The organism is Halobacillus sp. GSS1 (assembly GCF_017307035.1).
Classification (GTDB): domain Bacteria; phylum Bacillota; class Bacilli; order Bacillales; family Halobacillaceae; genus Halobacillus; species Halobacillus litoralis.
This window is the reverse complement of record NZ_JAFLHE010000001.1, coordinates 172,006-229,676: the sequence shown is the minus strand read 5'-3', so window position 1 is coordinate 229,676 and position 57,671 is coordinate 172,006. Positions and strand designations below refer to the sequence as shown.

61 protein-coding genes (2 of these 61 only partly in view) are annotated in these 57,671 nt (G+C 43.0%); 3 read left to right on the top strand and 58 right to left on the bottom strand.

From position 1 onward, the window contains the following. The 40 genes from fliY to smc form a co-directional block, all read right to left on the bottom strand. Positions 1–480 carry the 5' end (the start) of a flagellar motor switch phosphatase FliY gene (gene fliY / locus J0K78_RS01170; protein ID WP_206945045.1) on the bottom strand. 735 nt of this gene lie to the left of the window's left edge, so the window shows 480 of its 1,215 coding nt (coding positions 1–480); its start codon is at positions 478–480; its stop codon lies beyond the left edge, outside the window. Continuing rightward, entirely contained in the window at positions 473–1,474 is a 1,002-nt protein-coding gene (gene fliM, locus J0K78_RS01165; RefSeq protein ID WP_206945044.1) for a flagellar motor switch protein FliM, read from the bottom strand. The genes fliY and fliM overlap by 8 nt, the downstream gene beginning before the upstream one ends. A gap of 27 nt (positions 1,475–1,501) precedes the next feature. Continuing rightward, complete coding sequence (fliL, locus tag J0K78_RS01160; protein WP_206945043.1) at positions 1,502–1,918, bottom strand: flagellar basal body-associated protein FliL; 417 nt, start codon at positions 1,916–1,918, stop codon at positions 1,502–1,504. Further along, positions 1,918–2,130, bottom strand: coding sequence for a flagellar FlbD family protein (locus tag J0K78_RS01155; RefSeq protein ID WP_206945042.1), 213 nt, complete (start codon positions 2,128–2,130; stop codon positions 1,918–1,920). The genes fliL and J0K78_RS01155 overlap by 1 nt, the downstream gene beginning before the upstream one ends. Positions 2,131–2,173: 43 nt before the next feature. After that, positions 2,174–3,082: a flagellar basal body rod protein FlgG gene (gene flgG / locus J0K78_RS01150; protein WP_206945041.1), complete on the bottom strand. Its 909-nt coding sequence runs from the start codon at positions 3,080–3,082 to the stop codon at positions 2,174–2,176. 83 nt (positions 3,083–3,165) lie between these two features. After that, positions 3,166–3,531 carry a TIGR02530 family flagellar biosynthesis protein gene (locus tag J0K78_RS01145; RefSeq protein ID WP_206945040.1) on the bottom strand — a complete coding sequence of 122 codons (366 nt, stop codon included), beginning with the start codon at positions 3,529–3,531 and terminating at the stop codon, positions 3,166–3,168. Between the two features lies 1 nt (position 3,532). Further along, positions 3,533–4,000, bottom strand: a complete 468-nt coding sequence (gene flgD / locus J0K78_RS01140; protein ID WP_206945039.1) for a flagellar hook assembly protein FlgD — start codon at positions 3,998–4,000, stop codon at positions 3,533–3,535. Between the two features lie 8 nt (positions 4,001–4,008). Next, a complete protein-coding gene (locus tag J0K78_RS01135; RefSeq protein WP_206945038.1) occupies positions 4,009–5,439 on the bottom strand; it encodes a flagellar hook-length control protein FliK in 1,431 nt (476 codons plus the stop codon). Between the two features lie 26 nt (positions 5,440–5,465). Further along, positions 5,466–6,041 (bottom strand): magnesium transporter MgtE N-terminal domain-containing protein, encoded by a 576-nt coding sequence (locus tag J0K78_RS01130; protein WP_206945037.1) that lies wholly within the window; start codon positions 6,039–6,041, stop codon positions 5,466–5,468. A gap of 4 nt (positions 6,042–6,045) precedes the next feature. Next, positions 6,046–6,495: a flagellar export protein FliJ gene (gene fliJ, locus J0K78_RS01125; protein ID WP_206945036.1), complete on the bottom strand. Its 450-nt coding sequence runs from the start codon at positions 6,493–6,495 to the stop codon at positions 6,046–6,048. A gap of 13 nt (positions 6,496–6,508) precedes the next feature. Continuing rightward, positions 6,509–7,813: a flagellar protein export ATPase FliI gene (fliI, locus tag J0K78_RS01120; RefSeq protein WP_206945035.1), complete on the bottom strand. Its 1,305-nt coding sequence runs from the start codon at positions 7,811–7,813 to the stop codon at positions 6,509–6,511. Beyond that, a complete protein-coding gene (gene fliH, locus J0K78_RS01115) occupies positions 7,806–8,567 on the bottom strand; it encodes a flagellar assembly protein FliH (RefSeq protein WP_206945034.1) in 762 nt (253 codons plus the stop codon). The genes fliI and fliH overlap by 8 nt, the downstream gene beginning before the upstream one ends. Continuing rightward, complete coding sequence (fliG, locus tag J0K78_RS01110; RefSeq protein WP_206945033.1) at positions 8,551–9,564, bottom strand: flagellar motor switch protein FliG; 1,014 nt, start codon at positions 9,562–9,564, stop codon at positions 8,551–8,553. The genes fliH and fliG overlap by 17 nt, the downstream gene beginning before the upstream one ends. A gap of 12 nt (positions 9,565–9,576) precedes the next feature. Beyond that, a complete protein-coding gene (gene fliF, locus J0K78_RS01105) occupies positions 9,577–11,187 on the bottom strand; it encodes a flagellar basal-body MS-ring/collar protein FliF (RefSeq protein ID WP_206945032.1) in 1,611 nt (536 codons plus the stop codon). Between the two features lie 64 nt (positions 11,188–11,251). After that, positions 11,252–11,557: a flagellar hook-basal body complex protein FliE gene (fliE, locus tag J0K78_RS01100; protein ID WP_206945031.1), complete on the bottom strand. Its 306-nt coding sequence runs from the start codon at positions 11,555–11,557 to the stop codon at positions 11,252–11,254. Between the two features lie 17 nt (positions 11,558–11,574). After that, the gene (flgC, locus tag J0K78_RS01095) at positions 11,575–12,027 is read right to left on the bottom strand and encodes a flagellar basal body rod protein FlgC (RefSeq protein WP_206945030.1); all 453 of its coding nucleotides are present in this window, start codon (positions 12,025–12,027) and stop codon (positions 11,575–11,577) included. A 3-nt stretch (positions 12,028–12,030) separates the two neighbouring features. After that, on the bottom strand, positions 12,031–12,423 hold the full coding sequence (gene flgB / locus J0K78_RS01090) for a flagellar basal body rod protein FlgB (RefSeq protein WP_206945029.1): 393 nt from the start codon (positions 12,421–12,423) through the stop codon (positions 12,031–12,033). Positions 12,424–13,385: 962 nt separating this feature from the next. Beyond that, positions 13,386–14,165, bottom strand: coding sequence for a GTP-sensing pleiotropic transcriptional regulator CodY (gene codY / locus J0K78_RS01085; protein ID WP_160913181.1), 780 nt, complete (start codon positions 14,163–14,165; stop codon positions 13,386–13,388). A 25-nt stretch (positions 14,166–14,190) separates the two neighbouring features. Beyond that, the gene (hslU, locus tag J0K78_RS01080) at positions 14,191–15,588 is read right to left on the bottom strand and encodes an ATP-dependent protease ATPase subunit HslU (protein ID WP_206945028.1); all 1,398 of its coding nucleotides are present in this window, start codon (positions 15,586–15,588) and stop codon (positions 14,191–14,193) included. A 12-nt stretch (positions 15,589–15,600) separates the two neighbouring features. After that, positions 15,601–16,146: an ATP-dependent protease subunit HslV gene (hslV, locus tag J0K78_RS01075; RefSeq protein ID WP_160912422.1), complete on the bottom strand. Its 546-nt coding sequence runs from the start codon at positions 16,144–16,146 to the stop codon at positions 15,601–15,603. A 5-nt stretch (positions 16,147–16,151) separates the two neighbouring features. Next, positions 16,152–17,051, bottom strand: a complete 900-nt coding sequence (xerC, locus tag J0K78_RS01070) for a tyrosine recombinase XerC (protein WP_206945027.1) — start codon at positions 17,049–17,051, stop codon at positions 16,152–16,154. Between the two features lie 389 nt (positions 17,052–17,440). Continuing rightward, a complete protein-coding gene (topA, locus tag J0K78_RS01065; protein WP_206945026.1) occupies positions 17,441–19,516 on the bottom strand; it encodes a type I DNA topoisomerase in 2,076 nt (691 codons plus the stop codon). A 304-nt stretch (positions 19,517–19,820) separates the two neighbouring features. After that, positions 19,821–20,504 (bottom strand): DNA-processing protein DprA, encoded by a 684-nt coding sequence (dprA, locus tag J0K78_RS01060; RefSeq protein ID WP_242517674.1) that lies wholly within the window; start codon positions 20,502–20,504, stop codon positions 19,821–19,823. A 265-nt stretch (positions 20,505–20,769) separates the two neighbouring features. Continuing rightward, a complete protein-coding gene (sucD, locus tag J0K78_RS01055) occupies positions 20,770–21,672 on the bottom strand; it encodes a succinate--CoA ligase subunit alpha (protein WP_160913170.1) in 903 nt (300 codons plus the stop codon). Between the two features lie 17 nt (positions 21,673–21,689). Then, positions 21,690–22,850, bottom strand: a complete 1,161-nt coding sequence (gene sucC / locus J0K78_RS01050; RefSeq protein ID WP_206945024.1) for an ADP-forming succinate--CoA ligase subunit beta — start codon at positions 22,848–22,850, stop codon at positions 21,690–21,692. Positions 22,851–23,497: 647 nt separating this feature from the next. Then, a complete protein-coding gene (locus J0K78_RS01045) occupies positions 23,498–23,767 on the bottom strand; it encodes an EscU/YscU/HrcU family type III secretion system export apparatus switch protein (RefSeq protein WP_160913168.1) in 270 nt (89 codons plus the stop codon). Further along, the gene (locus J0K78_RS01040; protein ID WP_206945023.1) at positions 23,764–25,620 is read right to left on the bottom strand and encodes a hypothetical protein; all 1,857 of its coding nucleotides are present in this window, start codon (positions 25,618–25,620) and stop codon (positions 23,764–23,766) included. The genes J0K78_RS01045 and J0K78_RS01040 overlap by 4 nt, the downstream gene beginning before the upstream one ends. Before the next feature lie 23 nt (positions 25,621–25,643). Beyond that, a complete protein-coding gene (locus tag J0K78_RS01035) occupies positions 25,644–26,408 on the bottom strand; it encodes a ribonuclease HII (RefSeq protein WP_206945022.1) in 765 nt (254 codons plus the stop codon). A 217-nt stretch (positions 26,409–26,625) separates the two neighbouring features. After that, the gene (gene ylqF / locus J0K78_RS01030) at positions 26,626–27,471 is read right to left on the bottom strand and encodes a ribosome biogenesis GTPase YlqF (RefSeq protein ID WP_206945021.1); all 846 of its coding nucleotides are present in this window, start codon (positions 27,469–27,471) and stop codon (positions 26,626–26,628) included. Positions 27,472–27,481: 10 nt separating this feature from the next. After that, a complete protein-coding gene (gene lepB / locus J0K78_RS01025; RefSeq protein WP_206945879.1) occupies positions 27,482–28,033 on the bottom strand; it encodes a signal peptidase I in 552 nt (183 codons plus the stop codon). 331 nt (positions 28,034–28,364) lie between these two features. Continuing rightward, on the bottom strand, positions 28,365–28,709 hold the full coding sequence (gene rplS / locus J0K78_RS01020) for a 50S ribosomal protein L19 (RefSeq protein WP_089652436.1): 345 nt from the start codon (positions 28,707–28,709) through the stop codon (positions 28,365–28,367). A gap of 127 nt (positions 28,710–28,836) precedes the next feature. Then, positions 28,837–29,568, bottom strand: a complete 732-nt coding sequence (trmD, locus tag J0K78_RS01015; protein WP_206945020.1) for a tRNA (guanosine(37)-N1)-methyltransferase TrmD — start codon at positions 29,566–29,568, stop codon at positions 28,837–28,839. After that, complete coding sequence (gene rimM, locus J0K78_RS01010) at positions 29,568–30,083, bottom strand: ribosome maturation factor RimM (protein ID WP_206945019.1); 516 nt, start codon at positions 30,081–30,083, stop codon at positions 29,568–29,570. The genes trmD and rimM overlap by 1 nt, the downstream gene beginning before the upstream one ends. A gap of 8 nt (positions 30,084–30,091) precedes the next feature. Further along, positions 30,092–30,478 carry a YlqD family protein gene (locus J0K78_RS01005; protein WP_206945018.1) on the bottom strand — a complete coding sequence of 129 codons (387 nt, stop codon included), beginning with the start codon at positions 30,476–30,478 and terminating at the stop codon, positions 30,092–30,094. Positions 30,479–30,568: 90 nt separating this feature from the next. Continuing rightward, on the bottom strand, positions 30,569–30,796 hold the full coding sequence (locus tag J0K78_RS01000) for a KH domain-containing protein (protein WP_089652440.1): 228 nt from the start codon (positions 30,794–30,796) through the stop codon (positions 30,569–30,571). 22 nt (positions 30,797–30,818) lie between these two features. Next, positions 30,819–31,088, bottom strand: coding sequence for a 30S ribosomal protein S16 (gene rpsP / locus J0K78_RS00995; protein ID WP_089652441.1), 270 nt, complete (start codon positions 31,086–31,088; stop codon positions 30,819–30,821). A gap of 85 nt (positions 31,089–31,173) precedes the next feature. Continuing rightward, positions 31,174–32,514, bottom strand: a complete 1,341-nt coding sequence (ffh, locus tag J0K78_RS00990; RefSeq protein WP_160913154.1) for a signal recognition particle protein — start codon at positions 32,512–32,514, stop codon at positions 31,174–31,176. Between the two features lie 13 nt (positions 32,515–32,527). Continuing rightward, on the bottom strand, positions 32,528–32,857 hold the full coding sequence (locus J0K78_RS00985) for a putative DNA-binding protein (protein ID WP_115824939.1): 330 nt from the start codon (positions 32,855–32,857) through the stop codon (positions 32,528–32,530). 75 nt (positions 32,858–32,932) lie between these two features. Continuing rightward, positions 32,933–34,255, bottom strand: a complete 1,323-nt coding sequence (gene ftsY / locus J0K78_RS00980) for a signal recognition particle-docking protein FtsY (RefSeq protein ID WP_206945017.1) — start codon at positions 34,253–34,255, stop codon at positions 32,933–32,935. A gap of 13 nt (positions 34,256–34,268) precedes the next feature. After that, positions 34,269–37,829 carry a chromosome segregation protein SMC gene (gene smc / locus J0K78_RS00975; RefSeq protein WP_206945016.1) on the bottom strand — a complete coding sequence of 1,187 codons (3,561 nt, stop codon included), beginning with the start codon at positions 37,827–37,829 and terminating at the stop codon, positions 34,269–34,271. 773 nt (positions 37,830–38,602) lie between these two features. Here smc and J0K78_RS00970 point away from each other — a divergent pair. Continuing rightward, a complete protein-coding gene (locus J0K78_RS00970) occupies positions 38,603–38,824 on the top strand; it encodes a DUF1128 domain-containing protein (protein ID WP_160913149.1) in 222 nt (73 codons plus the stop codon). Between the two features lie 72 nt (positions 38,825–38,896). Here the strand turns inward: J0K78_RS00970 and rnc are convergent, their stop codons facing one another. From rnc to sdaAB, 9 genes are all read right to left on the bottom strand, one after another. After that, positions 38,897–39,589: a ribonuclease III gene (gene rnc, locus J0K78_RS00965; RefSeq protein WP_160913147.1), complete on the bottom strand. Its 693-nt coding sequence runs from the start codon at positions 39,587–39,589 to the stop codon at positions 38,897–38,899. 76 nt (positions 39,590–39,665) lie between these two features. Further along, positions 39,666–39,899 carry an acyl carrier protein gene (gene acpP, locus J0K78_RS00960; RefSeq protein WP_035505393.1) on the bottom strand — a complete coding sequence of 78 codons (234 nt, stop codon included), beginning with the start codon at positions 39,897–39,899 and terminating at the stop codon, positions 39,666–39,668. A gap of 131 nt (positions 39,900–40,030) precedes the next feature. Continuing rightward, entirely contained in the window at positions 40,031–40,771 is a 741-nt protein-coding gene (gene fabG / locus J0K78_RS00955; protein WP_206945015.1) for a 3-oxoacyl-[acyl-carrier-protein] reductase, read from the bottom strand. Further along, positions 40,771–41,712: an ACP S-malonyltransferase gene (fabD, locus tag J0K78_RS00950; RefSeq protein WP_206945014.1), complete on the bottom strand. Its 942-nt coding sequence runs from the start codon at positions 41,710–41,712 to the stop codon at positions 40,771–40,773. The genes fabG and fabD overlap by 1 nt, the downstream gene beginning before the upstream one ends. After that, positions 41,709–42,713 carry a phosphate acyltransferase PlsX gene (gene plsX / locus J0K78_RS00945; RefSeq protein ID WP_206945013.1) on the bottom strand — a complete coding sequence of 335 codons (1,005 nt, stop codon included), beginning with the start codon at positions 42,711–42,713 and terminating at the stop codon, positions 41,709–41,711. The genes fabD and plsX overlap by 4 nt, the downstream gene beginning before the upstream one ends. Beyond that, positions 42,710–43,291, bottom strand: coding sequence for a transcription factor FapR (gene fapR, locus J0K78_RS00940; protein ID WP_160913139.1), 582 nt, complete (start codon positions 43,289–43,291; stop codon positions 42,710–42,712). The genes plsX and fapR overlap by 4 nt, the downstream gene beginning before the upstream one ends. A gap of 206 nt (positions 43,292–43,497) precedes the next feature. Beyond that, positions 43,498–45,534 carry an ATP-dependent DNA helicase RecG gene (recG, locus tag J0K78_RS00935; protein ID WP_370550808.1) on the bottom strand — a complete coding sequence of 679 codons (2,037 nt, stop codon included), beginning with the start codon at positions 45,532–45,534 and terminating at the stop codon, positions 43,498–43,500. Positions 45,535–45,539: 5 nt separating this feature from the next. Next, the gene (sdaAA, locus tag J0K78_RS00930; RefSeq protein ID WP_160913135.1) at positions 45,540–46,424 is read right to left on the bottom strand and encodes an L-serine ammonia-lyase, iron-sulfur-dependent, subunit alpha; all 885 of its coding nucleotides are present in this window, start codon (positions 46,422–46,424) and stop codon (positions 45,540–45,542) included. Between the two features lie 17 nt (positions 46,425–46,441). After that, a complete protein-coding gene (sdaAB, locus tag J0K78_RS00925) occupies positions 46,442–47,104 on the bottom strand; it encodes an L-serine ammonia-lyase, iron-sulfur-dependent subunit beta (protein WP_206945012.1) in 663 nt (220 codons plus the stop codon). Between the two features lie 222 nt (positions 47,105–47,326). Between sdaAB and J0K78_RS00920 the strand changes: the two genes are divergently transcribed. Further along, positions 47,327–48,595 (top strand): NCS2 family permease, encoded by a 1,269-nt coding sequence (locus J0K78_RS00920; protein ID WP_160913132.1) that lies wholly within the window; start codon positions 47,327–47,329, stop codon positions 48,593–48,595. A gap of 78 nt (positions 48,596–48,673) precedes the next feature. Here J0K78_RS00920 and J0K78_RS00915 read toward each other — a convergent pair whose 3' ends face one another. The 4 genes from J0K78_RS00915 to J0K78_RS00900 form a co-directional block, all read right to left on the bottom strand. Continuing rightward, positions 48,674–49,060 (bottom strand): YuzC family spore coat inner layer protein, encoded by a 387-nt coding sequence (locus tag J0K78_RS00915; protein WP_206945011.1) that lies wholly within the window; start codon positions 49,058–49,060, stop codon positions 48,674–48,676. Positions 49,061–49,895: 835 nt separating this feature from the next. Further along, positions 49,896–50,345, bottom strand: coding sequence for an Hsp20/alpha crystallin family protein (locus J0K78_RS00910; RefSeq protein ID WP_206945010.1), 450 nt, complete (start codon positions 50,343–50,345; stop codon positions 49,896–49,898). A gap of 137 nt (positions 50,346–50,482) precedes the next feature. Continuing rightward, positions 50,483–52,150 (bottom strand): DAK2 domain-containing protein, encoded by a 1,668-nt coding sequence (locus tag J0K78_RS00905; protein ID WP_206945009.1) that lies wholly within the window; start codon positions 52,148–52,150, stop codon positions 50,483–50,485. 31 nt (positions 52,151–52,181) lie between these two features. Beyond that, complete coding sequence (locus tag J0K78_RS00900; protein ID WP_160913106.1) at positions 52,182–52,544, bottom strand: Asp23/Gls24 family envelope stress response protein; 363 nt, start codon at positions 52,542–52,544, stop codon at positions 52,182–52,184. 242 nt (positions 52,545–52,786) lie between these two features. Between J0K78_RS00900 and rpmB the strand changes: the two genes are divergently transcribed. Further along, a complete protein-coding gene (rpmB, locus tag J0K78_RS00895; RefSeq protein ID WP_035505437.1) occupies positions 52,787–52,975 on the top strand; it encodes a 50S ribosomal protein L28 in 189 nt (62 codons plus the stop codon). Positions 52,976–53,123: 148 nt separating this feature from the next. Here rpmB and spoVM read toward each other — a convergent pair whose 3' ends face one another. The 5 genes from spoVM to pknB form a co-directional block, all read right to left on the bottom strand. Further along, positions 53,124–53,204, bottom strand: coding sequence for a stage V sporulation protein SpoVM (spoVM, locus tag J0K78_RS00890; RefSeq protein WP_035505439.1), 81 nt, complete (start codon positions 53,202–53,204; stop codon positions 53,124–53,126). Positions 53,205–53,252: 48 nt separating this feature from the next. Beyond that, entirely contained in the window at positions 53,253–53,912 is a 660-nt protein-coding gene (locus J0K78_RS00885; protein WP_370550804.1) for a thiamine diphosphokinase, read from the bottom strand. A 396-nt stretch (positions 53,913–54,308) separates the two neighbouring features. After that, positions 54,309–54,962 (bottom strand): ribulose-phosphate 3-epimerase, encoded by a 654-nt coding sequence (rpe, locus tag J0K78_RS00880; protein WP_206945008.1) that lies wholly within the window; start codon positions 54,960–54,962, stop codon positions 54,309–54,311. Positions 54,963–54,964: 2 nt separating this feature from the next. Beyond that, on the bottom strand, positions 54,965–55,846 hold the full coding sequence (rsgA, locus tag J0K78_RS00875; protein ID WP_206945007.1) for a ribosome small subunit-dependent GTPase A: 882 nt from the start codon (positions 55,844–55,846) through the stop codon (positions 54,965–54,967). A gap of 11 nt (positions 55,847–55,857) precedes the next feature. Continuing rightward, positions 55,858–57,671: the 3' portion of a Stk1 family PASTA domain-containing Ser/Thr kinase gene (gene pknB / locus J0K78_RS00870; protein ID WP_206945006.1), read on the bottom strand. Its footprint extends 241 nt past the window's final position; the window shows 1,814 of its 2,055 coding nt (coding positions 242–2,055); its start codon lies off the right edge, out of view; it ends in the stop codon at positions 55,858–55,860.

Genomic DNA, 57,671 nt, shown 5'->3' with positions numbered 1-57,671 from the left:
TTTATTAAAGATCGTCGACATACTCGTAGCCGCAGATCCCATCATTTGATTCATCGCTTCCTGTACGGCACTCAATGCAATTTCATTCAGGTGATCATCCGGGTCGGTGCCATCACCGCCAAGCATTAAATCAGCAATAATTGCGGCATCCTTCGTTCGAATCACGAATACATTTTCACCTGAAAAACCGTGGGTATAAGTAACGCCGACCGCTACGTGCGGCTTCGGGAATTCATCCGGTAAATCCTTTCTTTCCAAGACGGATATCTGCGGCGTTGTAATATCAACCTTCTGATTCAAAAGTGAAGATAGTGCAGTCGCTGAACTTCCGAATGAAATGTTGCCGATCTCACCTAAGGCGTCTTCCTCCAACGACGATAACGTTTCTTCATTATCCGAGAGGCCCTCTTCGTTGTCATTGTCACCCCCGCCGTTTAATAGCGCATCAATTTCATCTTGGGATAACATATCATCACTCATTTTCTCCGGCACCCCCTTGATATTCCTCTAATACTTGCACAGCCAGTTTATTTCTTGATTTCCCTGGCTGTATGTAAAATTTAACTTCATCATCCACCTTCATTTTCAGCGGTTGGTCAATGGGCTGGTCAAGACAGATGACATCCTCTTTACTCAACCCTAAAAATTGTTCGATGCTCATGTCAGCCTCTCCCAGGACTGCCCTAACATCCAGCTCCGCTTCCTTGATGGTATGACTGATGGCTTGTACTTCTGCTGGATCCCGTTCTTTTGGTTTTTCTTTCTGCATCCAGTAGTGCACAGATAACCTTGGGATAATCGGTTCCAGTACAACATGCGGAATACAAATGTTGATCATCCCGCTTGTCTCGCCTATGGTCGTGTTCAATGACACAACGACTACGGTTTCATTTGGTGAGACCATTTGTAGAAATTGCGGATTCACTTCAAATTCTTCCAGTAAAGGATCGATATCGACAATCGATCCCCATGCTTCTTGATAATTCTCTAAAGACCTTTCAAAAAGATGAGACATGATGGTCGTTTCAATTTCGGTCAAATTCTCTATCTTGTTTACGCTGCTTCCTTTACCTCCAAGCACACGATCCATCATGGCGTAAGAAACGTTGGGATTTGCCTCTAAGAGAATCCGTCCTTCAAGGGGAGGCACGCTGAAAATGTTCAGAATCGTCATCGTAGGAATCGACCGGATAAATTCTTCATAAGGCAACTGATCCACTGATGCCACTTCAATGTTCACATAAGTTCTCAGTTGCGCTGAAAAATAAGTCGTCAACAACCTGGAAAAATTTTCGTGTATGCGTGTTAAACTTCTGATCTGATCCTTAGAAAAGCGGAGCGCTCTCTTAAAATCATAAACTTTTACCTTTTTTTCATTATTTTCGTTCTTTAACTCCTCTGCATTCATCTCCCCGGTAGACAGGGCCGAAAGCAATGAATCGATCTCATTCTGCGAGAGAACCTCTTCTGCCAAAACCTCACCCCCCTTTCTTCTTCTCTATTATTGAAGGACCTTGTTTACCGTATAGACGTCTGTGACTTCTCCTTCATCCATGAAATCATTCAGTCTTAATTTGACTTTCGCTTCAAGATCTGACAGTCCAGACTGAAACGTCTCAGAATCCATGGTCGATAATTCTTTCAGAAGAACATTTTGCATTTGAAAGTCTCTTTTCTTCATTTCTTCCATCGATTCTTTGCTATCCGTCACAACCCGAAAGCTGATCCGGACATAATCTCCGTTTTGCAAATCCGTAGTAATCTCCTCTGTTAAAAAAGAGGCTTCACGAATATCATCGATCGATCTTTCCCCACTCGCTTCGCTTTCTCCATTAGAATTGAGAACAAGCACAAGCGCTAAGACACCGATGACGGTCAACGTACTTAACGTAATCACCATCATTTTAAATCCATTCATTAGTCATCCCCTGCCTTGTCTCTTACCCCGACGATACCGATGTTTTTATAAAAACTCGTGACCTTTTCAACGACCTCAGCTTCACTTTCTTTCACGAGGATCGTCCGGCCTGTTGTTGTTATTACTGTCGTATCAGGGTTCGATTGGATTTGCTCTATGTAGATAGCATTGAAAGTAAAAGGCTGGCCGTTTAATTTAGTTAAAGTAATCATTGATATATAGAGAGGGGCGGATATTCAACCCCTCTACCCCCTTTTATCGTTTCAAGTTGACTAGCTCTTGTAAGATTTCATCCGAAGTAGTGATGATTCTTGTGTTTGCCTGGAATCCACGTTGAGCCGTTATCATTTCTGTGAAGGACTCCGCAAGATCGACGTTGGACATTTCAAGAGCGCCAGATACTGTCTGCCCCGTACCGTTTTGACCAGGAGCAATTAAATCATCGATACTGGCTAAACCTTCGCCATCAACAGAGTAAACTCCAGCGTTATTCGTATTCTGGAACGCATTTCCTCCGATTTTCTGAAGACCACTAGGGTTAGAGAATTGCGCCAAACGAATCTGCCCAGCTACAGCAGTATTACCAGTACTATCGATGTAGTTGACTGTGCCGTCGGTCTGGATACTGAAACTTTGGGCATCTGTAGGAATGGTGATGGCTCCTGCTCCTCCACCTTCCCCGTTCTGACCAATCAGATATTTCCCTTCACCATTTACAATGGCTCCATCACTATCCAGATAAAAGTTCCCTGCACGTGTAAAAGATAAATTAACAGCTTGCAGGTCCAGAGCAGCATCATCCGTCGAAATGGGAAGCTCTGCTGTACCTTCACCCAAAACGAACATCCCATCTCCTTCTAAAGCTAAATCCAATGGACGGTTCGTCGTTTGCCTGTTTCCCTGAGTGTGGATGGTATCAATCGAACCTACTTGAGACCCAAGCCCCACCTGGGAAGGATTCAATCCCCCTCTTATATTCTCTCCGTCAGCCAAAGCCGTAGGTCCTTGAGCTGCAGACATCGTCTGGCTCATCATATCCTGAAAAGTGACTCTTCCTTTTTTAAAACCATAAGTATTGACGTTTGCGATGTTATTTCCAATCGTATCGAGTTTTGTCTGAAAACCTTTCATACCAGAAATCCCTGAGTACATTGAACGTAGCATATTGACGACATTCCTTTCCTTCGGTAGATTCATCTGCATCAATCGGTCAGCAGATGGTCAAGGCCTCCCGTTAAGGGTCCAGCCTATTCGTTTACAAAAATTGTTCCATTGATATTTGTGAAAATCTGAGACTGTGTCTCCTCGCGGCCCATGGCGGTCACGACCGTTCGATTTTTTGAGCTGACCACAAGTGCTGCTTCCTTAAGTACGACCAAGGATTGGTCGACCCCTTTTTCGCGAGCTTCGGTCATTTTCTCTCCAATTTTTGACCAGGTTTGTTCACTGATCTCAATCTTCCGATCTTGTAACCTGTCCATCGCATGTTTACTTACTTTGATTTCTTTCGCTTCATGAAGGAACTGTTGAAAAGGAACATTAGCCTTCTTAGCCAGCGGCTGCTTTTTCGGTATGGATAATGGTCTGTGTAAAGATTGAATGCGCGGATCCATCTTATCCCTCTTCAACTTCTATCTCAGATTTTCCGTCCACTTCACCTACTTTGGTAATGTGTGCAACTGAGATTTTCTCTCCTGATTTGAGTTCTAAGTAAGTTTCTCCCCCGGACTGGTTGACCGCTTGGACGATGTCTGATTCCGTACGATCCACTAGTCCTGTTACCTGATCATAAACAGGATAAGAAACTTCTTTTCCAATCAGCCCACTGTATTGGATAAGCGGAGGGAGATTCTGGGTGTCTATGAATCTTTGAAAGGACTGTGACATATTTGTCATCTGTTCAAGGCTTGAGAACTCTGTCATTTGTGAAATAAACTCTTTGTCTTTCATAGGGTCCAGCGGATTTTGGTTTTTTATTTGAGCCATGAGGATTTTCAAGAAATCATCTTTACCGAGCGTGCTGCTCCCGGTCCCTCGAACCTGCTGATTCTGCAAATAGAGAGAGGGATCAATACTTGTCATACCATCACCTATACTTTCTCATTCATTAATATTTCGTGGAAACTGAGTTCTTCGTTTTCTGTCATTTCCATATCATCCTGCTCTTCAACATGCTGATTATGGTCACGTGGTTGCTCCCGGTCTTTACTGCTGCTATCCATCTGGTCATGGAGCTGTTGCTGCAAAGCAGATGCTTCCACCTTTTCTATCACCACTTGTTGGGGGGAAAACATATGTCTCAGTTGCGCTTTGTTCCCTTCGAGCATCTCTTTAGCGGCTTGACTCGTAACTAATATCTTCACTGCCATTTCCCCATTAACCTGAGCAAATTTTACGGTTAGATCCCCAAGGTTCCCCGGTTTCAACTTAATCAGCATTTCCATACTGCCTTTAGGATTTGTGAACAGCCGACTGGATTGAATGATTTTCTCCAGCTGCTGGATCATCTGTTTTTGAGAAGATGTGCTCTCTTGATTCTGGTTCATGTGGATGACATGCTGTTCCACTTTAGTCATAGGCATCGTTACATTATTGGATAATGCCTGATACTTAGGGGCTTGAAGTTTAGGCTCTTGTTGAAGATCTTCCCCCATTGCCTGCTTCACCCATTTAACGATGTCCTTTCCTGTTAGAGGTGTTTGTTGATGGTAGGTTTTTGGAACATCTGTCCGATTTTGATACATATGGATCAATTTACTGAACACCTGTCGTTCTTGAATCGTACCTTCTTGTGTAATCCTTTCAAGAACACCCTGCCCTGTTGATTTATGATTAGGTAGAGACTCAACAAGATGCATGAACTTCTGTAACAATTCCTTCATTTCTTTACCAGCTTTATGAGAAACTTGAGGAGAAGGATCTTTCTCATGAAAAGTCTGAATGATGCTCTTCATCTCCTGCCATGTCTTATGTAAGTTTTTTTCTATGTGGTCAGGATTAGAAGCAGATACAACCTCTTCCTCAGTAAATAAAGGAGCAAGGTGCTGCATGGAGCTTCCACTCTTTGTAGTCACTGTTTTCAGGAGTAATGCCAGTTCTTGGAATGTTAGTGCCAGTTCCTGGGTCAGTTCGGATAAATCAGCAAGGGGTTCTTCAGCGATGAGTTGCTGCCCCAGCTCTTCCATCGGTAAAATCATTTTTGAGAAAAGTCCTTCAGAGACCGCCCCTTTAGCTTTGCGAATGGTTTCATTCCAATTCGCACCTTGACCATCAGACCATTCACCTTGTTCTATCAGGTTCGAAATCATGGCCTCGATTTTATTAAAAAGCTCGATGAATTTTTCTTTTGTTTCCTTTAGATTGCTCTCCTCTGGAATTGACCTTGTGGTACTCCCTTGAAGATCGAGAAGAATAGATCCAAACAAAGCTTCTTCAGTGGCTCCCTCTTCCTCTTTTTTCATAATAGGATTCACCACTATTTTTTGAGATGGCCCGGAGAGCGTCATTAAAGCTGTATTCATTTTTTGCACCCCCTTTCAAGGAAGTCTTACTCTTCAATCAGCATACTCGCAATGTTTGCTGCAGCTTCAGGGTCCATCTGCCCCAGGATTTCTCCTTTTTCTTCACTGGCTACTTCACTCAAAACTTGGACCGCTAGATTTTGGTTCATACTTTCGAGGATAGGAGCCGCTTCTTCTGGATCCATCTCCTGAAAGGAGCGAGCCATTGCTGATACTTTTGAATCCTCGTTGTTCCCCTCTTCTGCCACTGCCTCTTCCAAATCAGCTTTCAACTGCACCACTTGTTGTTCCAGTTCATTGATTTGACTCTGTTTACTATCAGCTTCTGATTGGAGTTCTTCCACTTCAGCTTCTTTGTTGGCAATGACGGCATTCAATCGGTCCATCTCGCCACCATCTGTATCTTTACCTTCAGATGAAGCAACAGAGGATAGACCTGGAATACGACTGGCGTACCTCTCAGCCTCCTCAAAAACATTGACACCACTCAACGTGAGTACAATCAATGTCAGAGTGATAAGAAAAATCAAGGGAAAGATAATGGTGGTGATGATTTTCAAAAAGGATTTTTTGTCTTTTTTCGTGTGTGTACTCTTTGCCATTCCATCACCTATTCTGAAAATTCAAGTATTGTTGCATGGATAGTTCATCCATCTGCTTGGTTTCTTCATGTTTCATAAAATTCCATTGCTCCTCCTGCTTATGCTCCACAATCTTTTCAAACTTCTTCACCTCTAAATGAGCCTTGGAAAGTTTGGCTTGTTTTTGCTGCATATTCACTCTGGCATTGTGCACAGCAGGTTGGAGGTGGTCGATCGTTTCCTGTAAACCTTGTATGTATCGCTGGTGCCGCACGATCGCATCCGCTCTCACTGTTTGGTTTTTCATTTCTTCTTCAAAGCTTTTTTCCGCTAATTCCTTTTTTTTCAGGCAATCATAAAGTTTTTCTGCCTGTTTTTCGAAATCATTGACCGCATCCTGATAGACCTTGCGGGTCTTTTGTTTCTCTCTATCTCTCAAGTCTCTAATTCTTTGGAATGTTTGAATTTCAGCCATGTCATTCAGCCTCCTATAGGAACAGATTTCTCAAATCTTCCACGGATTTCTCAAATCTTGCCGGTTCGTGAATCCCTTGTCTTAAAAATTGAATGATGGCAGAGTGATAGGATATCGCTTGGTCGATTTCTTTACTAGACCCTTTTTTATAGGCCCCGATTTGAATCAACTCACTATTTTCTTCATACGTAGCTAAAAGAGCTCGCAACTTCTCAGCTGATTCCTTATGCTCGGGAGAGACAATTTGCTTCATCACTCGACTGATGGACTTCAAAATATTGATGGCTGGAAAATGTCCTTGTTCTGCGAGTTTACGATCAAGAACAAAATGACCATCAAGAATTCCCCGGACAGTATCAGAGATCGGTTCATTCAAATCATCGCCATCAACTAAAACTGTGTAAAAGGCTGTAATCGTTCCATTTGTGCTGGACCCAGTTCGTTCTAATAGTTTGGGTAAGAGTGCAAAAACGGAGGGCGTATAGCCTTTGGTCGTTGGTGGTTCTCCCGTAGCAAGACCAATCTCACGCTGCGCCATGGCAAAACGAGTGACAGAATCCATCATCAAATTGACGTTATACCCAAGGTCACGAAAATATTCACTGATGGCTGTCGCTGTGTAAGCTCCCTTTACTCTCATCAAAGCTGGCTGGTCGGAAGTAGCAACTACAAGAATGGAGTTTTTTAACCCCTCATCACCAAGATCATTCTCAATGAACTCCCTCACTTCCCGGCCCCTTTCCCCAATCAAGGCGATCACATTTAAATCGGCGGAGCTGTTTCTGGCGATCATTCCCATCAAGGTACTTTTACCAACACCGCTTCCTGCAAATATACCGACCCTCTGTCCTTTGCCGACCGTCAACATGGTGTCAACAGCTCTCACGCCTACTTGAATCGGTTCATGAATCGGTGGACGCATGAGAGGGTTGGGAGGATTCTGGTCTGTAGGATACCCCCTTAAACCTAGTGGCATCGATGCACCATCTAACGGGTACCCTGTAGCATCCAGGATCTTACCGACAAGTCCCATCCCGACTTTGATTCGCATGGGTTCACCGGTGGCTTCGACAATGCTTCCAGGCCCCACTTCCTTTAATTCTCGAAAAGGCATCAAGAGGATGTTTTCATTGTTGAAACCGACCACTTCGGCTGCGATTTTTTCTTTTTGTTCAGAAGTATGGATATAACACAAATCACCGACAGAGGCTTCCGGCCCTTTGGATTCAATCATAAGTCCGACAACCCTATGAATTTTCCCGTACCTTTTCATAGATTCTGCATTGGCGATCGCATCAAAATAACGCTGACTATTCATTTCCCATCTCCTCATGTGCAACCGAGAGCAGTTGATGCCTGAGTTCTGATAACTGAGTATCTACGCTTCCATCAAGTCTTCCAAACCGTGACTCCACGATACATGCGTTAGGGTCTAACTCTTCTTCTGCATAAATACTTAAGTATGAGGATGGCGTAATCAGCCGTTCAAGTTCGTCAGACTGTTTATGGACAAAACTATATTTTTCCGGGTGGACATACAAGGCGACTTCTGGTTGTCCTTTGACCTCTTCCATCACTTTTTTAACCACCGGCATAAACGAGGTCGGATCTTCTTCCAGTTTCTTGTTAAGAATCTTTTCGGCAGTTTTCATAGCTACTTCTACGATCGTTCTTTCACTATTTGTAACCATACGGTCATGCGAAGCTTTCGCTTGAAGGATCATATCATTAGCCTGGGATAACCGGGTTTGGAAGGTTTCGTATCCTTCTTTATGACCTTGTTGAAAACCCTCTTTCATCCCTTTCTGGTAGGCTTCACTTTCAATCATTTTTCTTTCTTCTTCCCAAGTGGCTTTCAAAGACTCTATTTCTTCTTCCGTGGAGCGAATCAATTGCTTCCTTTGATTCCTGGCTGCCTCTAGATCTTCTTGAGCCTGCTGTAAGTGCTGCTTGATTTGCAGCCGCTGCTGGTCTTGTTCTTCTTCATTAGTGCGATGTCCTTGAAAATGAACAGGTCTTAAGCCAATGACACGGCCATTGGAAGAAGATCCGCCATTAGACAATGATGTCATCTCCTCCACCTCTTGCTATTACGATTTCTCCAACATCTTCTAAACGGCGAATGGTGGAAACTACTCTCGTCTGCGCTTCTTCCACATCCCGCAGTCTGACAGGTCCCATAAATTCCATCTCTTCTTTAAAAGTGGTTGCCATCCGTTCAGACATGTTACTGAATACGATGTCCTTCACTTCTTCACTGGACACTTTAAGTGACAGTCGCAGATCATCATTTTCAACATCACGGATGATCCTCTGTATCGCCCTGTTATCCAGAGCAACAATATCCTCAAACACAAACATCCGTTTCTTAATTTCTTCTGCGAGTTCCGGATCTTGTATTTCAAGGGAGTCAAGGATCGTCCTTTCTGTACTACGATCAACACCATTTAAAACTTCCACAACCGCTTGAATTCCACCAGTTTCTGTATAGTCCTGAGTGACTGTTGTAGACAACTTTTTCTCGAGAATTTGCTCTACCTGACTGATCACTTCAGGGGAAGTGGAATCCATGGTGGCAATCCTTCGAGCAACGTCTGCCTGAAGTTCCTGGGGGAGTTCTGATAATATCTGTCCAGACTGTTCAGGGTCGAGGTAGGACAATACTAGTGCTATGGTTTGTGGGTGCTCGTTTTGAATAAAGTTCAGGATCTGATGAGCATCCGCTTTTCTAGCGAAGTCAAATGGCTTCACTTGCAAAGATGAAGTGAGACGCCCGATAATATTCGATGCTTCATCTGAACCAAGCGCTTTCTCAAGAATCGTTTTAGCATAGCCGATTCCACCCTGTGAAATATAATCCTGAGCTAATGCAATTTGATGAAACTGATCCAGGATTTCTTCTTTTTCTTTACTATCCACTTTTTGAACAGAAGAGATTTCCAATGTCAATTGTTCAATCTCTTCTTCATCTAAATGTTTGTAAACTTGAGCAGCAACATCCGGACCAAGGGAGATCAACAGGACAGCCGCTTTCTGCTTGCCAGTCAACTTTGTTTTTCTTAAGGCCATACATAGACCTCCTTAATCTTCCGCAATCCATGATCGCAATAATTTCGCAAAATCTTCAGGTTTTTCTTTTGCCATTTTTTCCAACTGTTTCCGTTTGCGCGTTCCTTCATCTTCCCGCTCTTCTATAGAAGGGATTTCCTGAGGCCTAGATTCTTGCACCTCTTCTTCAAAGAACATGTAGTCTTCCTCAGCCTCGTCTACCTTCGTTCTCTTTCTTCTAGCGATAACGATGAGCAGTACGAGGATCGTAAATAAGAGTATAGCTCCGATAATGTAAACCCATAGAGGAATGCCTTCCCGTGAATCAGGGAATTCGGGTTCCCCATTGAATTCCTGGAACACGATCGATACTTTTTCCTGTGTATCTATTTCTCCGTATTCGCCATTAATCGAAGTTGTAATCATTGAATCCACAATGGACTGTACGCTCTCTTGCACAGTTTGTTGTTCAGCAGCAGTCAGGTATTCGATCTCACCGTCTGGACCGACACTCTTGGTATTATCGATTGCTACTTGAATCCCTAAATCCCTGACCTTATATGGACTTTCTTCAATATTCTTCTTGATTCTGTTGAACTCATTGTTGATGGTTTCACGATTCATTTCGTAATCTCCACCAGAACCTTCTGTGCCAGCCGGGTATTCCGGTATGTCCCCTTCTTCTGTACCTACAGGTCCACCTTCAGGAATACCACCTTCGTAAGTTTCTTCAATTCTTTCTACACTCACAGGTAGCCCTTCCATTGTTTCAGGGTCTACAGGCTCAACAAGTTCCTCTACACGATTTTCCTTAGTGAAATCAATATCTGCTGTTACAGTAGCCATCACTTTTTGCTGGCCGATCATCATGCCGAGCATACGCTGCAAACGCTGCTTAATGTCTCTTTCAATGTCTTTTTTCACATTCTGCTGATACGTATAAGCATTGTCAGAACCACCCATATGAGATTTGTTGATATCAAAATAGTTGAAATTCTGGTCCATAATGACGATATTATCTTTAGGTAGATTCGGTACAGATTTTGAAGCTAAGTTATAAAGTGCTTCGATTTGTCCATTTTCAATTTGGTGCCCCGGCTGTACATTGAGCACAATAGAGGCAGAGGCCGGTTGCGCGGATTCAGAAACAAAGACCTGTTCTTCCGGCATGTTGATCATGACTTGAGCATCCTGGATGCCTGTGATGCCTTTCATTAAATTGGCAAGTTCGGTCTGCATCGCATCGAGCTTGATGACATCAAACTCATTATCCGTCATCCCCCAGGATGTATTTCCACTGAAAAAACCATAATCAATTGTTCCACTATTAGGCAGGCCAGCAGCTGCGAGGTCAACAAGTAAACCTTCTGCCTGGGTGTCTGGAACAAGTATGGTTGATCCTCCTTGATCCAGTTCATATGTAACTCCTCTTGTTTCCAGTTCCGTCTTAATTTGACCAATTTCCTGTAATGTCAAATCTCTGTATAAGGGAACCATATTCGTACGTGAGGCGAAAACACCAGTTAGGATAAAGATTAAAATAATGGCAGCCACCCCGCCAATTATCCACCCCTTTTGTGATGTTTTCCGCTCTTTCCAAAAGGTTGTCATTCTTCCTTGATATTTTTTTATTTTTTCTTTCATAGTTGCCCCCAAAAAAAGCACGACCTAAGCGAATGGTTTAGTGCGAATTAAATATAAAGCAGAGTTATACCTGCATACGCATAATTTCTTTATATGCTTCTACGACTTTACTCTGCATTTCCACAGTTGTCTTCATAGTGATGCTTGCCTTTTGTGAAGAGATCATCACATCATGCAAATCGTTGATGTCTCCCCGAGCGAGTGCCTTTGTCTTTTCATTAGACAGAATTTGAGCTTTGTTCACTCCTGCAACAGCATCCTTTAATTGATTGGCAAATGTTGCATGAGCTTCACCAGGAGAAATATTTTTCTCCCATTGGGTTTGAGAAGGTTGGCTTAAGGGGATTGTGTTAATTATAGGGTTGGACATACTCTATTCTCCTTACTTTATCTTCCGATTTCCAAAGCTTTCATTAACATACTTTTAGAAGCATTGACTGCCGTCACATTCGCCTCATACGAACGAGTGGCACTCATCATATCAACCATTTCTTTTAAAGGGTCGACATTAGGCAGTTCTACATAACCATCCTCGTTGGCATCAGGATGATTTGGGTTGTATACGAGTTTAAATGGCTCTTCGTCCTCAATGATTGCTGTTGCTTTCACACCACTTCCTTGTGATGAATCACTGGCTGCTTTATGTAAAAAACTTTTGAAGTTGTTTTCAGACGGCTCAAAGACGACCATCCTGCGCCGGTAAGGCTGCCATTCTCCATTCTCATCCAAAGTGGCTCTTGTTGTATTTGCGTTCGCCATGTTCGATGAAGCTACATCCATACGTAAGCGCTGAGCTGTGAGTGCGCTTGCACTATTGTTCATTGCATGAAAGATACTCATCCGTTAATTCCCTCCCCTGATGACAGATTCCAGGCTGCGGAATTTACCACTCATGCGGTCAACTAAAGCCTGATACTGGATTTGATTTTGTGCCAGCTCATTCATTTCTTTATCGATGTCCACGTTATTTCCGTTATGATTGTATACCGTATCTGTTCTTGTAAACGTCCGATACGGTTGACCAGTGTTATTCGTAAAGGGTAAATGACGATCATTCGTTCTTTTCGCCTGCAGAAATGAGTGTTCCTGATTTAAGACATCCTTGAAAGCGACACCTTTAGCTTTATACCCCGGTGTATCCACGTTGGCAATATTATTAGAGATTGCTCTGTTTTTAGCTGATGAATAGTCCAAAGCATTCTCTAAACTTGTAAAAGTGCTACTGAAAAGAGCCATTACTCCACCTCTATTCGACATTTTTCCATACTCACAGACACAATTGTAAAAAAATTCACGTACTTGTGTCTATATAAAAAGGTACTTTTTTACGAGAGTATTACAAACACCCCAAAAGAATCAGGTCTATATTCCTTAGTTTTTAACTTTTGTTTCCAAGTGTCGAAATCTTTCCCATAATGAACATTATTACATAACTTTTTGTCGAATAGTGAATATATTTTGGATATTTTTAAAACACGACATAAGATAGTGAAAATAGGTTAAATCTGTTAAAAAACACATCACCCTCGAAGAAATAGTCGTTCTTTGTTACAATATATGGAAGAAATGCAGGAGACTCATATTACTACGATTATAGAGTAGATGAATCTGCGAGGAATCCCCCCTTTTCCTTGGAGTTCAGCAAGCCTTCCCTCATTTTTAAGTCATCTTCGAATTACTGCGTTCTTCTTGTTTACTTCATCGGCTTCATCCAGAGTATATGTCACAGATTAGCGTGGCCACAGACTTCATGTAGAAACTCTCCAGTTCTCCGACTTTTCAATTTTTCTTCAAGAACACTTCTGATAATAGCGACTTCATGGAAGTGAATCATTTCAGATCCTGATCAGTTTTTAGATAAGAAAATAAATCTTTTTATGTGTAGCACGAAAGTGAGTAAAAGATAGCTCTCGAGCATGAAGGTTCTTTGCTAACATCTATCGGATGGGGCCGGGTTAAGAAACTAAAGGACTCCCGCTGCTAGCAAACGGATATTTTAGAGAGCACGCCGGACCTTAGACTAAAGCTCCCTCTATTCACCACATGAAAGTGTCATTGGAGAACCTCTAGGATATAAGCGTGTCTGAACGATGGAACTCATCCCATCACCACGATGTTAAGGAATAACAGAGCCTATTGAAACTCAATAAACGCATAAAAAAACCGCCACTTTGTAAAAAGTGGCGGTTTGATTTTTCTTAATTGGTACGAAGCTTTTGAAGCTCCAGTAGGAAGTTGTTATTCAATACTTTGATGTAGGTTCCCTTCATTCCTAATGAACGAGACTCGATAACACCTGCACTTTCCAGTTTTCTAAGGGCATTAACAATTACTGACCTTGTAATTCCTACACGGTCGGCAATTTTACTTGCTACAAGCAGCCCTTCGTTCCCTTCCAGCTCTTCAAAAATGTGTTCGATAGCTTCAAGTTCACTATAGGATAGGGAGCTGATTGCCATTTGTACGACAGCTTTGCTTCGTGCTTCCTGTTCGATTTCTTCAGTTTTTTCATGAAGAATTTCCATACCAACTACAGTAGCTCCGTATTCAGCTAGCAGAAGATCATCTTCATTGAAATTACTATTCAGGCGGCTCAGAATAAGCGTACCTAGACGCTGGCCACCACCAATGATCGGAACGATTGTTGTTAGACCATTTTCAAACAGTTCACGGTTTTCAACAGGAAAAGCCGTGTATTCACTGTTGATATCGATATCCGGCGTAGTTTCTTCTATTTTGAATAGGTTTTGTGTGTACTCTTCCGGGAATTGACGCTCAGAAAGCATGGCCTTCATTCGCTCATTCTCAATTTCCTGATTGATGGCAAAGCCTAAAAGCTTTCCTCGACGGCTTAAGACGAATGTATTCGCCTCAATCACGTCTCGCATTGTTGCGGACATATCATTGAAGTCCACGGATTTACCTGTGGTTTTTTGCAGCATTGCATTGATTTTACGTGCACGGTCTAATAGTTTCATGTTCATTTCCTCCTTGTTGTTCACCCTATAAAATAAATCGACTCAAATCTTTGTTTTTTACAATAGATGATAGTTTGCTGTCTACATACTGCGGTGTGATTTCAATGGTTTCCATCGTTACGTCAGGGGCTTCAAAAGATAAATCCTCAAGCAGTTTTTCTAAAATCGTGTGCAGTCTCCGCGCCCCGATGTTGTCTGTTTCCTGATTTACTTCATGAGCGATTTCTGCGAGTCTAGTAATAGCATCGTCAGAAAATTCAACCTTTATACCTTCTATTTCAAGTAAAGCCTTATATTGTTTCAAAAGAGCATTCGAAGGCTCTGTTAAAATGTTCTTGAAGTCTGAAACACTGAGTTTATTCAACTCTACACGGATGGGAAACCTTCCCTGCAGTTCTGGAATTAAATCAGAAGGCTTCGCCATATGGAAAGCACCGGCAGCAACAAATAGAATATGGTCAGTTGCAACAGGTCCGTATTTCGTGACGACCGTCGAGCCTTCGACGATTGGAAGGATGTCTCTTTGTACACCTTCCCGGGATACATTCGCCTGGTTGTCACCCTTGGCTGCCACTTTATCGATCTCATCAATAAAGATCATCCCAGCCTGTTCTACTTTAGCTACAGCATCCTGACCGACTTCATCCATATCCACCAATTTTCCTGCTTCTTCTTGTGTTAATACTTTTCGTGCTTCAGAAACAGGAAGTTTACGTTTCTTTTTCTTTTTCGGCATGAATTGACTGAATGCATCCTGCATGTTCATACCCATCTGTTCCATACCGGAGCCTTGCATCATGTCAAACATGGAAGATTGAGATTCTTCCACCTCAATGGTTACCATACGGTCCTCCAGCTCACCAAGATCCAATTGATGACGAATACGGCTTCTTTTTGTCTCTATTTCCGCTTCTTCGCTCTTCTCATCAGGCTCCACTTCCTGTTGATTGCCTTGATTAAAGATCATCTCAAATGGGTTTTTGAAGTTATTGGATTGTTTTTTCTTAGAAGGAACGAGCAGTTTTACAAGGCGCTTGTTCGCTTGTTCTTCTGCTCTGTCTTTCACAGCCTCCATTTTCTCTTCCTTCACCATGCGTACGGCCATTTCCACTAAGTCACGTACCATGGATTCCACATCACGACCAACGTAACCGACCTCAGTGAATTTGGTAGCTTCTACTTTTACAAAAGGAGCCCCGACTAATTTCGCTAAACGACGGGCAATTTCAGTTTTACCTACTCCTGTAGGCCCCATCATTAAGATGTTTTTCGGTACGATTTCATCTTTCAAATCATCTGTCAGCTGCATGCGGCGATACCTGTTTCGAAGAGCAATGGCTACAGATCGCTTAGCGCTCTCCTGGCCAATAATATATTGATCAAGTTTTTCAACAATTTGTCTTGGAGTCAAGTTTAATGACATACATGGTCCCCCTTAATCGAGAACTTCCAGAATTATTTGATCATTAGTAAACACGCAGATCTCTCCTGCAACCTCAAGTGCTGCTCTGGCAATTTGTGAAGCAGATTGTTCCGGTGAATAACGTTTCAAGGCTCGCCCTGCACTAAGAGCGAAGTTACCACCTGAACCGATAGCAAGAATACCATCGTCCGGTTCTATTACTTCCCCAGTACCTGATACAAGAAACATATTTTCTTTATCCATGACGATCAACATCGCTTCTAATTTCCTCAGAACGCGATCACTCCGCCACTCTTTGGCAAGTTCTACAGAAGCTCTAGCAAGGTTCCCATCATAGCTTTCCAGCTTTCCTTCAAACTTCTCAAATAGAGTAAAAGCATCGGCCACAGAACCAGCGAAACCTGCTAATACTTGATCATTAAATAATCGGCGGACTTTCCTTGCCTTGTGTTTCATCACTACTTGATTTCCTAATGTAACCTGACCATCTCCGCTCATCGCACACTCTCCGTTGTGCTGGACGGCAAAGATCGTTGTTGCATGAAATTGCTGCTCCATTATTTTCACCTCTTATTCGCTCGGGGATGACTGTTCATATATACATTTTTCAATCGATCTTTCGATACGTGCGTATAAATCTGAGTGGAAGAGAGCCGTTCATGCCCTAACAATTCCTGTACAGAGCGCAGATCTGCCCCTTCGTTCAGCAGGTGGGTAGCAAACGAATGCCTCAATTTATGGGGATGAATATCCACCGTCATTGCAGCATTTTCCACCATCTTTTTCAATATAAGCCTGATCCCATCGGCTGTTAAAGGACCACCTTTAGCATTCAAAAACAACCGTTTACTCGATGTATTTTTCTTAGAAGCCAATTGATTCCTGCCATCATTTATATATGTGTGAAGTGATTTTGCAGCAAACTGCCCATATGGAACGTAGCGATCTTTACTTCCTTTTCCATGAACAAGAGCTGTATTCAATGAAAAATCCAGGTCAGAGAGGTCCATTTTCACACATTCACTGACACGTATACCCGTTCCATAAAGAAGTTCGATAAGAGCCTGGTTTCTCTGTCCTAAAGGCGTATGAAGATCACTCACTGTGAATAGTTTCTCTAATTCTTCTTCATAGAAGAAGTTCGGTATAGGACTTTCTTTCTTTGGCAATACCACATTTAAAAATGGGTTCTGACCGACAATTTCTTCTCGTTCTAAAAAACGGAAATAGCTTCTCAAACTTGATATTTTTCTGGAGACTGTCCTTCTTGAATGCTGCGCATCATACTGCCTTGATAAAAAGATTCGAATGACGGGGTATTCACATTCCTGAATCGTTACCCCCTCGGATGTGAGAAACGATTCAAATTCATCCAAATCCCTTCCGTAATGCTTTAAAGTAAGAGGCGAAGCGTTTTTTTCAATTTGAAGGTATTCCATAAAAAGATCTTTGTATGACTGCATAATTCCTGCCACCTCTCAAAGGCGTCTAAATTTTATCACAACACTCATAGACATAACAATGCATTTAATTAAAATGTAACAAAATTCTGAATTGTTTCCAACTCTTAATAACCAAGGAGTCTCAGAAATCGTAGTTTCATTAGGATATGTGTCAAGTATGTATACTTACCAAAGCGTAATTATAGCGTCCCATATTATAGCTGTCAATCAAAAACTTACGTTCCATAAAAACTCATCATCGATTTCATAATTTATCCCTATTCTTTAAGTCTTAGGTTGTACCTTTTATCTGTTTAGCAGCTGTCTTGTAATCCAACATCTGTTGAAACAAATAAAAAAAGAGTCTATAACTAAAAGGATAGTCATAGACTCTTGGTTTTATAACTAGATCATGATTGAGGCTCTTCTTTATAGTCACATTCGGTACACTGAATCTGAGTACCCTTCTTCGACTTCTTCTCCACAAGCAGAGATTCACATTTCGGACAAGGTCTGCTGATTGGCTTATCCCAGGATATGAAGTCACAATCAGGATAGTTTTCACAACCAAAAAACTTGCGGTTTTTCTTACTTTTCCGTTCGACGACTTCTCCATCTTTACATTTCGGACAAGTGACTCCGACCTTTTTAAGAATCGGTTTCGTATTGCGGCAGTCAGGGAAATTCGAACATGCAAGGAACTTTCCGTACCTCCCCATTTTATAGACCATTTCATGCCCACATTTCTCGCAATCAATTCCTGCAGGCTCATCTTTAATTTCAATTTCTTCCATTTCTTTTTCTGCTTTTTCTAAGCGAGGCTGAAAACCATCATAGAATTGGCTGATGATGTTCACCCAATCCTCTTTTCCATCCTCAATTGCATCAAGGTCATCTTCCATACCTTTCGTAAAATCGACGTCAATGATTTCCGGGAAGTACTCTCTCAATTGCTCAAGAACAATTTCTCCGAGCTCCGTTGGAATAAAACGTTTATTATCCAGAGCGACATAACCACGACGCTGAATGGTATCAAGGGTTGGTGCATAAGTTGAAGGACGCCCGATTCCAAGCTCCTCAAGTGTCTTAACCAGACGCGCTTCCGTGTACCTTGGAGGCGGCTGCGTGAAGTGTTGGTTCGGTTGGATTTCTTCTGCTTTTACAGTCATCCCTTCTTCAAGATGAGGCAAAAGTTTGTCTTTCTCTTTCTTATTATCATCCCGACCTTCGATATAGACTTTCATAAACCCTTTGAATTTCACTTCAGAACCTGTAGCTCTGAATTCCACCCCTTCATTGTAAAGGTGGACGGTCATTGTATCCAACACCGCTGGCGCCATTTGGCTTGCTATAAACCTGTCCCAAATCAATTTATACAGACGATACTGGTCACGGGATAATATGCTCTTCATAGCCTTCGGATCACGATCTGCTCCTGTAGGCCTGATGGCCTCGTGGGCATCTTGTGCTCCTTCTTGCTTTTTAGCCCCTTTACTTTGACCAAGAAACTCTTTGCCGAAATTACCTTCGATGTATTGCTTAGCATCCTCTTTGGCCGAATTCGACAAACGTGTGGAATCCGTACGCATATACGTAATTAAACCAGTAGTCCCCTGCTTTCCGCCAAGATCAATTCCTTCATAAAGCTGTTGAGCAATCATCATTGTCTTCTTCGCACGGAAGTTCAATTTACGTGCCGCTTCCTGCTGCAGTGAGGAAGTGGTGAAAGGAAGGGACGGGTTCCTTTTTCTTTCTCTTTTGTTTACTTTCTCTACAGAGAAATCTTTTCCTTTCATCCGCTTTTGGATTTCATCTACATCATCCTGTGTTTTCAAATCCTTCTTCTTGCCATCAACACCATAAAAGGAACCTTCAAAGGTCTCTTTTTCTTTTAAGAAATCAGCTTCAATGGTCCAATATTCTTCGGGTTGGAATTTTTTAATCTCATTTTCGCGATCAATGATAATCTTCACGGCAACGGATTGAACACGGCCCGCACTCAAGCCCTTTTTCACTTTCTTCCAAAGAATAGGGCTTATGTTATATCCGACAAGGCGGTCAAGAATCCGGCGGGCCTGTTGAGCATCCACCAGATCCGAATCGATCGATCTCGGGTGTTTAAATGAATCTTTTATTGCTTCTTTGGTGATTTCGTTGAAAACGACTCTACAATCTGAAGTATCATCAATTTCCAAACTGTGGGCTAAATGCCAGGCAATCGCTTCCCCTTCGCGGTCGGGGTCGGCAGCGAGATAAACTTTCTTTGCCTTTTTGGCGGCAGTCTTTAGTTCTTTTAAAACAGGGCCTTTTCCCCTGATCGTTATATATTTGGGATTGAATTCATTTTCAACGTCCACACCCATTTGACTCTTAGGCAAGTCACGCACATGTCCAAGGGATGCTTTGACTTTATATTTCTTTCCCAGGTATCGTTCAATTGTTTTTGCTTTTGCAGGTGATTCTACTATTACCAGATAATCTGCCATATAGGTTCCTCCCATAGAGGTGTTTTCTCTTTATGTTTCATACACTCTTTTTACATTTTTGTTTTTTAATTTACCTATCGCTCTAAAACTTAATCAAATGGAAAAGGAAACCTAACTGTCCTATCCAGTAAGAAAAAGTCACTCGAACGTGGTCATCTTTCTATGCTAGTGGGTGAATCAGCTTTTTATAAAATAAATCTTCCCTATTATTAAATACAATGAAACCGTTTGTCAAACATATATTTTTCAAAAAAGTCACAAATTGGTCCAATCTCACCCTTGAATGTAACACCTTTGTAACGGATTATTCAAATTTTTCTAACCAATCTTCCAGAATGTCGTGATACGTATGAACCAATTTTGCGCCTTCATTAATCATTTTATGACACCCTTCACTGGTTATCCTTCCCGCAGGACCCGGAAGTGCGTAAACATCTTTCCCCTGCTCCAAGGCTTGGTCTACTGTAATTAATGTTCCACTCCTCAATCGAGCCTCGATCACGAAGGTGCTTGGAGTCAATCCGGCGATCAATCGGTTACGTTCAGGGAAATGGTACTTCTTCGGGGGACAGTCTGGCGGGTATTCACTAATGACTAAGTGATTTACAGACAAGTTATGGTATAGTGTAGGATTGTTCTTAGGATAAATATGCTGAAATCCAGAACCGAGAACGGCAATTGTTTTTCCATTATATTCAATCGCTAACGTGTGGGCAAGTTGATCAATTCCCTGTGCCATTCCACTGACAATGGTAAATCCTGACTTGATGAGGGGGATAAGTACAGCTTTCATAGCAGGAAATGCATACGATGACGGTCTGCGCGTGCCGATCACACTTATGGAAAGGGGGTTATAAAAAAAAGATACATCTCCTTGCATGTAAAGGACATAAGGAGGGTCTGGAATCGTTTTTAAAGACTCTGGATAAGTGTGATCAAAGACGGTGACAATTGTATATTTTTGGTCGTATATGTCGAGTTTCTTCATTATATTAGGTTCTGTTATATGTCGGAGGATGGATTGTGCTCTAGCATGGGGAATGGATAGATCTTTGGATAATTGTGAAGCCGAACATGAAAAGGGGTGAAATAAAGAAGCATCGATCTGAAGTAATTTTCTTACGAGAGATCTCGTCATGTGAGGAGAATCATGAAGAAGGAGTAAGCGTGTTCTACGGTCTTTCATCAGGCACCTCATTTCCATAATTTAGAGGCCGTACCTGTTCATCGATACGGCCTCTTTCTTCATTTATTTAGTGGGTTTTACACTTATCGAATAGATTCTGATCTTTTAAAACCCCAATTAATGTCTCACCCATCACTGAAGGTGTTTCAGCCACTTGGATTCCACATTCGTTCATGACACGGATTTTTTCATCAGCCGTACCTTTACCACCGGAAATAATTGCACCAGCATGCCCCATGCGTTTTCCTGGAGGGGCTGTGCGACCGCCAATGAAGCCGACGACAGGTTTGTTCATGTTCGCTTTCACCCATTCAGCTGCTTCCTCCTCGGCAGTTCCACCAATTTCACCAATCATGATGACCGCTTCAGTATCAGGGTCTTCATTGAAAGCCTTCAATACATCGATGAAATCGGTCCCATTCACAGGGTCACCCCCGATTCCTACCGCTGTGGATTGACCAATACCAGCTTCAGAAAGCTGATGGACCGCTTCATATGTCAGTGTTCCAGAACGAGAAACGACACCTACATGGCCTTTTTTATGGATGTAGCCAGGCATGATGCCGATTTTACATTCATCAGGTGTGATGACACCAGGACAGTTTGGTCCCACAAGGCGAGTTTTCTTTCCTTCCATATAACGTTTAACTTTGATCATATCCAAAACAGGAATATGTTCAGTGATGCAAATAGCTAGATCCATTTCTGAATCTGTCGCTTCCATGATGGCATCCGCTGCAAACGGTGCAGGGACATAAATGACGGAAGCATTTGCTCCCGTTTTCTCTACAGCTTCTGCAACTGTATTAAAGACAGGAATTCCTTCCACTTCAGTGCCGCCTTTACCAGGTGTGACACCGCCCACAATTTGTGTTCCATACTCGACCATTTGTTTTGTATGGAAAAGTGCTGTCGATCCTGTAATCCCTTGAACAATGACTTTTGTGTTCTTATCAATATATACACTCATCTGATTCCCCGCCTTTCTTACTTGACTAGTTCAACGATTTTTTGTGCGCCTTCTGCCATAGAATCTGCAGAAGTGATGTTCAAGCCTGATTCATCAAGAATTTTCTTCCCAGCATCTACGTTCGTACCTTCCAGACGAACAACGAGCGGCAATGTAAGTCCGATTTGTTTAGTCGCTTCAACTACACCCTCAGCGATGACATCACACTTCATAATGCCTCCGAAAATATTGACGAAAATTCCTTTTACATTTTCATCTGAAAGGATGATTTTGAAAGCTTCGGTAACTTTTTCTGTTGTAGCGCCGCCTCCGACATCAAGGAAGTTGGCAGGATCTCCGCTATAGTGTTTGATTGTATCCATGGTAGCCATCGCAAGACCTGCACCATTAACCATACAGCCGATGTTTCCATCAAGTGCGATGTAACTTAGGTCGTATTTGGATGCTTCTACTTCTTTTGGATCTTCTTCTTCAAGATCACGAAGTTCACCAATGTCTTTTTGACGGAAAAGAGCGTTATCGTCAAAGTTTAACTTGGAGTCAAGCGCCATTACTTCCCCGTCACCTGTTGTAACGAGTGGGTTGATTTCTGCAACAGAGCAATCCTTTTGTACAAAGACGTCATAAAGGCCAAGCATAAACTTAACAGCTTTTCCTAAAGATTCTTTCGGAATATTAATATTGAATGCTAGTCGACGCGCCTGGAATGGTGTGAGACCTGTCACAGGATCGATGACTTCTTTGAAGATTTTTTCAGGAGTCTTTTCTGCGACTTCCTCAATTTCTGTGCCACCTTCTTCTGATGCCATCATCGTCACACGGCTAGTCGCGCGATCGAGAACAAGACCGACATAATACTCGCTCTTAATATCGCAGCCTTCTTCGATAAGTAAGCGCTTTACTTCTTTGCCTTCTGGTCCAGTCTGATGGGTTACAAGAGTTTTTCCTAGTATTTCGTCAGCGTATGTACGCACCTCGTCAAGATTTTTAGCAATTTTGACTCCTCCGGCTTTCCCGCGGCCACCTGCGTGGATCTGCGCTTTGACAACTGTGACATCGCTACCTAATTTCTTTGCTGCTTCGACAGCTTCATCTACGGTATATGCGACGTGTCCATTTGGCACAGATACGCCAAAATCACGCATGATTTCTTTTCCTTGATACTCGTGAATGTTCATGTTTCATCCTCCCATCAAATTTCACTGCATGTACATTGTATAAAAAAACGCTATCAATTGTCCATACTAAGCTAGATATCTGTCGAAAAATTCAATAGATTACCAGGTATATTATTATGTAAACTAGATTAAAAATGACAAATTTCCCCTGTTCTATTATTCCAAAGATGCTCTCGATTGCGAAAAACTCAGTTTCGAGATTTCTGATTAGTGAATGGGAGGGTTGCGGGGAATAGCTCGCTTTCCGCGGGAGCGCGGTGAGACTCCTCGGACTATGTCCTGTGGGGTTTCACTAAGCAATTTTTCCCGCAGGAGTCTCGCCATTCCCCTCCGCTCCTTTGCCATTTCAGCCTCTCGAAACCACTGCCATGAAAAATAGCTTTCCAGATCTATTGAGCGCACAATTCTGTGTCTTTCCATTAAAATGCTGTTACGAAGCGTTTATGGCTACTATACAAGGGGAAATAAGCGTCCTGAGGGTTCGTTATCACACTTACCAATGGGGGCTGGGAAGCTCTCCACTTCCCCACAGGAAAGGGCACCAATGCGGCATCAACCTGGTTAGGCACGACTGGCAATACAAGGCCATGACACCGGAAACAACTCGAAAACGACCTTCACTATCCTGTCATATCCTTCAATAAGTGTTATTTATTAAGTTCCTGCTCAACGTTGTAAATGAAGGCGAAAACTTCAGCAACCACCTGATACAGATCTTCCGGGATTTGTTCATTGATGTTCAACTCCGAAAGCAATTCGACGAGCGTAGCGTCTTCTTGTACAGGAACTTGATGCTCCTCTGCTGCTTTTAATATATTTTCAGCAATGATACCCTTCCCTTTTGCCACAACCTCTGGAGCAGCCGCTTTTTCAGATTGATAAGTCAAAGCAATGGCTTCTTTTCTTTTTTCATTCATATTCTGAGATCCACTCCTTCTTCCGCCTTCTCATTTATGTTGGAGTCCGAGGTTTTCGGGACTTCTCTCGTGACACGTGCCTTCAAAGAGTTCAGTTCATACCCCGCCTTTTCTAAGCCCATTTCTAATTTCTGTTGATACGGTTTAAAAAGCTTTTCCAGCTCTGGTTTCTCATTATAAATGACGACAGAGACACGGCGTTCCACAATCTGAAGGTCTATGACAGTTTCCTCCAGCTTAGAAAGATGTAAGTAGAACATGACATGACAATAGTCAGAATCAACTTGGCCATCCTCATTCTTCCGTCCTTCCATGTTCATGTGCACATCCTTCAAAGCCCCTATGAAATCACCTGGAAATTGAAGTGCTATTTGCAGTGTTTGAGGGTTATCCTGGGAGGAAGCAATTTGAGTGCCATTGATGAGGTTTATCAGTCGATTTGCTGTATCTGCTTTTACTTCTGAACCTTCATTTGCCCCTTTGATGAGCAACGACTTTAATGAACTTTCTTTCTGTACAGGTACATCACCCTTTTCAAGGGCTCTTGCTAGAAAATGCTCATCATTGAAACCTGTTTCATTCACTATTGCTTTTAATTGAATCCACATTTTGTCTTTGTCAGACACCGAGACATGTTGACTTAATGCGTGCAATGATTGAACAAGGAGCTTTTGCTGCTCCATTGATAGTTGTTTTCCAAATAATTTTTGCATAGTAGAAACAAAAGAACTAAATTCAGTTCTTGTAAAAGGGGGTTTTTCACTCTCGCTCTGATCTGAAAAAGTGATGGCTTTATCCATAAAAACCTTAGTGGACTCCTGCAAGTGCGGAGTTATTCGCACCAATATTTTTTGGTCCACCATTTTCCTTAAAGTCTCCGACCAATGTCTGCGTGTTTGGCGAGGCAACATGGAGAAATCAGTGTCAGAAGGTGGTGTAGTCCAGAGTGACAGGATTTTTTCCGATGTATTCATCCATTGTTTGATCGTTTGATTTTCTGAAGCCGTCAGAGGCAGCTGATTTTGCAACAACTGTTGTAAAGAAACAGCTACTCGTCTTTTTGAAAAGGGTAACGTATCCATGGCGGGGTTGTTTTGAGACCACTCTTCCTGAAATGAAGAGAGGGTGTGCTTGTTGTCTATGAGCATGGCTTTCTGAAGAAGATGAAAAGTCGCTTGTGAACCATTGGCTAATTTAGAGCTAAATTTGTTCAAAGCAGTGCTATCTGCATAGGGATTTTGTTCTGCTCGTAAAGTTCGAATCATTGATAAAATTTTTTCATCAGAAAGAGAGAGTGATTTTCCGACTAATTGGTGCTCAACATCTGACAAAGCTTGAGAATATTCAACTGTGTATTTCATAGATAATGCCGCATAAACAGAAGGTTGAATGGGCATCTTCCTGCTTACCATATGTAGTAATAGATCGCGTGAAAATGGCTGGTTGGAAGAAGACTGTACCAAGCTGAACGCTCGGGCCAAATCTTTCTTATTGAATGGTACCTTTAAATTAACGATGGCTTTCATCAGGGAGAGGTTGTCTTTGTTTACTTTTACACCTATTTGCTTTAAAAGCGATGCATGATCTATTTGTTCTGTACGCGCTTCAGAACGAGAGACAGCTCGTAATATGAGGGATGGTTCAACCTGCTCGATTTGGAATAAATAAGATGAACCTTTCATCAACGACTGAGTCACGTTAGCTTCCACACTTTTCTTCCCCAAGTTCACCACAACCTTGTTGTCTTGTAGGGATTGAATGACTTTCCCTTTTACCAGTTGGCCCGATTTGAGTTCAGCAGACAGAGGTGCGTGTGTAGATAAACGTGTAAGACCATTGATTATATGATTCATCTCTTTTTCATCCCTTTCTTAACTCAAAGCAAATCTTTCACAGGGGCAAATGTTTTTCTATGAATCGGACAAGGCCCGTGATTTTTTAGTGCTTCGACGTGTGGCTTTGTTCCATATCCTTGATTGTTACGGAACTCATACATTGGATACCGTTCGTCTATTTCAGCCATCATGCGGTCTCTTGTCACTTTGGCAATGACACTTGCTGCAGCAATCGAAACACTTCTCTCATCCCCTTTAATGAGTTTTGTTTGAGGACTCGAAATCGCGTCCAATTCCATCGCATCAATTAGTAAATGTTCCGGTTTGCCTGAAAGATCTTCGACGGCTCTCTTCATAGCAAGTTTAGATGCTTGATATATGTTGATTTGATCTATCTCTTTATTTGTGACAATTCCTACACCCCAATCAGCATCTGCTTTGATCCGCTCAAAATATGCCTCCCGACTCTTCAAAGAAAGCTTCTTCGAATCATTCAGTCCTGCTAAGTAATAATCACGAGGTAAAATAACAGCACCGGCCACAACAGGACCGGCAATGGGCCCTCGCCCTGCTTCGTCTATTCCTGCAACCTGGGTGAATCCACGTTGGAAGAGATCTTCTTCAAAAACCATCATCTTTTCATACTGACTTCTCAACTCTTGCTTTTGACGGATTTCCTTATGGTAACGCTGCACAAGTTGCTGTACCCCTTTTCTCGAATCCTCTTTAAACAAAGCTAACTCTTGAGAGGTCAATGTATCATCATTCAGTCTTTTCTTTACCTGGGCTACTGTCAATTGGGTCATGCTGCTTAAACCCTCCATTTCTTATCATATCGGACAATTTTCATCATTCTAAAATCAAATAATCTCTTTCTATTTTATATAAACACCTGGGATGGATTTCTTTGAACTTTAATAATTGAGACACTAATGTGGCCATGTATGAATAATTTAAAGGTGCAACTCAGAAATAAACTCATAAAAGAAAGCGCAAGGGCATGGAGCCTCTTTGCGCTTTTGTTTATGAGTCAGGGTGTTCAAGGGTGATCATACCCAGCTTCCCTGTTCGCAAGTCTTGTAAGATAATGTCAGAGACTTTTTCAAAATTAATCCGGCCTCCACTTTCGAGGCAGCCTCGTTTTTTCCCAATGGTCTCAAATGCTTCCATCATATCATCCACATTCTCAAGACCAAATCTCTCTTCAAGCCGTTCTGGATAGGATTGATGGAGAAAATGAAGGACATAGGCGGCTACATCTTCTTTAGGAAGGATTTGATCTTTAATCGTGCCAATGGCAGCTAAGCGATATCCAACTTCCTCTTCTTCGAACTTCGGCCATAGAATTCCAGGGGTATCAAGCAATTCAAATTCTTTTTTCACTTTTATCCACTGCTGCTTCGTGGTGACGCCTGGTTTATCCCCTGTTTTAGCCATTTTCTTGTTGGCCAGTCTATTGATCAACGTTGATTTACCTACGTTCGGGATGCCTATGATCATCGCCCGTGAGGCTCTTGGACGGATGCCTTTCGCTTTGAGTTTATCCATTTTCTCTTTACCTAACTCTTTTGCCAGCTGGACAACTTTCTGTACATCCTGTTTATGATTTGCCTCAATAGCAACGGCTGGAATACCTTGTTCTTTAAAATGTTCAATCCACTCAGTGGTTACATGGGTGTCGGCGAGATCTTTTTTCATCAACACCATCATTTTGGGCTTTTCTTGTAGCGTGTTATGAAGCATGGGGTTCTGAGAAGACATTGGTGCACGTGCATCTACGAGTTCAATTACGAAATCCACGAGTTTAAGTTTCTCAGCGACTTCCCTTTTTGCTTTGGCCATGTGGCCAGGGAACCATTGAATGGTCATATAGATCCTCCTAGTTCACAAGCTGGATGCGATTTAATGGCCAATAGGAAACAACAGCTTCCCCTACCATCTGCTCTTGATCAATCATGCCGAGCATCCTGCTATCTGTCGAGTTGTTGCGGTTATCACCAAGCACGAACAAATGACCCTCCGGGACTTCTTTGTAGTTGCCTGACATATCCTCTTCCATGATGAAGTCATCAGTCAATGGGCGTGTGCCGCTCAATTGCTGTTTACGTTCATCAAGAAAGGGCTCTTCCACGGGTTCTCCATTCACATAGAGTTGATCATCTTCATAGGCAATATGATCACCAGGAAGGCCGATCACCCGTTTGATATAGTCTTTACGTTCTGTTGCATGAAATACAACGACATCAAATCGCTCTGGCGATCCAAGCGTATAATTGAGTTTACTCACAATCAAATGATCTCCGCTATGTAAAGTGGTCAACATGGAAGGTCCTTCAACGACGACGGGTGCAAACAAAAACACTCTTACGATGACAGCTAATACACCGGCGATAAGAAATGCTTTCAACCAGTCCAACCATTGTTGTTTCATCATTATCCCTTCTTCCTTGAATGAAGGAGTCTGGAGCGGCAAAACCACAGTATACCGGCTGTAGAGATACAGCCTTTCCATAATACAGGGTTAACTTTGCTGCTGAATGCTCTCTTGTCTTATGTTTTATTATAGTCTTATAAATCATATCATAAATTTCTTAAACCTTGGTTCCATTTTCGTTTAGCTTTGTTTTCGAAAACTCAGTTTTGAAAGTCTCATGGAGGGTTAGATGCTTCTGAAAATTCATGTGAAGAAAATAATGATTTTGTTAAACCTATAGATAAGTAGAAAAAAGGAGCTTGACATCGCAAGCTCCTTTTCACTGAAATTAGATAATTTCTTTAATACGTGCCGCTTTACCGCGTAGGTTACGCAAGTAGTAAAGTTTCGCACGACGTACTTTACCACGACGAGTACGCTCAATCTTAGCGATACGTGGAGAATGAACTGGGAATGTACGCTCAACACCTGTTCCGTAAGTAATCTTACGAACAGTGAATGTTTCGCTGATTCCGCCGTTCTGACGCTTGATGACAACACCTTCGAATACCTGGATACGTTCACGTGTGCCTTCGACAACTTTCACGTGTACTTTCACAGTATCACCAGGACGGAAATCAGGGTGATCCGTACGAAGTTGTTCTTTTGTAATGTCATGAATCAATTGTTGCATGATTTTCACTCCTTTTTAACTAATGCTCTTGTCTTCTAAGAGGCAGCGGAACATCGTTTTCCACTTAAACCGTACGTTTAAGCACAAAATTTAATATACCATATCTAGAGACAAACATCAACAATACTCAGCTATTTTTCCACTCTTCCAACCACGATTGCTCTTTGGCAGATAATTCTCTTCCTTCAAGCAGGTCAGGCCTTCTTTCGAAAGTACGCTTCAATGACTGATAGTGACGCCACTCATCAATTTTGGCATGGTTCCCTGATAAGAGGACATCCGGCACTTTGTGACCTCGAAAATCAGCCGGCCTCGTATAATGGGGATGCTCCAGCAAACCGTTTGAGAATGAATCCATCGGTGCCGACTGTTCATTTCCGAGAACCCCTGGAAGAAGTCGGACTACGGAATCGATGACGACCATCGCACCCAGCTCTCCACCAGTAAGGACATAATCACCGATGGAAATTTCATCAGTCACCAGTTCCTGTCTGATCCGTTCATCATACCCTTCATAATGGCCGCAAATAAAGACAAGGTGATCTTCTTCGGAAAGTTCTTCCGCTTTCTGCTGGGAGTAGGGTTCTCCCTGCGGGCAAAGAAGCACGACACGTGGAGGTTTTTCCGCCGAATCTTTGATGGACTGAATACTGTCAAAAATAGGCTGCGGGGATAAAACAAGACCTGCTCCTCCCCCGTAAGGGTAATCATCGACTTTGTTGTGTTTGTTTTCAGTGAAATCACGGAAATTGATATATTGATGTGAAAAAGCTCCCTGTTCCTGAGCACGCTTCATGATGGAATTCTTCAATACACCATCAAACATTTCTGGAAAAAGTGTCAAAATATCAATATGCATTAGTCCAGCAGCCCCTCTATTGGATCGATGATGATGGTTTTCCGCTCCGGATCCACTTCTTTAACGACAGGTTCGATATATGGAATGAGAACATCCGGCTGATTCTTACGCTTCACAACCCAAACGTCGTTCGCGCCAGGGGTAAGAATTTCTTTGATTTCACCTAACTCTTCTCCTGACTCTAAAAACACGCTACACCCAATGATTTCATAAAAATAGAATTCATGATCATCAAGCTCTTCATGATCGTCTTCTGAAACCATCAGCTTTCCATTCTTGTATCCTTCGACATCATTAATCGTAGGATGATCCTCAAAGCTTACAAGGTCGAAACCTTTATGAATCCGGTGTGTCCGAATGACCAGTGGTTTCGGCTCGCTGTTATCACTTACCCAATACAAAAGCTGACCTGGTTCAAATCGTTCATCAAAATCAGTGACACGATGAACTTTCACTTCTCCTTTGATGCCGTGTGTGTTTATGATTTTACCAACATTAAATAACTGTTTTTCCATGAGTGCAATTACCTCGCTCGTATGACTTTTCCGTCTTCCACGACGATTTGACGATCCTGAATGACCTGTTCCCATTGATCGCCTTCTTCAACTTCAATCAATGCCTGTACATCATCCGTTTCAAGTTCACTTCCATCTGGCAGGATATCCAACTGTTTACGTTGATATTCAAGCCACTTCAGTTGATCTTTTCTCCGACCGATTTCTTTCGAAAAACGCCGCTCCACTTCCTGCCTGGAAACCCCGGGCTTACGTTCCAGCTTTTTTTGTTCAAACGAAAGCTGCCTGCATTCACGTTCCAGACGTTGGTATCTTTCGTCGAACTTTTCCTTGATTTGCGCACGGCTCGTCTCTGTCAAAATCTGTTTGACAGGTACTGTTCGGATGATCTGCATCTTTCGCCCGCCCCTCTGCTATTCCTTGAGAATAGTAAAAAAGGGAAAAGGTTTCCCTTCTCCCTTCTTACACCAATAAAATTAGTTCTCTTACATGATATCCAAATAGATCCGTTTTTCAGAATCTGAACCTGCCGCATAAACGACAGTTCGAATCGCTTTCGCAATCCGCCCGTTCTTACCGATTACTTTCCCTACATCATCCGGGTGGACCGTTAGATGATAAACCACTTTGTGATTTTCTTCTTTCTCATCCACCACAATGTCATCAGGATGATCGACAAGCGGAGTTACGATCGTTTCGATCAAGGTTTTCATGGGATCACCACTACTTTATGATTTATTGGTTTTTCTTATCGTGGAACTGCTTCATGATGCCTTCGTTAGAGAAAAGGTTACGAACAGTGTCGCTTGGCTTCGCGCCGTTAGACATCCAGTCGATCGCTTTCTCAGCATCAAGTTTAACCTCTACAGGGTTAGCAACTGGGTTATATGTTCCGATTTGCTCGATGATACGTCCATCACGAGGAGAACGAGAATCAGCAACTACTACACGATAAAATGGGTTACGCTTAGATCCCATACGTTTTAGGCGAATTTTTACTGCCATTTTTAACAACCTCCAAAATTTCTTTAATGTTTCACACAGATTTAGATTTTAGCAGAACTTCAAGGGTGTGTAAAGGTTTTTTCCATTACATAAAAGGAAATTTCATTCCTTTGCCTTTTTTCCCTTTCGTATTGCTCATTTGTTTCATCATTTTCTTCATTTCTTCAAACTGCTTCAACAGTCTATTGACCTCTGAAACAGAAGTTCCGGAACCTTTAGCAATCCGCTTCTTACGGCTTGCATTCATAACAGAAGGGTCCTGTCTTTCATTTTTAGTCATCGATTGGATGATGGCCTCGACATGAACGATCTGCTTGTCATCGAAGGACACATTCTGAAGACCCTTCATTTTGTTCGCACCAGGAATCATGTTTAAAATTTCATCCAGCGGCCCCATATTTTTCACTTGCTCCATCTGCTCAAGGAAATCCTCAAAAGTAAAGGAAGCATTACGCATTTTCGACTCCAGCTCTTTCGCTTGCTTTTCATCGACCTGCGTCTGTGCTTTTTCAATTAAGGTGAGCATGTCGCCCATTCCGAGAATCCTTGACGCCATACGCTCGGGGTGGAAAGTCTCAAGCTGGTCAAGCTTTTCCCCCATACCTGCGAATTTAATCGGTTTACCTGTCACGGCTTTGATGGATAATGCGGCACCACCACGGGTGTCTCCATCCAGTTTTGTGAGAAGAACACCGGTAACGTCCAGCTGCTCATCGAAGCTTTCAGCTACGTTTACAGCATCCTGACCCGTCATGGCATCGACAACAAGGAAAATCTCATCAGGATTGACAGCTTCCTTGATTTCCTGCAATTCACCCATCAAGTCGCCATCAATATGCAAACGACCAGCGGTATCAATGAGCACATAATCATGATGCTCCTCTTTCGCTTTGGCTATCGCATTTTTGGCGATGTCCACAGGGTTTGCTTCAGTACCTTCCTCATGGACAGGCATATCTAGCTGTTTTCCGAGTGTCTGTAATTGCTGGATGGCAGCTGGACGGTAAACGTCCGCACCAACGAGTAATGGCTTCCTGTTGTAGCTTTTACGCAACAGGTTCGCAAGCTTCCCGGTAGTGGTCGTTTTACCTGCACCCTGCAAGCCGACCATCATAATAACCGTCGGAGGACGCTTGGCAACAGCAATCTTACTTTCGTCGCCACCCATCAGATCGGTAAGCTCTTCTTTAACAACTTTGATAACCTGCTGCCCAGGGGTCAGGCTTTCCATGACCTCTTGACCGACGGCGCGTTCACGGACACGCTTCACAAAATCTTTAACGACTTTAAAGTTTACATCGGCCTCAAGGAGGGCGAGACGGACCTCCCTGGTCATCTCTTTTACGTCTTGTTCGTTTACCTTCCCTTTGCCTTTGATTTTCTTGATCGTTTCCTGCAAACGGTCGGATAAACCCTCAAATGCCATCGAAGATCCCCTCCTATTCTAATTCTTGTAATTCGTGCAGCCATGATTCATAAGGCGCAGGGAGCTCGTCTTTTTTAAACTGAGCCTCCATTTCCTTAATCACTTTCTGCCGCTTTTCAAACTTCCCATATAGATGAAGCTTTTTTTCATATTCTTCAAGCATCGTCTCTGTTCGGCGAATATTATCGTAAACGGCTTGACGTGAGACATCAAAGGTTTCCGATATTTCACCAAGAGAGTAATCTTCGAGATAGTACAACTCCATATAGTTTCTCTGCTTAGGAGTTAACAACGATTGATAGAAATCAAATAGATAATTAATCCGTGTCGTTTTTTCAAGCATGCTTGAAGCACTCCTTGTTAAGTGAAATGCCTTTACACATAAATACTAAAGGAACATGTACCTTTATGTCAAGGCTTATGAAAGTTCTTCTTCTTCTTCATATTCTTCAATCATATCTGCAAACAGACCATAAACGAAAGCATGAGCATCGAATGTTTCAAGATCGGTCACTTTTTCTCCCAGGCCGACGAGTTTTACCGGGATCTCCAATTCATTTCGGATGGCAAGAACGATTCCGCCTTTTGCTGTTCCATCAAGTTTTGATAGGACAATGCCGGAAACATCCGTCGCTTCAGAAAATGTTTTTGCCTGGCTCATTGCATTCTGTCCTGTTGTAGCATCGAGGACAAGCAGCACTTCATGAGGAGCTCCAGGAATTTCACGTTCAATGACACGTTTGACCTTGGAAAGCTCATTCATCAAGTTCACTTTATTTTGCAGACGACCGGCAGTATCGCAGATGAGAACATCGGCATTCTTCGATTTTGCCGATTGAATGCCATCATAAATGACAGCAGCAGGATCACTGCCTTCACTATGCTTTGTGACATTCACCCCAACACGTTTGCCCCACTCTTCCAGTTGCTCTATGGCACCTGCACGGAATGTATCTCCTGCGGCAAGGGTTACGTTCTTCCCTTCCCTTTTCAATCGGTGGGCGAGTTTACCAATGGTCGTTGTTTTCCCTACCCCATTTACGCCAACAAATAGATAGACTGTCAAACCATCTGGATTTTCATTCAACCCTTCGATCTCTTCAGCGCGATCATCACCATAGTAGATTTCAACCAGTTTTTCGGAAATAATTTCTTTCACTTTTTGAGGATCCTGAACGTTTCTGCGTTTCACTTCCATTTCCAGCTCCTCAATCATTTCCATCACGGTTGTAACCCCGACATCAGCAGAAATCAACACTTCCTCTAATTCCTCAAAGAAATCTTCGTCGACGGTTCGGTAACGGGCGACGAGATCATTAATTTTCGTTGAGAATGAATTCCTTGTTTTAGCCAGTCCCATTTTAAATTTGGAGGCGATCGACACTTTTTCATCCTCTTCCTGGCTCTCTCGATCATCATCTTCTGTCATAGATTCATCCAGAGCTCCTACATTCTCCTCGTCATCATCAACCACAGATGATTCTACAGTCTCTTCTTCTACTTCCACTTCAGGTTCAGCAGCGTCTTCTCCATCCAAAGTTGTTTCCGTTTCTTTCGTTTCTGTTTCTCCCTGAAGGTCGGTCACCTCTGGATCTGTACTACCTGAGAGTGGGGCATCGGATTCCTGAGAATCCTCCCTATCCTCGGAATCCTCTGTTTCATGGGCCTGCTGTTCCTCTTTTTTTTCATCCGACTCAGGATCTTTCACGAATTTTTCTTTCAGTTTCTTAAAAAAACTCATCGACTCATCCTTCCTATGCTTCCAATAATTCCGGTGTTTCTTCTAGTCTGACGGATACAAGTTTAGATACCCCCGACTCTTGCATGGTCACACCGTAAAGTACATCCGATTCTTCCATTGTCCCTTTTCTGTGAGTGATGACAATGAACTGTGTCTTTTCACTGAATTCTTTCAAGAATTTAGCAAAACGATCCACGTTCGCTTCATCCAATGCTGCTTCCACCTCGTCCAGTACACAAAATGGAACAGGACGGACGCGCAGAATCGAGAATAACAGAGCGATTGCTGTCAGAGCACGTTCGCCACCCGATAGCAAACTCATATTTTGCAGTTTCTTACCCGGAGGCTGGGCAACAATATCAACACCTGTTTCTAACATGTCATTCGGATCAGTGAGTTGCAAATCGGCTCGTCCTCCACCGAACAAAGTACGGAAGACTTCACCGAATTCAGCACGGATTTTAGTAAAGGTATCTTCGAATTTCCGTTTCATTTCACCATCCATCTCATTAATGACTGTATGAAGCGTTTGTTTGGCTTCCAGTAAATCGTCTTGCTGGCCTTTCAGGAATTCGTAACGCTCTTTAATCCGATCATACTCATCGATGGCGCCCAAATTCACAGTGCCAAGCTCTTCAATAGCCCGCTTGATCAGCTTGACCTTCGTTGATGCTTCATCAATATCATCGACTCCCGGATAATCTCTCTTCGCTTTTTCAAATGTCATCACATACTCTTCCTGCAAGTATTGAAGCATATTCTCAAGCTCCACGTCCAGCCTGTTTGCTTTGACTTCCTTCTGCTGCAAATCCTGGGTGAAGTTTTGATGCCTACGCTTCCATTCTTTCAGGTTCTGTTCTGCCTGCTGAATGTCTGCAGCAAGCACTTGACGCTCTTTCCTCTTCGAGTTGATGGTCGAAGTCGTTTCTTCTTTGGCCGTTCGCATGCTTTCTATTTGCGATTGAATCTCATCCTCTGTCTGGTTGGACTCTTTAACCTCCATCAACTGTTGATAAGAGACCCGGTTGCCTCGTAACTCCTGCTCTATCAAGTCTTTCTCCTGCTGATAACGATCTGTTTTTTCCTTTTGGTTGGTTACCGCTGATTCTTGCTCGGCCAGTTGGATTTGAAGCTTCTGCTTACGGTCCTGCAAGTTAGCTTCGTCCTCTTTCTGACGATCTTTTGTAGTCGTCAGCTCTTCGATCTTTGTATTAATCGAGACAAGTTGTTCCTCTAGAGTTTGCAGGGTTTCATCAAGGTCGCTCAACTGCTGATCTGCATGGTGAGAATCCTGATCGTATTGAGCCTGGTCCTGATCGAACAATTGAAGTTGATCATTCAGATGATTGAGTTTCAGCTGCACTTCTCTTTGGTCGGATTGTTTTTCATACTCTTCTTGCTTTAACTCCGAGAGTTTCATACTCCACTGCTCTTTTTCCTCTTCCTGCTCAGCTAAGGTTTCCTTCAACTTCTTCACTTTATTCTCAACTTCCAACGCCTTTGCATCATAAGCAACGATTTTCTCACTAAGTTCCTGCAATTCCTTTTCTCTAGTAAACAAGGATTGTTTCGATTGTTTTTTGGCCCCTCCTGACATGGAACCTCCTGGATTAACGACATCTCCATCAAGCGTCACAACCCTGTATTTTCGATTCAACACGCGGGCGATTTGGTTTGCGTGCTCTAATCCTTCAGCTATGACGATATGACCCAGAAGGTGCTGGATTGGTTTTGAATGAGCTGGATCATATTGGATAAGGTCGGCTGCAACTCCTACATAACCCTCTTGTTGTGAGAGCGATGCAGCCCCATGGACAGAACGAGGTTGAATCGAGGTAAGAGGAAGGAAAGTAGCTCTTCCTTTATTGTTCGTTTTTAACCAGTGAATCGCCTGTCTTCCGGTTTGTTCATCTTCTACGACAATATGTTGTGCCTGAGCACCCAGGGCAGTCTCAATCGCTGTCAAGAGATGAGAAGGGATATCGATCAATTCGAGCACGGCTCCATGAATCCCCTGCAGCTGGCCTCTTTGGGAAGCTTTCAGAACCTCACGGACGCCATGGAAATACCCGGAGAAGTCTTCCTTCATCTCTTCAAGCATTTCCTTTTTCGATCGCATGTTCTCCAAATATTGATAGCCTTTATAAAGCTTTTCCTGCCATTCCTGATACGTCTGTTTGTTTTTTGCGTGTTTCTCGTTCAACTCCTGGACTTGCGTCTCCAACTCTTCCCGCTGTTTTGTAAGGTTTTCCAACTCTTTTGTCATTGAAGTCAATGTTTCTTCAAGCGTAGCTCGTTCACTTCTAAGATCTTTGAATTTATCGATCTGACTTCCCTTTTTAGAGTGAATTTGGTCCAACTGTTTTTCTAAGAGTTGTTTTTCGTTCCTTTTGGCTGCCTGCTTATTAAGCAATTCAATATATTCACTCTTCAAATCTTCAATTTCTTCTTCAATTAAATGAAGATCCTGTTTTAATGCTTGAGTGGTTTGGTTTAGTTCTTGCTTTGTAGATTCTCTTTTTTCTTTAATCTGTGCTAACTTTTGGGCTTCTTCTTCGGCGATTGACTTTAAATTCACCAGTTTGTCAGAGAGATCTTCATAGGCCTCTTCCAATTTGGATTTATTTTCTTCAAAATGTTTGTGCCGCTCTTTCATCAGCTGCTTTTTACCCTCAAGGTTTTCGAGGTCTCTTGTTAAAGAGAGCAACTTTTCCTGCATATTTTCTATAGAAGCATCCAGAATTTCCACACGATCTCTTTGATCTTTTAGTGAAGCTTCATCCGCCTCGATCTTCCCACTCAACTCGTTTTCCTGGGTTTTAACTTCTTCCAGTTCTTTAAGGATTCTTTCCCATTCTCCATGAACCTGCTGTATTTGAGTGATCAATAATGAGATCTCAACATTCTTCAGTTCGTCTTTTTTCTCTAAGTAATCTTTCGCGACAGCCGCCTGTTCTTTTAACGGTTCAAGCTGACCATCAATCTCCCATATGATATCTTCCACACGGTTCAAATTTTCCTGTGTTTCCGATAACTTATACTCTGCTTTCTTCTTCCGCTGTTTGTACTTAAGAACTCCTGCCGCTTCTTCAAAAATGGAACGGCGGTCTTCTGCTTTGGAGCTGAGGATTTCTTCTACTTTGCCCTGGCTGATGATAGAGAAAGCTTCTCTGCCAAGCCCGGAATCCATGAATAGATCTACAATATCCTTCAAGCGGCATGTTTGGTTATTTATATAGAACTCACTTTCACCGGAGCGGTAAACGCGTCTCGTCACGCTGACTTCCTGGTAATCCAGAGGCAGTGCCTGGTCTGTATTATCAAGAGTCAAAGTCACTTCTGCCATATTCAATGGAGATCTGGTTTCACTACCTGCAAAAATGATATCTTCCATTTTGCTACCGCGAAGCGACCGGGCTGATTGTTCACCTAATACCCATCGAATCGCATCCGTTATATTACTTTTTCCACTACCATTCGGTCCGACTACAGATGTGACTCCAGAAACAAAATCAACGGTCACTCGTTCGGCAAATGATTTAAATCCTATCGTATCTAATTGTTTGAGGAACATATTCATCCTCCTGTTTTTTCACAAATCTTTCATTCACTCAACTTATATATTTTATCATAAAGAACGGCCCTACGGTAGGAACCCCTGTCTACTTTTATAACACCCTGAGATATCCCATTATTCAACATAAGCTCCCTTTAGTTGAAGACTCAGTTTCGAGACTTTTGTTGAGTGGATGGGGCTGCGGGGAATAGCTCGCTTTCCGCGGGAGCGCGGTGAGCCTCCTCGGACTGCGTCCTGTGGGGTATCACCCTGCACTTTTTTCCCGCAGGAGTCTCGCCATTCCCCTCCGCCCCTTTGCCATGTGGAAGATTCTCGAAACCATTACTATAGGGTGAGTTCGTTTGATTATGAGAAATGGATGATAGAACATCTCCCCCAGCACGGAAAAGCTTGATCCAGAGCGCTTTACACTCCTAACAGTTGGATAGAGAAGAACATCCAACTTGGTAAAGGGGTTCGTTTCACTCATACGTCGAATGGGGTGGTTGGGAAGCTGCGAGACTCCCGTGGGAATGGATTGGCTGGCAAGACCCCACAGGACGAAGTCCGAGTAGGCTTGCCGTCATCCCCGCAGGAAAGCGAGTAGCTTCCCAGCCACCCCTGAGCTCAACCCTGGCAACGAACCCAAGAAAACATCTCGAAACTGAGTCTTCATCAATCCTGCCATATACTTTAATAGGTGATTATATTAATGAAGGGTTTTAAAATTCGGCAAAGTCCTTTATCATATGTAATAGTCTATATAACGAGCCCTGAAGGAGGATTCATTTTTGAGTTTACAAGAACCGAATCAAGAAAACCTGGAAACCATCATCAATGACATGGCTGAAAAACTGCAGGTCGTAAACCGTTCCCTTATGGACCCAGAGGATTACGATCTGAATAAATATGAAGAAATCAAATCCCTTCACGACATCATTGAAATGAAAGGGCAATTGAGCGTTTCTGAAATTCAGGCATTTGTTCAGGAACTTGGCCAATACAGAAAATAACAAGCCGTAAAAAAAGACCGTTTTCGGAGAGCCTCTCCGAAAACGGTCTTTTAAATTGCTTTTGCAGGCGGATTATAAATGGGCTCCTTGGTTTTCTAACGCCTGTTGAGCCGCTTTCTGTTCCGCTTCTTTCTTCGTACGGCCTACTCCAATTCCACCGATGTCATCCTGAATCAGTACATGAGCGATAAACTCCCGGCTGTGTGCAGGTCCTCTCTCTTCAACGATTTCATATTCAATTTTACTGTTTTTATCCCGTTGAATAAATTCTTGTAGCTGACTTTTGAAATCCATCGCATGAGAAAAAGCACCTTTTTTCACTTTCGGATACACATACGCTCTTAAGAACTGTATGACTGCATCGTAACCCTGGTCTAAATAAAGAGCTCCAATGAACGCTTCAAAAACATCAGCAAGCAATGCCGGTCGATTGCGTCCTCCTGTCAGCTCTTCTCCTTTACCAAGTAAAATCAGGTCTTGGAAATTCAGCTCATTCGCAAATTCTACTAATGAGACTTCACACACAATCGAGGCTCTGAACTTCGTAAGCTCTCCTTCAGCCATATCAGGGAACTCGCGGTACAAATACTGTGAAACTCCTAGTTCAAGAACGGCATCTCCCAAGAATTCCAGCCGTTCATTATCCTCTCGATCGGTTTTCCGATGCTCATTCACATATGATGAATGTGTAAAAGCCTGTTCCAGTAACGAGATATCATTGAATTGTAATTTTATCTTTTTCTGGAAACTGGAAAAATCATCCATAAATCACCTTGTCCTTTGCAATGAATTTCTTGAAAAATATAGGAAAGGCTGCCCGAATAAACGGACAGCGATCCTATTACGACTGGCTGCTTATGTAATTCACAGCGTCGCCTACTGTATTGATTTTTTCAGCTTCTTCATCAGAAATTTCCATATCAAACTCGTCTTCAAGCTCCATTACAAGCTCAACGACATCAAGAGAGTCTGCTTCTAGATCTTCTTTGAAGGAAGCTTCCATAGTCACTTTAGACTCATCAACATCAAGACGATCGACGATGATTTGTTTTACACGATCAAATGTTTCTGCCATTGGAACCTCACCTCCCTTCAGTAATTATAGTAATGTGTAGTCAAAAGCGCAAGAGGCTGTTTTAGCCCCGGCTCATAGAAACCGTTATCTCTTTATTCTATATGAGATGGACGATTCATTTGATTAGGTTATTACATGACCATGCCGCCATCGACATGCAAAGTTTGACCTGTCATGTAAGCTGCATCTTTGGAAGCTAGGAAACGGACGACGCGTGCGACATCTTCCCCTTCACCAAGACGTTTGAGTGGAATCATAGCAAGCATTTGCTCGCGTTGCTCATCCGTAAGGGCATCTGTCATATCTGTCGCTATATAGCCCGGGGCTACAGCGTTCACCTGGATGTTTCTAGCTGCTAATTCTTTAGCGTTCGATTTGGTCATTCCGATGACACCCGCTTTAGCAGCGACATAATTTGCCTGCCCGGGGTTCCCCGAAACACCTACGATTGATGCAACGTTGATAATTCGTCCATACTTTTGTTTCATCATCTGACGTGTCACCCCTTTTGTGCAGAGGAAAACGCCTTTCAAGTTCGTATCAATTACTGAATCAAACTCTTCTTCCTTCATTCTCATCAGGAGATTGTCCTTTGTAATCCCTGCATTGTTGACAAGGATATCCAAACGTCCAAATTCATCAACGACTGTTTTTACCATTCGTTTGACATCTTCATCATTGGATACGTTGGCCTGAATTTTCATAGCCACCCCGCCATGTTCTTTTATTTCCTGAACAACAGCCTCGGCTTTATCTTCACTTCCCGCATAATTGACCGCAACCTTCGCTCCTTGAGAAGCAAGTTCAAGAGCAATAGCCTTTCCAATTCCACGGGATGCTCCTGTGACAAGAGCCACCTGGTCCTGTAACATCACGATTCCTCCTTATACCAGTCGATGAACGCTTGCAGTGACTCTGGGTCCTGAACACTGAACGTTTTCATACGACGTTTTACTTTTCGGACAAGGCCACTCAACACTTTCCCCTGCCCCACTTCTACAATCGCATCGACTTCTTCTTCGATGAATGCCTCAAGAATCTGCTGGAACCTTACAGGAGAGTATAGTTGTTCAACGAGAAGCTGTTCTATTTCTTCCGCATTCGTGACAGGCGCAGCAGTCACATTAGCATATACTGGTACGCTGGCATCATAGATCTTTGTTTCAGCTAAATGGTCAGCAAAATCATCACTGGCTGACTTCATGAGACGAGAGTGGAATGGACCACTGACGTTAAGAGGGAGTACGCGCTTCGCACCTGCCTCCGACAAATGTTCTGAAGCTTTCTCCACGCCTTCCTTTGTTCCAGAAATGACAATTTGACCTGGACAATTGATGTTGGCAAGGTCAACGGCCAGCTCCCCATCAAAGTCACGCAGAACTTCTTCTATTTCTTCTTGTGAAAGGCCAAGTACAGCCGCCATTGTTCCCATGCCTGTAGGGTAAGCTTCTTCCATCAACTTTCCACGGACATGCACAAGTTGTACGGCTTCCATTGGATCCAGCGCTCCGGCTGCGGCCAAAGCACTGTACTCTCCAAGACTGTGACCTGCCGTCATAGAAGGAGCCACTCCTTCTTGCTGGAGTACACTTTGGATGGCTATACTGTTCAAAAGCAATGCGGGTTGAGCATTTTCTGTTTTCGTTAATTCTTCTGAAGGGCCTTCGAACATTAAACGAGTTAAAGAATATCCAAGAGCTTCATCCGCTTCATCAAACAATTGTTTCACAGCAGGATAAGCCTCATACATCGCCTTCCCCATACCTACTTCCTGGGACCCCTGCCCTGGAAAAACACATGCGATTCGCTTCATGATTCATCCTCCTCTTTTTCCATTTCAGCAAGTGTTGTTGAAATGGTATTCGTTACATCAAGCTCAATCATGTGGCAAGCCTGACGGATCGCATTCAAAACAGCTCGATCATTGGAAGAGCCGTGCGCCTTAATGACAGGTGCGGCCAAACCAAACAACCCTGCTCCGCCATATTCACTATAATCGAGTTGGGCTTTTAAATTTCGCAGATCATTTTTTGCTAAGCCAGCTGCAATTTTTGTTTTAAAGTTACTCATAAATGTTTGTTTAATCATTGAAAACATCGTCATAGCCGTTCCTTCAATCGTCTTCAAGGTTACATTCCCTGTGAACCCATCTGTGACGACTACATCGGCTACGCCTTCAAGAAGATCTCGAGCCTCAACGTTTCCGACAAAGTTAATCGGAGCTTCTTTCATCAGTTCAAACGCTTTTTTGGTCAAGTCACTTCCTTTGCCGTCTTCCGTACCGACATTCAAAAGTCCGACTCTTGGCTGCTTAATTTCTCGTACATTTTCAGCATAGATACTCCCAATTACTGCATATTGTAACAAGTGATCGGGTTTCGCATCCACGTTTGCACCGACATCCAGCATAAGAAATCCTTTACCGTCCGACGTTGGAAGAGTCGGGCTAAGTGCAGGCCTGTCGACCCCTTTCATTCGACCGACGACAAACAAACCTGCACTCATCAAGGCCCCTGTATTTCCAGCAGATATACAGCCATCCGCTCGCCCTTCTTTCACTTCCGTGGCCGTCAAAACCATAGAGGATTGTTTCTTTCTCCTCACCGCTCTTACCGGCTCATCATCAGAAGTAATCACTTCTGTTGTATGTAATATAGACACATTTGACTGCCCTTTTAAGAAAGGTTTGATTTGATCTTCATCCCCAACAAGGGTGATTTCCAAACCTTCAATTGTGTCTGCGGCCATTACCGCCCCTTTTACGATCGCTTCTGGGGCATTGTCGCCGCCCATAGCATCAATGGCTAGCTTCATTCTCGATCCATCTCCTTCTGTTGGTTCGAACGATACATCTCAAAAGTTCCAGCAAATACTTCTTCGTTGTCGACGTAACTATGCACATTCACAAGTGTTCGCCCTTTTTCATCGTCGCCTTTGACCGTGGCTTTAGCCACCACACGTTCTCCAAGTTTCACTGGACGTGAAAATGTAATTTCCGACTGGGCCGTAAGCGCCAGTTCATCATTAATCAAAGCAACGGCGAGAGAGTTAGCCTGTGCGAATAAGTAGTGACCTCTAGCTATATGGTTTCTGGAAAAGACATGTTCCGGCCGGATGTCCAAGATTGAAATCGCACGGTCGTCCAATTCCAGGTCGACCACTTCTCCAATGATTTCTTCCACCGGCAAGGCTTTTACCGTTTCATTCCATTCCTGCGTGGCGACTGACTTGATCCGTTCCCGCAGCTCAGGAATTCCAAGTTCCATCCGATCCAGCCTTATCGTCTGAATACTGACACCGAATGTCTTTGCCAGTTCTTCGTCTGTAATGAAGGGGGTATGGTCTATTTTCGTTTTCAATTCTTCCTGACGTACTTTTTTAGACTTCTTCATACATATGCCACCGTTCATTTAGCCATAATTTCTCGCTTTATGACTAGGTACTAATAGTAATATATAATACCAAGTTCAATTACGCAAGGATTTGCTTATGATTCCCTATTTTCCTATCGATAGTAATCCCACTACCAGTCTGACTTTGAAAGGTTCCGTTCAGGAGAAAGAAAAAACACCCGGCTTTTGAGCCGAGTGTTTGGAAGTTAGTCCAACACATTGCCAAGAAGATGTTGGTCACTGTAGACGTGCTCCTTTAAAGCTTTGTAACGTTCATCTTTATGCAGGGTGTTTTCCATAATCATTTCAGCGGCATCTTTTCTTGCGGTTTCAAGAGCCCGGTAATCATGGACCATGTCTCCGACTTTGAACTCAGGTAGACCACTTTGTTTTTTGCCGAAAAAGTCACCAGGACCACGCAGTTTTAAATCTTGTTCGGATAATTCGAAACCATCATTCGTCTCGGTCATAATTCTCATCCGTTCTTTTCCTACGTCTCCCTTAGGATCACCAAGAAGAATACAGTAACTTTGATCAGCTCCACGCCCAACACGGCCTCTCAACTGGTGAAGTTGGGAAAGACCAAACCTCTGGGCATCATAAATGACCATAACGGTTGCATTCGGTACATTCACACCCACCTCTACGACAGTTGTGGAGACAAGAATCTTCAGCTCGTTTTCTGCAAATTGTTGCATAACGTTTTCTTTTTCTTCATTGTGGAGGCGACCATGCATCAACCCAACTGATGTGGAGGGCTCAAAAACAGCGCTGAGCTGATCATAGAGATCAATGGCATTTTGAATATCAAGTTGGTCCGACTCTTCAATCAGCGGACAAATGACGTAAGCCTGGTGCCCTTGATCAATTTCTTTCTGAATGAAGCTCAACACGCGGTTGGTCATTTCTCCCTTGACCCAATACGTATCTACAGGTTTCCTACCTGCAGGCATTTCATCAATCACGCTTACATCCATATCGCCGAAGGCGGTGATCGCAAGCGTTCTCGGAATAGGTGTTGCCGTCATGAAGAGAACATCAGGCGAAAGACCTTTATCCCTTAAGGCCCGGCGCTGTTCCACTCCAAAACGGTGCTGCTCGTCAACGATAACGAATCCAAGGTTTTTGAAGACCACCTCATCCTGAATCAAAGCATGGGTACCGACCAGGATGTCAATCTCTTCCCGTTCTACGGATTCTAAGATCTCTCTTCTCCGCTTTCCTTTAATAGATCCGGTCAATAAAGCCACCTTCGCACGCCCCTCAAACATTTCTTTCAAGGATTGATAATGCTGTTCTGCGAGAATTTCTGTCGGGACCATCAAGGCGCCCTGATGTCCTGCGGTAATGGAAGCATATAGAGCGATTGCAGCAACAGCAGTCTTACCTGACCCAACGTCTCCTTGCAATAGTCGATTCATTCTATGGGGACTTTTCATGTCGTTTAAAATTTCTGCAAGCGACCTTTTCTGCGCAGACGTTAATTCAAATGGCAATGATTGAACAAAGACAGTCAATTGCTCATTGTCATAGGTTTGTACAATCCCTGATGTAGATTCACGGTTATGTTTCCTTAAGAGCTGCATTTTCAATTGAAATAATAGAAACTCTTCATAAATAAAACGACGTTTTGCATGTTTTAACATCACCCGGGTTTCCGGATAGTGCATTTGATTTAAAGCTTGAGGCCGGTCTGGGAGCTTATAAGCAAGAGCCAGATCTTCAGGAAGAATCTCAGGAATATCTGTACTGTAATCATCAAGCGCGTGTTTGATTACTTTCCTCAATGTGTTGAGGTTAACCCCTTCTTTCAATGTGTACACAGGCTGAATGGGTTCCTGACTTTTGGACTCTCCCTTTTTGAACTGGCTTACTGTTATTTGAAGCCTCTGTTGATCCCATTTCCCTGTCACCGTAACGGTGTCTCCTTGATTCAACTGTTTCTTTGCAAAAGCGCGATTGAACATAACCGCTTTAACAGCGAACTGATCAACTTGAAGAGTAAAAGTCAACCGCGACTTCTTCCTGCCATAAAAACTTAAAGCAGGTTCAGAGACAATTTCACCTTCGATGGTCGCCTTCTCATTGTGCGTAAGTTCGGTAAGAGGCTTCACTTCATAAGAATCATAACGGTGTGGAAAATAGAATAATAGGTCCTCCACTGTAAAAAGTCCCAGCTCATTTAATTGCGATTGTAGTTTGTCACCTACTCCTTTGACTTCACTGATCGATTGGTGCAGCACGTCATTCACTCTTTCTTCAACGATATTCCGTACACTTTGGCTTCTAATTCGCGCCCTGTTGGTGTTGCGGCAAGTCCACCCTGAGCCGTTTCCCTGAAGGCTGAAGGCATGCGTTGACCGACTTTGTACATGGCATCAATCACCTCATCACAAGGAATGCGGCTTGTCACACCTGCAAGTGCCATGTCTGCAGCAACAACGGCGTTGGAGGCGCCCATTGCATTTCTTTTCACGCATGGGACTTCTACTAGACCAGCAACCGGATCACAAATGAGCCCAAGCATATTCTTTAACGTTATCGCCATGGCTTCGGCAGATTGTGAGGGGGTTCCCCCTGCCATTTCAACAATTGCAGCTGCAGCCATTCCGGCAGCTGAACCAACCTCTGCCTGACAGCCTCCTGCAGCTCCTGAGATCGACGCATTATTTGCCACTACAAAACCGAAGGCACCGGAAGTGAACAAATAACGAACCATTTGTTCACGTGTAGGATTCAACTGATTTTTCACTGCAAAAAGTGTTCCCGGCACACACCCGGCGCTCCCTGCGGTAGGTGTAGCACAGATGGTCCCCATAGCCGCGTTCACTTCGTTTGTTGCAACAGCTTTACTAACAGCATCCATAAGAAGGTTTCCGGATAACGGGGTATGGTTTTTCATATAATTTTGGATGAGGACTGCATCTCCCCCAGTCAATCCACTATGAGATTTAACCCCTTTCAAGCCATCTTCAATTGCTTTTTCCATAACGTCCAGGTTTCTTTCCATTTGAGAGAACACTTGCTCCCTCGATAGTTGTTTGACTTCCATCTCCTGGCGAATCATAACCTCAGAGATTTGGATATTTTCACTTTCTGCTAATTCTACGAGTTCAGCGACATTTCGAAACATGTGACCTCTCCTTTCTTTTAGTCTGATATTTTAGCTACTTGAGTAATGTGATCGGCTCGTTCTAGTTCACCCAGGATCGCATCATCAATGTTCTGATCTACCTCAATGACCATTAAAGCTTGTTCTCCCTGAGCTTTACGGGAGACTTCCATGCGTCCGATGTTAATTTCATTCCTTGCTAAAATGGCTGTTGCCGAGGCAATCGCACCATAACGGTCATTGTGAATAAGCAGAATCGCGGGATGACTTCCTGATAGACGAAGTTCAAAACCGTTCAATTCTGTGATTTCTGCTTTTCCTCCCCCGATGGATATGCCGACTAATTCAAGTTCACCATCGTCATCCCCGATTTTAACCTTCGCGGTGTTCGGGTGATCTGTATGAGCATCCTCTTCATGAAACCTTATTTTCATTCCATTCTTCCTTGCCGTAACAAGAGATTGACTAATACGTTCGTCATACGTATCGTAATCGAGCAATCCACCGATGATGGCTACATCAGTGCCGTGACCTTTATACGTTTTAGCAAATGATCCATACAAATGGATGTGGGCATATTTAGGTTCCCGTCCAAATAAGTGGCGTGCTGCACGCCCGATTCTGGCCGCCCCAGCGGTGTGGGAACTCGATGGTCCAATCATCACAGGACCAATAATATCGAAAACTGAACGATATTTCATGAGAATCACCTTCCCTTTTTCATCTATATATAAAGAAAGAAAACGCTTTCTACTATATTATAATCCTTTTACATCTTAACACAAACTGTTGTTCTAGACCTCATTTTTTACAAAAAGCGAACAAATCAGCTTGATAGATTGCTTATTTACGAGTAAAATAAACGTTTGTGGGTTACTCGGTAACCGGGCGGGAGAGGGATAAATTTCATAGAGGAGATTCAAATGCTCAATCAGCATCATCAAAAAGTGAGCTGGAAGAAAGAAGGTTTGGCAGGGTTAATCGGTTATTTCACGACGGTCTATATCGTCGCCGTGAACAGCCAAATCCTTCACAGTGCAGGTCTGCCGCTTGAAAGCGGAATGATTGCAACAATTCTTGCCAGCGCACTCGGCTGTTTGATCATGGCCATATACGCCAATGCGCCTATGGTTCTCATTCCAGGTATGGGTGTCAACGCCCTATTCGCCTACTCCATCGTTGAAGGTACGGGATTGACTTTCCAAGAAGGGCTGGCTGTTGTATTTATAGCTTCCCTGATTTTTTTAATCACGGCTTTCACGAAACTTGGAGACTGGTTGAAACACGCGATTCCGGCTTCCTTAAAGCATGCAATTACGGTTGGGCTTGGACTGTTTTTGACATTGATCGGGTTAGAGAAAGGTGGTCTTGTAGTCAAAGGGGAACACTCTTTGATTACACTTGGCAACCCTTCTTCCGCAATTGTCATTACAAGCATCCTCACGTTGTTTATCGGGATTTTCCTTTTCACAAAAAATGTTCCTGGTAACTTCTTAGTGACGATGATTGCAGGGACCATTATTGCTCATTTCACAGGAGTTCTTGGAGAGCGGGGAGATTCCCTCGCTCTCAGTGAACAATCATGGATTTTCATGCCGGACTTCGGAAGCGTGACAGAATTCGGGTTCTGGATGGCTGTTTTCCCCCTAGCGATTGTTCTCATTTTCGAGAATATGGGCCTCATTCACGGACAATTGGATATGCTTGATCAACAAAGCAAATTCAAAAGGTCCTACCAGGCTTCTGCCTTTTCAGCATTAAGTACTGGATTCCTAGGTACATCACCGACGGTTTCTTCAGCAGAAAGTGCGGCAGTTATTGCTTCAGGTGGAAAGTCAGGAAGAGCAGCACTCACAATGGCTGTTTTATTCATCGGCACCATCTTTTTGATTCCTTGGATTTCCATGGTACCATCCACTGCTATTGCACCAATTCTCATCATTGTTGGAGCACTGATGGTACAAAACATTAAGGAAATCCCTCTGGATCAATTGTCAGAAGCGATGCCAGCCTTCCTGATTATCGTGATGATCCCCTTCACCTACTCCATCGCTGATGGAATGGCTTTTGGGTTTATCGCTTATCCAATCGTAAAGTTTGCCATCGGAAAACAAAGAGAACTAACTACGCCGGTCGTACTCATCGCCATGGTCTTTCTCATTGAATTTATCATGCGCTCGCTTGGTCATTAATTTAGCTGCAGCGCTACTAGGTTGTATTTTATATGAATACAAAAATATTAAATCCCGTACATCTGAGATGTACGGGATTTATTGTACTCTCCATCGAAGTACAATGGTTAACTGACAGCATTCTACTTGTTGATTCCTTGCAGTCAAGTGAATCTTCATCCGGTCTGGATTATAATCGGCTTGAAAGGGAGACTCTACACCCGCACTTCGGATCAACGTGTTTACTTTCAATTGATCTGATTCCTGAGCCGCCCCCATCACGTCATTGGCAAAATCATGAGAATTGCTAATTCTCCCTACTACTTTATTGGCATCATCCATTAACTTTTCCATTTCTGTAGCAGATTGGACAAACATGTCTTCATCAACTTCCGGGTACAAGCGGGTACACTGAGGTTGAGGGTAATGATGGTAAACGTTCGAAAATACGACAGGGACATAGCACGGAACCCACACGACATACATACAAATCCCCCCAGGTCCTACAGAACCTTTCCTTCCTTTTTGAACCATTATTAAATATATGTACTCCAGAAAATTTCAGAAGCCCTAAACTCCCTACTTCCTGTAAAGCTCCCTTTAGTTGAAGACTCGGTTTCGAGATGTTCGTGTGATTCTAGGGGCTCCGGGAAACGGTTCGCCCCTTTTACCCTATAAGTGTCTCGAAACCACTTCTAAAAGGGTCATCTTCCTTGAATGGTTGAGGGAAGTGGATGATTAGAACACCTGTATTCATAAGTAAGGTTCCAATTCTTCTCCCTAAGCGGGCATATAGTGTGTTGCATCAAGCATTTGCGTTTGCTAAACGTCAATGAGGTAGAGTTTATATCATTCACTTCTGAATAACTATACGAGCTGATTTTTTAAGTAGTGGTTTCGAGTATCTTCTTTGGTTAGTGGGCGGAGAGGAATGACGAGACTCCTACCTTAAGTGGGGAGGCGCCTCGATCAGCGGCGTATGGACTGGACTGAGCTGGCGGAGATAAAGGAAACACGAAGAACGGAGTGATTCGATGTTGACTTATCGTACAGAAGCGAGGGAAGTCTCACTATCCGCTAGGCGCCGGAACTGGATATCTAAGAGGAAAAGAGTGGTTGGTGAGACCCCACAGGACGCAGTCCGAGGAGGCTCACCGCGCCCCCGCGGAAAGCGAGCTATTCCCCTCAGCCCTCATCCACTTAACAAAAGTCTCGAAACTGAGGTTTCAAGAAACCTGCCATTTTGCTTAATAAAGACAGAATCAATGATAAAAAATCATCAAAAAACGCCCAGAATTCTGGACGTTTTTGTGTGAAAGTACTATTGATCGTCCACGTCTATGACCTTAATGTTAGAGTGATGCTTTGGAAATACAATTGTAAGAACGCCACCCTTAAAGGAGGCACTGCTTGCTGCGTCAGCAACGGCGAAAGGAAGGGTAACTACACGTTCTTTTTGACTGAGTGAATGAGAACGGTTGTAATAATGAGTCTCTTCATCTTTCACTTCACGAAGCTGCCTTTCATCCACACGAATTCGCAGCTGGTTCCCGGACCGATCAATACGTATTTGCTCACGCGTTACATTAGGAAGATAGGCTTCAACAGTGACGTCCCGATTTGTTTCGAACACTTCCACCGGAATGGTATGTTGTTGAAAGAAATCATGAACATGTTTGATCGAATCATCAAAGAATGAATCGAACGCTTTGATGATGTCACGAAAGCTTTGATCAAATAAATCCGGCAGTTGCTTGTTTTTATCATCCATACCTTTGCACCTCATTTTACATAAAGTCTCCACTACACTCTATGCACACTGCCTAGTTTGGTGACATAACAACAAGAAAGTAAGGACTAAAAAAGGAAAGCGCAGCTCTTGATCAAGAGCTGCGCTTCTTCATGTTCTTACTCGATAGAAAAGATGTAGGAATAAATCGGTTGTCCACCATTGTGAACTTCCACTTCCAGATCTTCAAACGTTTCTTCGATAAATGATTCAAGTTCTGCTACCTGTTTTTCGTCGGCCTCTTCGCCAGTCAAGATAGTCAGAATCTCATCTTCATCATCGTCAATCATTTGGTTCAACAATGTTTTAGCTGTCGTCAAAGCATCTTTATCAGTGGCAGAGATTTTACCATCAGCGATTCCCATGAAGTGGCCTTTGGAAATGTCCAAACCATCGATTTGCGTATCCCTGACGGCGTAAGTGATTTGTCCGGTTTTCACTTCAGACATGAGGTTGAGCATTTCCTCTTTATTCGCATCAAGATCCGCTTCCGGGTTGAACCCAAGAAGCGCGCTCATTCCTTGAGGAATGGTTTTCGATGGAATAACAGCAACTTCTACATCCGCTAATTCTGCCGCTTGTTCAGCAGCCATGACGATATTTTTGTTATTCGGCAAGACGAGCACACGTTTCGCATGTGCTTCTTTAATCGCTTCTGATAGATCTTGAGTACTTGGGTTCATTGTTTGGCCGCCCTGGATAACGACAGTCGCTCCAAGACTTTCAAACAACTTCTTAATTCCGTCTCCCATGCTCACTGTCACAATTCCGTACTCAGCTTTTTCTTCTGACTTAGGCTTGGCTTTCTTTTTGTCACCAACAATCGATGTATGCTGTTCACGCATATTTTCGATCTTCATATTGACAAGGCTGCCGTACCTTTGCCCTAAGGTCATGGCTTCTCCTGGGTATTCCACGTGAACGTGGACTTTGATCAAGTCTTCATCAGAAACGACAAGCAGAGAATCTCCCATTTCACTGAGCTCATTACGGAAGGATTCTTCATCGTACGGGTGTTCAGCAAGTTTATCTTCTTCAAATTTCACCATGAATTCTGTGCAGTAGCCAAATTCAATGTCTTCTGTGTTCATGAAGTCCTGATTCAGCTTGTGGTGTTCTGCGTTGACCATGTCATCCATCGATACAGTATCCTCGAGATCCGGAAGTTCCTCACCTTTTAAATTGGCAAGAAAACCTTCATAAATCGTGACAAGGCCCTGTCCACCACTATCCACGACACCAACTTCCTTCAGTACTGGCAGCAATTCTGGTGTATTCTTCAGTGATTTCTTAGCTGCTTGAACGACTCCTTCGATGAATGGAATGAAATCATCCTCTTTTTCAGCAATCTCAACAGATGCTTCAGCAGCTTCTCTTGCTACAGTAAGAATAGTTCCTTCCACAGGTTTCATGACAGCTTTATAAGCTGTAGTGGCCCCGCCTTGAAGAGCTTCTGAAAAGTCTTTGGTTGTGATGACTTCTTTGTCTTCAATCGATTTTGAAAAACCACGAAAAATTTGAGAGAGGATAACACCTGAGTTTCCACGCGCTCCCATCAAGAGACCTTTGGATAAAGACTGGGCCACTGTCCCTACATGATTCTGGTCCACATTCCGTACTTCTTCAGCTCCAGAAGTCATGGACAGATTCATATTCGTCCCCGTATCTCCATCCGGTACAGGGAAAACATTCAAAGCATCAATCATTTGTGAGTTCTGCTTTAAATGATGAGCTCCTTGCAAGATCATTTCGGCAAGCGTCTTGCCGTCTAACTTTTGTAACGTCACACTTACTTCCTCCTTTGACTACAACCGCGATCTATTCAGTTGTCACACGAACTCCCTGAATGAAAATATTCACAGAATCCACGGACAAACCAACTGTTTTGTTTAGTGTGTATTTTACTTGTGATTGGACATTATTAGCGACTTCGGAAATCTTTGTACCGTAGCTCACGATAATGTACATGTCTATATGGAGGCGATCTTCATCCTGTCTGACAACGACTCCTCTGGAAAAATTCTCTTTGCGGAGCATTTCAGATAAACCGTCACGGATCTGATTTTTAGATGCCATACCGACGATGCCGTAGCACTCAACAGCGGCTCCTCCAGCAATCGTTGAAATGACTTCATTGCTAATAGTAATATGACCATATTGGTTATTTAAATCAACAGACATAATAGATCCTCCTTTATAATCCTCATCAATCCTACCCTATTATAACACAAAATCACGATATGAATTTCTGTTCAATGGTAAGAAAATGACCTGGATATCCCTACTATACTGTGTAACAATTCATAAGTTCTGTCAAGAAAAAATTCTTGATATAATTCTGACTAGATTATTGCAAACACGTATTCTATATGATAAAGTTACTAAGTATCTGATGATTTATGTATGTAACAGGAGGGATTTTCATGGCACGCAGAAGTGTTCTATCTGGTAAAGGTACACGTTCAGGTAACCACCGTTCACACGCGATGAACGCTAATAAACGTAAATTCAAAGCTAATGTTCAAAAAGTTCGCATCCTTGTGGATGGCAAGCCTCAAAAAGTTTACGTAACAGCACGTGAACTCAAGTCCGGCAAAGTACAACGTGTATAATTGCTGACAGAGAGCTTATGAGCTCACAAAAAAAGCACCCTCAGAGGGTGCTTTTTTTATTTGTCTAAAGATAAGTAAACGGGCGCTTTTTAGTGCTCTCCGGAGCTCAGCCCATGTGTACTCCGGAGCTTTCCTTTTTGAATGGGTCCTAATCTTTTTTAAATGTACTTATGACTGCGCGCACTAAACCCCCGACGAACCGTGGGAGTTTGATGGTATAAAATTTCAAAAGAGCCCCCTCCTCCTATATGAACTAATGCGAACTCCCTTATTCCCCTCAAGTAGGCAAGTCTGTACTTCTTATTACTAAGAGTATGCCTGACTCAAATGAAAAAGTACCTGTATCTTCAATCAGTCGATTCGAGATGCACAAGGTGGATCCAAATGGCAGATAGGCGCGATCTAAGGGATAGTAAAACCCTTTGAGCGTAATCTTTGTCACTTCAAGCGTGACTGGTAAGAAAGAAACATACGGGTATAATTCATCCGCTTCTATCTTATGCTCACCAGCGAAGACTAATTCCACCTGATTCTGTCGATCGATGATCGTACTTTTTATGTTTTCCTTCATTAAAGGGTAAAGAAGCTGCATGTTCGCTTGAGAATGATCGATTCGACCACCTGTCACTCCGAATAATAGAATATGCCCCGGGTTCAAACGGAGTGCTTCATTTATCGCTAATTCCAAGTCTGTTTCATCTTTTTCATCCGGAAAAATTAAGACCTGTTTGGAATTCTTTTTTATTTCTGCCAATGACTGTTCCGAAACAGAATCGAAATCTCCGATGGCAATGTCAGGAGCCAGTCCATGCTCAACAAGGACCTCCGCTCCTTGATCGGCGCCGATCCAAACGCATTCCGGACATGCATATTCTTTTAAATCAGGTATGTAAGACTTCGGTCCGCCGCCGACTACGATAACTCTTTTCATATTCATAACACCCTTCCTATACCTTTCACCAAAAAAAACAGTCCTTTACTATTCACGATAAGCTACCTATACGTGAAGACTCAGTTATGGGACTTTTGTTGAGTGGATGAGTGGGCTCCGGGATAGCTAGCTTTCCGAGAGAGCGCGGTGAGCCTCCTCCGGGCTGGGTCCTGCAGGGTCTCTCCCTGCATTTTCCCACGCAGGAGTCTCGCCATCCCCATCCGCTCCTGATGCTCAATCCGGGTAACGAACCCGAGAACATCCCTAAACTTCCACAATGCTGCTATATACTACAATAGAACGGTTTCTTCTATTGTAAAATGTAACTTATTTCTTTACTGGATGCCAACAAAAGAGTGAATAAAAAAACTCAAAGGATCTCGATCCTTTGAGTTTTTTCATTTATTGTGCCGCTTGTCTAATATCATCAATCGCTTTTTTGCGATCTTCCTGATTAAAAATGGCACTGCCGGCAACAAGTACATCAGCTCCAGCATCTGTACATTGTTTAGCTGTTTCGACTTTCACTCCACCATCGATTTCAATCTCAAAGGAGTGCCCTTCTTCTTCCCGCCAAAGGGAGATTTGTTCGATTTTCGGTACAACGGAATGAATGAATGATTGACCTCCGAAACCCGGGTTAACAGTCATCAAGAGGACTAGATCGACATCCTGAAGAATCGGTCGGATTGATTCTGCTGGAGTAGCCGGATTAATGACGACTCCCGCTTTCACTCCGTGGCTTTTAATCAATTGAATCGTCCTGTGGAGGTGAGGACATGCTTCCTGATGAACGGTGATGATATCAGAGCCTGCTTTTGCAAAAGCTTCGATATACTGATCCGGATTTTCAATCATTAAATGGACATCAAGAGGCAAATCGGTTACCGGTCGGATGTGATCCACAATCAATGGACCAATTGTAATATTAGGAACAAAATGTCCATCCATGACGTCCACATGGATATAATCCGCGCCTCCACGTTCGACATCCTTGATTTCTTCTCCAAGTTTTGAAAAATCAGAAGCTAGAATGGATGGTGCAATTTTAGTCATGATTAATACCTCGGCTTTCTGTTCTGTATTTCATTTAAAAATTGTAGGTAATGCTCATATCGCTGTTCGGATATGTCCCCTGCCTCAACGGCTGATTTAACCGCGCACTTCGGTTCCTTATGATGCAGACAACCTCGGAATTTACAGCTATTCTGTACCTCTACGAACTCAGGGAAACATTCAGGCAGCTGCTCGAGTTCCAATTCCCCGAATTCCAGTGAACTGAATCCTGGGGTATCCGCAACAAGACCATCCGCTATTTCATAAAGTTCCACATGACGCGTCGTATGTTTTCCGCGACCTAAACTCTCTGAGATTTCATCCGTATCAATAGAGAGTCGAGGATCGATTGAATTTAGTAAAGACGATTTGCCGACGCCGGACTGGCCAGCGATGACTGTGGTGCGACCAGCTAAGTGAGATTGGACTAAATCCATGGATTCTGTATCATCTACTGCAGATAAAATGACAGGATAGCCGATTTTTTCGTACAGCGTTTTGTAGCTTTTCATCACTTCCATTTGTTGTTCATCCAGTTGATCCACTTTAGAAATGACAATGAATGGCTCGATCCTCTTTTCTTCCACAAGGACGAGGAAGCGGTCCAGTAACAAAGCATTGAAATCCGGATGAACGGCAGAAGTGACGATTAACGCCTGATCTACATTCGAAATCGGAGGCCTTACCAACTCATTCTTTCTGTTTTCGATGGATAAGATATATCCTTCTTCCTTATTTTCCGCCTTGAATTCTACAAGATCTCCAACTAAGGGGGTGACTTTCTTTTTTCGAAAATTCCCTCTTCCCCGACATTGGTAGACCTCCCCTTCACAAAGGACATAATAGAACCCGCTCAATGACTTGATAATTTTTCCTGCTGGCATTTTTTCACCTCTTAATACGGTACTTCCACTTCTTCTTGAAAGACTTCGCCATCCCTCATTACTCGGTAAGTTGCTGATTCACCAGGCTCAATCGTTAAGGTAATTTCAAAAGTCTTCGTCTCAGTAATCATTTCACTGATCACCGGTGTACTTCCGTCCCGATTTGCATCATTTACGTAAATCAATACTTCCTGACCCTCGGGTTCAGGCTGTTCTCCTTCTTGGCCGCCATCACCTTGTCCTTCTTCCTCTTTCTTTTCCGGTTCATACGGAACTTCAATAGATACGGATTCATCTCTAGGAGGTTTTGGTTCAGGCCCTCTGGAAATAACTAAGTTTACGGTAGACCCTTGCTCTACTTCTGTATCAGCTGCGGGATCCTGACTAATCACATTCCCTTCCCTTATATCTTCCGAGAATTGACGAGTCGTTTCAACTTTCAGTTTATTTCTTTGCAGGTAATCTGTAGCAAACTTCTCATTCGCATCCACTAAACTTGCCAGTTCAACTTTAGCAACTCCAGAACTTACTCGGAAAGTCACCGTGGTCTCATCAGGGATCACACTTGTACCAGGGCTTGGACTTACATGGGCAATGATTTCTCCTGCTGGTTGTTCCTCACTTGTTTGTTCGATTTTATCGATCCCACTATATCCCTTACTTTCTAACTCTTCTTTTACTTGCTCGTAATCCTGATCGGTATAGTCAGGGAAATCCACCCGTTCTTTCCCATTGCTGAGATAAACCGTAACCTCAGAACCTTCCTTTACCGTCATCCCTGCTTCAGGGTCTGTTTCAATGACATCTCCCTCTTCCACATCATCAGAAAAACGTGTTTCTCTTGTCACATTAAGGTTCAGATCGCTAAGTTCACTATAAGCTGCTTCATACTCTTCCCCGGCAAGATCAGGAATTTCCACATCAGCCGGCTGGATGATTCCAGGTATCGTGAATAAAGCAACTAGTCCTCCGATCAATAACAATAGTATAACGGTTAAGATCCAAGGCCATACTTTCCGCTTCTTTTTCTGCTTTTTCTCAGGAGGTGGCGGGTCTGCGGCTGTTTCCTTATAGGTTTTTGTCGCTGATGCCGGGGTTGGGATGACAGGTTTGTGATCACTGGTATTAATGATCGTATCTTCATTCGGGGAGTCCCCATAAGCTTCATTTGTAATGACAGGGATGGCTTTTGTTTTTTCTTCATCTCCATCATCTGGTAATGTGAAGACAGGTTCATCTGCCCGATATGGCTCAAGAGACGTTTCAATCTCATGTTCCATTTCCAATACTGATTCATACCGGTGAAACGGATCTTTAGCCGTCGATTTCAAAACGATATTTTCAACACTTTGAGGCAAGTCAGCATTCCATCTTTTTAAAGAAGGAGTTTCATGCTGAAGGTGCTTCAATGCGATCGAGACGGGAGATTCTCCTGAAAAAGGAAGCCTTCCTGTCAGTAATTCGAAAAAAACAATACCCAGTGAATAGACATCGGACTTTTTGGTCGCCATCCCGCCCCTGGCTTGTTCTGGTGATAAGTAATGAACTGAACCAAGAACAGAGTTTGTCTGAGTCAACGCAGTTGCGCTTAGAGCCATGGCAATTCCAAAATCCGTCACTTTTACATGACCGTAGTGATCGATGAGTATGTTCTGTGGTTTGATATCCCTATGAACGATTCCATTGTCATGCGCATGAGCGATGGCTGATGCAATCTGCTTCATTATATCCACTGCTTCAGATACATCGATCGGACTATGCTGCTGAATATACTGCTTCAATGTCATTCCGTCGACGTACTCCATCACCATAAAATAGATGTCGT

Excerpts from the sequence above, each read along its gene's own strand:
- J0K78_RS01000 (WP_089652440.1), bottom strand. The coding sequence starts at position 30,796 with ATGAAAACCTTGATCGAAACGATCGTAACTCCGCTTGTCGATCATCCT.
- flgB (WP_206945029.1), bottom strand. The coding sequence starts at position 12,423 with ATGGCTCTTTTCAGTAGCACTTTTACAAGTTTAGAGAATGCTTTGGAC.
- rsgA (WP_206945007.1), bottom strand. The coding sequence starts at position 55,846 with ATGCCAGCAGGAAAAATTATCAAGTCATTGAGCGGGTTCTATTATGTC.
- sucC (WP_206945024.1), bottom strand. The coding sequence starts at position 22,850 with ATGAACATTCACGAGTATCAAGGAAAAGAAATCATGCGTGATTTTGGC.
- J0K78_RS00910 (WP_206945010.1), bottom strand. The coding sequence starts at position 50,345 with ATGGATGATAAAAACAAGCAACTGCCGGATTTATTTGATCAAAGCTTT.
- sucD (WP_160913170.1), bottom strand. The coding sequence starts at position 21,672 with ATGAGTGTATATATTGATAAGAACACAAAAGTCATTGTTCAAGGGATT.
- J0K78_RS01155 (WP_206945042.1), bottom strand. The coding sequence starts at position 2,130 with ATGATTACTTTAACTAAATTAAACGGCCAGCCTTTTACTTTCAATGCT.
- topA (WP_206945026.1), bottom strand. The coding sequence starts at position 19,516 with ATGGCAGATTATCTGGTAATAGTAGAATCACCTGCAAAAGCAAAAACA.
- hslU (WP_206945028.1), bottom strand. The coding sequence starts at position 15,588 with ATGTCATTAAACTTGACTCCAAGACAAATTGTTGAAAAACTTGATCAA.
- J0K78_RS00915 (WP_206945011.1), bottom strand. The coding sequence starts at position 49,060 with ATGTATGTCGTGTGGGTTCCGTGCTATGTCCCTGTCGTATTTTCGAAC.
- fliJ (WP_206945036.1), bottom strand. The coding sequence starts at position 6,495 with ATGGCTGAAATTCAAACATTCCAAAGAATTAGAGACTTGAGAGATAGA.
- J0K78_RS00920 (WP_160913132.1), top strand. The coding sequence starts at position 47,327 with ATGCTCAATCAGCATCATCAAAAAGTGAGCTGGAAGAAAGAAGGTTTG.
- fabD (WP_206945014.1), bottom strand. The coding sequence starts at position 41,712 with ATGAAGCGAATCGCATGTGTTTTTCCAGGGCAGGGGTCCCAGGAAGTA.
- rpmB (WP_035505437.1), top strand. The coding sequence starts at position 52,787 with ATGGCACGCAGAAGTGTTCTATCTGGTAAAGGTACACGTTCAGGTAAC.
- J0K78_RS00885 (WP_370550804.1), bottom strand. The coding sequence starts at position 53,912 with ATGAATATGAAAAGAGTTATCGTAGTCGGCGGCGGACCGAAGTCTTAC.
- ylqF (WP_206945021.1), bottom strand. The coding sequence starts at position 27,471 with ATGACCATTCAATGGTTCCCTGGCCACATGGCCAAAGCAAAAAGGGAA.
- J0K78_RS00900 (WP_160913106.1), bottom strand. The coding sequence starts at position 52,544 with ATGTCTGTTGATTTAAATAACCAATATGGTCATATTACTATTAGCAAT.
- J0K78_RS01005 (WP_206945018.1), bottom strand. The coding sequence starts at position 30,478 with ATGCAGATCATCCGAACAGTACCTGTCAAACAGATTTTGACAGAGACG.
- ftsY (WP_206945017.1), bottom strand. The coding sequence starts at position 34,255 with ATGAGTTTTTTTAAGAAACTGAAAGAAAAATTCGTGAAAGATCCTGAG.
- flgG (WP_206945041.1), bottom strand. The coding sequence starts at position 3,082 with ATGCTACGTTCAATGTACTCAGGGATTTCTGGTATGAAAGGTTTTCAG.
- fliL (WP_206945043.1), bottom strand. The coding sequence starts at position 1,918 with ATGAATGGATTTAAAATGATGGTGATTACGTTAAGTACGTTGACCGTC.
- trmD (WP_206945020.1), bottom strand. The coding sequence starts at position 29,568 with ATGCATATTGATATTTTGACACTTTTTCCAGAAATGTTTGATGGTGTA.
- J0K78_RS01145 (WP_206945040.1), bottom strand. The coding sequence starts at position 3,531 with ATGGATCCGCGCATTCAATCTTTACACAGACCATTATCCATACCGAAA.
- rpsP (WP_089652441.1), bottom strand. The coding sequence starts at position 31,088 with ATGGCAGTAAAAATTCGCCTAAAACGTATGGGATCTAAGCGTAACCCA.
- J0K78_RS01040 (WP_206945023.1), bottom strand. The coding sequence starts at position 25,620 with ATGAATCATATAATCAATGGTCTTACACGTTTATCTACACACGCACCT.
- flgC (WP_206945030.1), bottom strand. The coding sequence starts at position 12,027 with ATGAGTATCTTTCATGCAATGAACAATAGTGCAAGCGCACTCACAGCT.
- sdaAA (WP_160913135.1), bottom strand. The coding sequence starts at position 46,424 with ATGTTTCGAAATGTCGCTGAACTCGTAGAATTAGCAGAAAGTGAAAAT.
- codY (WP_160913181.1), bottom strand. The coding sequence starts at position 14,165 with ATGAAACTATTAGACCGTGCACGTAAAATCAATGCAATGCTGCAAAAA.
- fliI (WP_206945035.1), bottom strand. The coding sequence starts at position 7,813 with ATGAATAGTCAGCGTTATTTTGATGCGATCGCCAATGCAGAATCTATG.
- hslV (WP_160912422.1), bottom strand. The coding sequence starts at position 16,146 with ATGGAGCAGCAATTTCATGCAACAACGATCTTTGCCGTCCAGCACAAC.
- rnc (WP_160913147.1), bottom strand. The coding sequence starts at position 39,589 with ATGGATGATTTTTCCAGTTTCCAGAAAAAGATAAAATTACAATTCAAT.
- lepB (WP_206945879.1), bottom strand. The coding sequence starts at position 28,033 with ATGAAACAACAATGGTTGGACTGGTTGAAAGCATTTCTTATCGCCGGT.
- plsX (WP_206945013.1), bottom strand. The coding sequence starts at position 42,713 with ATGAAGCTAGCCATTGATGCTATGGGCGGCGACAATGCCCCAGAAGCG.
- fliH (WP_206945034.1), bottom strand. The coding sequence starts at position 8,567 with ATGACATCATTGTCTAATGGCGGATCTTCTTCCAATGGCCGTGTCATT.
- flgD (WP_206945039.1), bottom strand. The coding sequence starts at position 4,000 with ATGACAAGTATTGATCCCTCTCTCTATTTGCAGAATCAGCAGGTTCGA.
- dprA (WP_242517674.1), bottom strand. The coding sequence starts at position 20,504 with ATGAAGAAACTCGACATATACGACCAAAAATATACAATTGTCACCGTC.
- acpP (WP_035505393.1), bottom strand. The coding sequence starts at position 39,899 with ATGGCAGAAACATTTGATCGTGTAAAACAAATCATCGTCGATCGTCTT.
- fapR (WP_160913139.1), bottom strand. The coding sequence starts at position 43,291 with ATGAAGAAGTCTAAAAAAGTACGTCAGGAAGAATTGAAAACGAAAATA.
- xerC (WP_206945027.1), bottom strand. The coding sequence starts at position 17,051 with ATGCAGTCATACAAAGATCTTTTTATGGAATACCTTCAAATTGAAAAA.
- fabG (WP_206945015.1), bottom strand. The coding sequence starts at position 40,771 with ATGTTACAGGACCAGGTGGCTCTTGTCACAGGAGCATCCCGTGGAATT.
- smc (WP_206945016.1), bottom strand. The coding sequence starts at position 37,829 with ATGTTCCTCAAACAATTAGATACGATAGGATTTAAATCATTTGCCGAA.
- fliG (WP_206945033.1), bottom strand. The coding sequence starts at position 9,564 with ATGGCCTTAAGAAAAACAAAGTTGACTGGCAAGCAGAAAGCGGCTGTC.
- J0K78_RS01035 (WP_206945022.1), bottom strand. The coding sequence starts at position 26,408 with ATGACCCAATTGACAGTAGCCCAGGTAAAGAAAAGACTGAATGATGAT.
- rplS (WP_089652436.1), bottom strand. The coding sequence starts at position 28,709 with ATGCAACAATTGATTCATGACATTACAAAAGAACAACTTCGTACGGAT.
- J0K78_RS01130 (WP_206945037.1), bottom strand. The coding sequence starts at position 6,041 with ATGGCAAAGAGTACACACACGAAAAAAGACAAAAAATCCTTTTTGAAA.
- rpe (WP_206945008.1), bottom strand. The coding sequence starts at position 54,962 with ATGACTAAAATTGCACCATCCATTCTAGCTTCTGATTTTTCAAAACTT.
- J0K78_RS01135 (WP_206945038.1), bottom strand. The coding sequence starts at position 5,439 with ATGAATACAGCTTTAATGACGCTCTCCGGGCCATCTCAAAAAATAGTG.
- ffh (WP_160913154.1), bottom strand. The coding sequence starts at position 32,514 with ATGGCATTTGAGGGTTTATCCGACCGTTTGCAGGAAACGATCAAGAAA.
- J0K78_RS01045 (WP_160913168.1), bottom strand. The coding sequence starts at position 23,767 with ATGAATGAAAAAAGAAAAGAAGCCATTGCTTTGACTTATCAATCTGAA.
- fliF (WP_206945032.1), bottom strand. The coding sequence starts at position 11,187 with ATGAAAGAAAAAATAAAAAAATATCAAGGAAGAATGACAACCTTTTGG.
- J0K78_RS00985 (WP_115824939.1), bottom strand. The coding sequence starts at position 32,857 with ATGCTTGAAAAAACGACACGGATTAATTATCTATTTGATTTCTATCAA.
- fliE (WP_206945031.1), bottom strand. The coding sequence starts at position 11,557 with ATGTCCAACCCTATAATTAACACAATCCCCTTAAGCCAACCTTCTCAA.
- sdaAB (WP_206945012.1), bottom strand. The coding sequence starts at position 47,104 with ATGAAATATCGTTCAGTTTTCGATATTATTGGTCCTGTGATGATTGGA.
- rimM (WP_206945019.1), bottom strand. The coding sequence starts at position 30,083 with ATGGAAAAACAGTTATTTAATGTTGGTAAAATCATAAACACACACGGC.